Source organism: Nonomuraea sp. NPDC059007 (assembly GCF_042740555.1).
Lineage (GTDB): Bacteria > Actinomycetota > Actinomycetes > Streptosporangiales > Streptosporangiaceae > Nonomuraea.
In genome coordinates this window covers 1-55822 of record NZ_JBHYJD010000030.1, presented here as the reverse complement: position 1 = coordinate 55822, position 55822 = coordinate 1, and the positions used below count along the sequence as shown (strand labels likewise).

The following is a 55822-nucleotide window of genomic DNA, read 5'->3' as shown; positions in this document are numbered from 1 at the left end:
CGCGTCTCGCGCGGCGCCCAGGTCAGCCCGGTCCACGGCGCCACGACCTCCTCCGACCCGCTGGAGCAGGCGGTACTCGACGCCGTGGCCATGCGGCCGGGCCACCGGGCCGCGGAGGTGCGCAAACTGCTGGAGACGAGCCCGGCGCTCCTGGCCCTGGAGGCACGGCTGCGCGATCGCGGACTCCTGCTGCGGGAGGGCGCGCAGGGCGTGGCCCGGCGGCGCCTGGAAACGCTGCGGCTGGCCTGCTGGGGCGCGGTGGGCTTCGAGATCGCCCTGGTGGTGCTGGCGCTCGCCGGGGTGGCGGGCAAGGACTTCGCGTTCGCGGGCGCGCTGTTCTTCGGCGGGTTCGCCGTGGTGCTCGGGTTCTCCGGCCACTACAAGGAGAAGCGCCGGCTGCGCAACCTGGTCACCGGCGAGGGCAGGCGGGTGCTGGAGTCGGCGCGGCAGTACCACCCGAGGGGCCACGGCGACACCTCCACGCTAGCCCTGGCCGTCGCGGTGCCGGTGGCCCTGTACGGGCTGACCGAACTGGACGACCGCGACCTGTGCGACGGATTGTCGGCCGGTGACCCGCACTCCGACTGCGGCGGATCCTGCGGCTCCCACAGCGACTCCGGCTCCTCGACCTTCGGCGACGGCGGGTCCGGCGGGGGCGACTTCGGCGGTTCGAGCTCGGACGGCGGCGGTGGGTCGAGTGGCTCCAGTTGCGGCGGAGGCGGCGGCGGATCGAGCTGCGGATCCAGTTCCTGATCCGGGAAACTTTCGCCGGGCCGCGTGCGTCTATCGGGTACGAGCCAGAGGAGGCCGCGCATGGACCTGATCTTGCTGATCGTTTCCGTCTTCCTCGCGGTGGCGGCGGGCGCCACCGTTTCCGCGCTCAGGCGCGAACATCTCCGCATCCGCTCCACTTCCGTGAACGGCAATCTCCGCGCCCTGGGACACTACGAGCTCGCCTACCTCGCCGGCGGGCCGCGGCGGGTGGTCAACGCCGCCATCGGCCTGCTGGCCAAGTCCGGTGACCTGCGCGTCTCGCGCGGCGGCTCGCTGCACGCGGTCTCCACGGTGGCCCGCGACCCGATCGAGGAAGCGGTGCTGGCCGCCGTCGCTGCGCGGCCCGGCGGGGTCTCGGCCGCGGCCGTCAGGCACGAGGTGGGCAACGGGGCGGCCATGGACTCGCTCAAGCACCACCTGTCGGCGCTCGGGCTGGTGGTGCCGGACGGCGATCTGGCGTCGGTGCGCGCGTACCTGAAGAAGCTGAGCGCGCTGGAGATCGGGGCGCTGCTGGCCTCGATCGGGCTGGCGATCTACCTGGTCTTCGGCGGGGGCGGGCTGCTCGGGGTGGTCGCGCTCGCAGTCACGGCCGGTACGTGGATCGGCGGCATCGTCGTGCGCAGGCGCCACCACAGGATGCTCGGCAACGACATCACGACCGCGGGGCGCGAGCAGGTCGAGTACGCCGAGCGCCGGCACATGCCGGGCGCCTACCTCGTCACCGGCGCCGCGGTCGGCGCGGTCGCCATGCCCGTCGCCCTCTACGGCCTGGGCGAGCTGGGCGACCCGCAACTGGAGGCCGAGCTGGAGGCGCAGCGCAACTCGGCCGGCAGCGGCGCCGGCGGGTCCTGCGCGGCGGGTAGCTGCGGCGGCGGCAGCGGGAGCAGTGACTACGGTGGCGGAAGCGACTTCGGCGGCTCGTCGGGCGGTGGATCGGACGGCGGCGGGTCGAGCTGTGGCGGGGGCGGCGGCTGCGGTGGTGGCTGCGGCGGGGGCGGCTGAGAGGGGACGTCGGTGGCGGACTTCGAGCTGGGCGTGGGGATCGGCTGGCGATCCGAGATCGACCTGACCGTCGAGCGGATGGCCGGCGTGAGCTTCGTCGAGGTCATCGCGGAGAACATCAGGCCCGCCGCCGGACTGCCCGAGTCGCTGCGGGTGCTGCGCGGGCGCGGCCTGCCGGTGGTGCCGCACGGCGTCGGCCTGGGCGTGGGCGGCGCCCAGCCGCCCGCTCCCGAACGGCTGGCGCACCTGGCCGCGTGCGCGCAGGCGCTGGATTCGCCGCTGGTCAGCGAGCATCTGGCGTTCGTGCGGGCGGGCGGGGTGGAGGCCGGGCACCTGCTGCCGGTGCCGCGTACCCGGGAGGCGCTCGACGTCATCGCCGACAACGTCCGCCGCGCGCAGGACGCGCTGCCGGTGCCGCTGGCGCTGGAGAACGTGGCGGCCATCTTCGGCTGGCCGGAGGACGAGCTGACCGACGGCGAGTTCCTGGCCGAGCTGGTCGAGCGGACCGGGGTGTACCTGCTGATCGACGTGGCCAACCTCTACACCAACCAGGTCAACCTCGGCCTGTCCGCGGTGGCCGCCCTCGACGCGCTGCCGTTGTCGCAGATCGCCTACGTGCACGTGGCCGGGGGGCACGAGCACGGGGGCATCTGGCACGACACGCACACCGCGAGCGTGCCGCAGGAGGTCCTCGACATCCTGACCGAGCTGTGCGCGCGCGTCACGCCGCCGGGCGTGCTGCTGGAGTGGGACGACGACTACCCCAGCGACGCCGCCCTCGCCGGCGAACTCGACCGCGTTAGGACCGCGATGTCGCTGGGGACCGCCCACCATGCCCCCTGACCCTTTCCCCGGTACGCCCGCCGCCCCCACACCCCATGGCCCGGACCCCGCAGAACCACCCGCACCAGAGACCGCGAGGGCGGTTGGGGTGGGGGCTGAGGGGGGTATGGGCGGGCGGGTGAGTGCGGAGGACCGGCGGCGGCTGGAAGAGGCTCAGGAGCGGGTCGTGGCGGCGCTGGTGACCGGTGCGCGGGTGCCCGAGGGGTTCGACGCCGACCGGTTCAGGGCGCAGGCCGCGAGCCTGGTGTCCAAGCGGCGCAGTGTGGTGGCCAGACTGCGTCCCGATGCCGCCCTGGCCGCCGGAGCGGACCTGAGGGCCGAGTTCGCCGCCTACGCCGCCGCCCGCACCGCCCCGCCGAAGGGCTACCGGGAGGACGCCGACGCGTTCGCCGCCTGGCTGGAGGACAAGGGCAGGCTGCCCAGGCGGTCCGGGGGCTGGCGTGACCTCTTGCCGTGGCGTCGCAAGACATCCTAGGTTTGCGAGGTGATAGTCGACGCGCACCAGCACTTCTGGAACCTCGAGACCGGCGACTACCCCTGGCTCACCCCGGACGCGGGAGTCCTGTACCGCACCTACGCGCCCGAGCACCTCGCCCCCGAGCTGGCGGCCACGGGAGTGCAGGCCACCGTGCTGGTCCAGGCGGCCGACTCCCATGCGGAGACCGAAGCGATGCTGGCCCTGGCCGACGCCCACGACTTCATCGCCGGCGTCGTCGGCTGGATCCCGCTGACCGATCCCGACGAGGCCGCGAGGGCCATCGAACGCTACGGCAGTCATCGGAAGTTTGTCGGTGTACGCCACCTGATCCACGAGGAGCCCGACCCGGACTGGCTGGTCGGGGAGGGTGTGCTGGAGTCCTTGGGCGTGCTGGCCGACAGCGGGCTCGCCTTCGACGTGGTCTCGCTGCTGCCGCGCCACCTGGAGCACGTGGTCACGCTGGCCTCCCGGCACCCGTCGCTCAGGATCGTCATCGACCACCTGTCGAAGCCGCGGATCAAGGACGGCGTCTGGCAGCCGTGGGCGGAGCAGATGGCCGCGGCGGCGGCCTTTCCCAACGTGTACGCGAAGGTCTCCGGGCTGGTCACCGAGGCCGACCACGCCGGCTGGACGGTCGAGGACCTGCGGCCCTACGTGGCGCACGCGGTCGAGACGTTCGGGCCCGAGCGGCTGATGTTCGGCAGCGACTGGCCGGTGGCGCTGCTGGCCGCCGACTACCGGACCGTCTACGAGACGGCGCTGGCCCTGGTCGGGGAGGAGGGGAGAGATCAGGTGTTCGGCGGCACTGCTGGGCGTTTTTACGGGTTTAGCTGAGTTTCGGGGGGAAACTCTCTAGGCGTGGGGGGACTACGTTGTGTTGATGGGTCTTACCTGACCGTGACGCCCGTGGCCTGTCGTGACAGTGTCGGCAGGCCGTACGAGGTCACCCTCGAGCTTTGGCGGGACGGCACGCCGTACGGGATGGTGGGGGAGCGGTGCGGCTGGCTGCTCGCGCGCCTGGCGCGCGGGGTCGCGGACGCGCGCGAGGGGCGCGGCGACGCCGGGCTGTGGCCGGATCCCGACGACAGGTTCCCCGAGGACGAGCCGGACGGTGAGCTGTTCTCCTTCCGTTACCGGACGCGGTCGGGCGCCATGGGCGGCGGTGAGCTGCGCTGCCAGCTGCGCACGATTCCGGTCTGGATGCCAGGTCAAGGCCGTCGGGGCGAGTGGCGGCTGACTCGCAGGGCCTACGTCGAGGCGTGGGGTCCCGGGGGCGTCGGCATGCGGGCCGTGCTGACTTCGGCGGAACTGGCGGTGTTCGTGGGGGTGCTGGTCACAGAGGCGGAGGGGTGCCTCGGGGGACGGGATCTCGCGAGGAATCCCGTTGAGGGGGCGGGCAACGCCTAAACGCGGTGATAATTGCCTCTTACAGGCACAGCATCGCTGGGAGGGCTCCGTGGGCCTGCGCGACCTGGTCTACCGGGTGTACGAACACCGGCTGGAGGCCAAGCTCAAGCTGTCGAAGGGCAATGGCCCCCGGCACGTAGGCGTCATCATCGACGGCAACCGCCGATGGGCCCGCTCGATGGGTCTGGAGGACGTCAGCAGAGGGCACCGTAAGGGCGCCGACAAGATCTCCGAGCTGCTCACCTGGTGCCGTGAGGCGGGCGTGGAGGTCGTGACCGTCTGGATGCTGTCCAGCGACAACCTCAACCGCCCCAAGGACGAGCTGGAGCTGCTCCTTCGCATCATCGAGGACGTGGTGCAGGAGCTGGTCGAGGAGGGCTGGCGGATCAGCCCGGTCGGCGCGCTCGATCTGTTGCCGGATAGGACGGCAAATGTCCTAAAAAACGCAAAGGAAGTCACATCACACCGTCCAGGGTTGATTGTGAACGTTGCGGTTGGGTATGGAGGAAGACGTGAGATTGCCGATGCGGTGCGCTCACTCCTCCAGGAGCAAGCAAGCAAGGGAGCCAGCATCGAGGACCTCGTCGAGGTTCTCGATGTCGAGCACATCGCCGAGCATCTCTACACTCGCGGCCAGCCCGACCCGGACCTTCTCATCCGGACCTCGGGAGAGCAGCGGCTTTCCGGGTTCATGCTCTGGCAGAGCGCTCATTCCGAGTTCTATTTCTGCGAGGCCTACTGGCCCGACTTCCGCAGGGTCGACTTCCTGCGGGCGCTGCGCGACTACGCCGCGAGACACCGTCGTTACGGTTCCTGATCCCGCATGGGGGTATCTGGTACGTAACGTTGAAAGTGACCGGCCGAAGGCCGGTCACTTCGGAGGGGGCCCGCCTTTGCTGCGCAATCTGCTGAGGGGGGCCGGATCCCGGCGCCCGTCGGCGGGCGCGGGTCCGGTCCGATTCCCACCTCGTCTGCAGGGCGCCTGTCCCCATGGGCGCCCGGGGGAGAACGTGTGGCAGTGTCCTCGAGCAACCCTTCGACCAACTCCGGCAAGCGCACCTACGTGCTGGACACGTCGGTCCTTCTAGCCGACCCGGCGGCGATGACCAGATTCGCCGAGCATGAGGTCGTCCTCCCGATCGTCGTGATCACGGAGCTGGAAGGGAAGCGGAACCATCCAGAACTCGGCTACTTCGCGCGCAAGGCATTGCGTTACCTCGACGACCTGCGCGTGCAATACGGCAGGCTCGACGAGCCCATGCCCACCGGGGAAGGCACGATCAGGGTTGAACTCAACCACAGCGACCCGTCCATCCTGCCCGTAGGCTTCCGCCTCGGCGACAACGACACCCGCATCCTCACCGTGGCCCGTTCGCTGGCCGCCGAGGGACGCGACGTCGTGCTGGTCTCCAAGGATCTGCCTCTGCGGGTCAAGGCGGCCTCGATCGGCCTGTCGGCGGAGGAGTACCGCGCCGAACTGGTCGTGGAGTCGGGCTGGACGGGGATGGCCGAGATCCAGGTGACCACCGAGGACGTCGAGACGCTCTTCGAGCACGGCGCCGCGGAACTGGAGGAGGCCAGGGACCTGCCCGCGCACACCGGGCTGCGGCTGCTGTCGAGCAAGGGTTCGGCGCTGGGCCGGGTGCTGCCCGACAAGTCGGTCAAGCTGGTGCGGGGCGACCGCGAGGTGTTCGGGCTGCACGGCCGCTCGGCCGAGCAGCGCATCGCGCTGGAGCTCCTGATGGACCCCGAGATCGGCATCGTGTCGCTGGGCGGCAGGGCCGGCACGGGGAAGTCCGCCCTGGCGCTCTGCGCGGGCCTGGAGGCCGTTCTGGAGCGCCGCCAGCACCGCAAGGTCGTGGTCTTCCGCCCGCTGTACGCGGTCGGCGGCCAGGAGCTCGGCTACCTTCCCGGCACCGAGGGCGAGAAGATGGGCCCCTGGGCCCAGGCCGTCTACGACACCCTGGGCGCGGTGACCACCCCGGAGGTGATCGAGGAGGTCATCGACCGCGGCATGCTGGAGGTGCTGCCGCTCACCCACATCCGCGGCCGGTCGCTGCACGACGCGTTCGTGATCGTGGACGAGGCGCAGTCGCTGGAGCGCGGGGTGCTGCTGACGGTGCTGAGCCGCATCGGCGCCAACTCCCGCGTGGTGCTCACCCACGACATCGCCCAGCGCGACAATCTGCGGGTGGGCCGCCATGACGGCGTCGTGGCAGTCGTGGAGAAGCTCAAGGGGCATCCGCTGTTCGCCCACGTGACGCTGACCAGGTCCGAGCGTTCGCCGATCGCGGCGCTGGTGACGGAGATGCTGGAGGACATCACTCTTTAGCGTCCTTCAGTTTTCCGCAGATGTGCTGCCCCTCGTCCTGGGGCGCCCTGCTGGGGAACTGGCGGATGATCTTCACCTGCTCGAACTGCGTTTCCTGCTGGGCGGTGCAGACGATCTGCTTCTTGCCCAGCAGGGACAGCGGCCCGGTGCCCTTGATGTACACGGTCAGCGTGGACGTCCGGGGCAGCCGGGTCTCGTCACGGGTCACCGGGTCGAGCGAGTCCTGCATGCCTTCGTAGGTGAAGCCGCGCAGGGCGGTGTGCAGGCCGCCCAGCTGCCGGCCGTTGGCCTGGAACAACGCCGTGAGCAGGCTGTCCACGGTGTCGTTCTCCACGTCGGCCGGCTCCTTGGTCAGCTCGAAGCGCGCGCGCCTGCTGTCCTGCCGCTGCTCGACCGGCTTGAGCAGGTAGATGGTCTTGGACGGCGGCGGAATCCTGACCGTCGGGGGTCCCGACACGTCCACCACGTTCGTGGGCGTGATCCCGCAGCCCGCCACCGCGAGGAGGAGGCCGGCCGTCAGTGTTCGCCGGCCGTTCACAGGCCCGGCAGCCAGACCGTGAACAGGGTGCCGGGCCCCTGCCTGCGCACCGAGATGGTGCCGTTGTGCAGGTGCACGTTCGCCCTGGTGATGGCCAGGCCGAGCCCGCTGCCGTGGCTGCGCGAGCGTCCCGCTCCCGCCTTGAAGAACCGGTCGAAGACGTACGGCAGCGCCTCCTCCGGAATCCCGGCGCCGTGGTCGCGTACCTTCATCTCCAGCCCGTTCTCCGTGCCTCTGGCCGATACCTGGACCGGCGGGCCGCCGTGTTTGAGCGCGTTGCCCACCAGGTTGGCGACGATCACGTCGAAGCGGCGCGGGTCCACGGTGGCCGCCAGTCCCTTGGCCACGTTCACCTCCACGGTCTCCGTCCAGCCGCGTGTCTCCAGGCTGTCATGGATGGCGTCGTGGACGTTGACGGATTCCACGTTGAGCGTGGCCGTACCGGCGTCGAAGCGGCTGACCTCGATGAGGTGCTCGACGAGGTGGCGCAGCCGTTCGATCTCCGACAGCACGAGCCTGACCGCCTCGGCGGGCGCGTCGGGCAGCCGCTCGGCCTCCTCCATGAGCATGTCGGCCACGGCGGTCATCGCGGTCAGCGGCGTGCGCAGCTCGTGCGAGACGTCGGCGACGAAGCGGCGCGAGAGGGCCTCGAGCGCGCGGAGTTCGGAGACGCTGAGTTCCAGCGCGGCGGCGGCGTCGTTGAACCTGGCGGTCAGCGCGGCCAGCTCGTCCTGGCCGTGCACGGGCAGCCGGGTGTCGAGCCGGCCCTCGCCGAGCGCCTGGGCGGCGGCGCTGAGGCGGCGTACGGGCAGCAGCACGCTTCTGGCCGAGACCAGCGCGACGCCGAGCGCGATCAGCACGATGACCGCGCCGCCCTGCGCGAGCGAGCCCTTGAGCGTGGTGAGCTGGTCCTCTTCCTCGCGCATGGAGAAGAAGACGAAGGCGCGCAGCCCGCTGGCCTCGGGCACGGGGCCGTCCCTGCGGTAGACCTCGGCGCCGACGATCAGCCACACGTCGTTGCGGATCACCTGGCGCTGCTTGACCACGCCGCCGCGGGCCCTGCCGTGCAGCTCGTGCGGGACGTTGGCCATCGACAGCGGGCCCTCTGAGTAGCTGAGGTGGCCGTACTCGAGCGCGACGCTGCGGCCGGGGCCGTTGAGCGCGTCGGCGAGCAGTCGCAGGTCCTTGGAGTCGGGCGCCGCCTCGCCCTGGCGCAGGGTGCCGACCGGGAAGGTGATCTGGCGCAGTTCCCTGGTGACCAGGTCGACGGCGCTGCCCTCGGCCCGCTCGATGAGGGCGGCCTTGGCCAGCTCGTAGCCGATGGTGGCGACCATGACCGAGGCCGCCACGGCGACGAGCGTGAACGTGATGACCAGGCGGGCGCGCAGTCCGGTGGGCGGCCGCATCACGGAGGGCTGAACCGGTAGCCGAAGCCGCGGACGGTGTGGATGAACACCGGTTCGGCCGGGCGCGGTTCGATCTTCGCCCGCACTCGCTGGACGCAGGCGTCGACGAGGCGGGAGTCGGCCACGTGGGTGTGGTCCCAGACGACGCGCAGCAGGTAGCGCCGGTTGAGCACCTGGCCGGGATGACGCACGAGCTCCAGCAGCAGCCGCAGCTCGGTGGGGGTCAGGTGGATCTCCTTGTTGGCCAGCGTGACCTTCAGCGCGCCCCGGTCGATCATGAGGTCGCCGAAGGAGATGCGGTCGGAGGAGGCCGATTCGGCGCGGCGCAGGATGGCCCTGATCCGCGCGTCAAGCACCCGGGGCTCGACCGGCTTGACCACGTAGTCGTCGGCGCCGGCCTCCAGCCCGACCACGACGTCGAGGTCGTCGCCGCGGGCGGTGAGCAGGATGACCGGCAGTTGGTCGAGGCGGCGGATGCGGCGGCACACCTCGACCCCGTCGATTCCCGGCAGCATCACGTCGAGGATGGCGATCTCCGGGCGGCGGGACCTGATGTGGTCGAGCGCCTCCTCGCCCGTGGCGTAGGACGTCACGGAATGCCCCTGCCGGGTCAGCGCCAGCTCCAGGGCGGTGCGGACGGAGGGGTCGTCTTCGACGAGGAGGATGCCAGCCACGCGCACATTATTCTTCCACCCCGCGAATATCCGTGTTCTGTCATAAAAATGTGACATCACCGGGAAGGGTAGGCGGAAGTCTGTAATGAGGCTCTCCCTTCGGTGAGCGGGGCGCGAGGGGCGGGCCTTACGCATGTGACAAAAGTCACAGTCGTGAAAGAAAGACCTGTGTGGCCTGCTGATCAGTCAATGGAACACCAACCGGATGTCGCGTTTTGGTTGCGGACCACCCCCTGGGACAGGGCATTCTCATAGGTCGTGAGCCCTGGTCCGGAGTTGAAGGAGCGCGAAGCGCCGCCGTCTCGCCGCAAGAAGAAGGCGATGAGCCCGAAGCGCGTGCTGATCTTCGGTTTGGCGGTCGTGGTCGTGGCCGGTGGCGGCGGTTTCACCGCCTACACCGCGATCCAGAACTCCAAGGCCGTCCACACCCCGATCTCCCCCGAAGAGTGGGGCAAGATCGCCATGGGCGACTTCTACTCGCCGGATCCCAAGGCCGACTCCTACAAGGCCGCGGCGGTCACGGCGTACCAGAAGGACAAGCTCAAGAAGGAGCGCAAGGGCGTCGAGGGCCTCGACCCGGTCATCATCAAGAAGCGCGGGCCGGGCGGCGACGGCTTCCCGCCCGCCAACTTCCCGGTCGGCAGCAACCCCTCGCCCGGCAGCAACAAGGCGCTCGCCAAGGGGATGCTCGGCCAGTTCGGCTTCGGCGAGGACCAGTGGGGCTGCCTGGAGAAGCTCTGGCACAAGGAGAGCGGCTGGAACGAGCGGGCCATGAACCGCTACTCCGGCGCCTACGGCATCCCCCAGTCGCTGCCCGGCAGCAAGATGGCCAGCGCGGGCGCCGACTGGCAGACCAACGCCGCCACCCAGATCGAGTGGGGCCTCGGTTACATCAAGGGCCGCTACGGCACGCCTTGCGGTGCTTGGGGCCATTCCCAGGCCAAGGGCTGGTACTGACCCGCTATTCGATCGGCAAGCCGTCGCGCCTGATCCGGTAGTACGGCGCACCCTGGCGACATGGCTATGAAGGTCAGCGTGATCGTCAGTGTCCATAATCCGGGTGTCGGCGCCGACCCGTGCATCCGCTCCGTGCTGGAGCAGACGTTGCCGCCGGAGGCGTACGAAGTGATCTTCGTGGACGACGGGTCCACGGACGGCATCGCGGAGCGCCTCGACACCGTGGCCGCGGTCCGCAGAAACGTGAGGGTCCTGCACCTGCCGCACACCGGCTCGCCCATGCGCGGGCGCAACATCGGACTGGCCGCCGCCAAGGGCGAGTTCGTCTACTTCCTCGACCAGCGCGACCGCCTGGAGCGCACCGCGCTGGAGCACATGCACACGCGGGCCGGGGAGACCGACGCCGACGTGCTCGTCGGCCGCCTCGTACGCGACTCGGGGCCGCCGATGACCGCGTTCGAGGCCAGCACCGCCCGCGCCGACATCCTGCGTGACCGGCTGCTCAGCCTGCTCACGCCGCACAAGCTCTTCCGCCGGGCGTTCCTGGAGAAGCATCAGCTGGGCTTCGCCGTACCCGGGGGGCGGATGGCCGAGCAGGCGTTCGTGGTGCGCGCCTACCTCCTGGCCAAGGTCGTCGCGGTGCTGGCCGACCAGGTCTGCTGCCACCTCGGCGAGCGCGAGGAGGCCGACGACGACCTGCGCACGGTCGCCGGCGAACTGCTGTCGCTGCTGAACGTCGTCGACGAGCACACCGAGCAGGGCCGCCAGCGCGACCGCATGTACGCCCACTGGCTGCGGTCCGTGGTGCTGCGCCCGTTCCTCAGCGCCCGCTTCGCCGGGTCCTCGGTGGATCGCGGGAAGATGTTCACCACGAGCAGGGAACTCGTGCTGGAACGCTTCCCCGAGCGGCTCGACCGGCACCTGCCGGTGCACCTGCGCGCGGTCGCCGCGTTCCTGCGGGCCGGCCGCCTCGACCAGCTCATCAGCTACGCCAACGCCACGCGCCGCGCGGACCTGCGCGCCGACCTGCTCGACGTGCGCTGGGACGGCCCGGTGCTCGCCCTCGGCCTGGCCGTGGAGGTGCTGGCCGCCGACGGCGAGCCCGCCCGCTACCGGGCGGAGGAGGACGGGCGCCTGCGGTGGCTGCCGCCGTGCTCGCTCGACGACAAGGTCCTGCCCGACGGCGTCACGGACGTCACGACCGCAGTGGCGCGCGCCCGCATCGAGGTCTACGTACGGCACGCCGACACCGGAGTCGTCTACTTCCTGCCCGTCACCTACCACGTGGAACGCGTGCCGGAGGACGACCACGTACGGCTGCGCATCGTCGGCGAGGCCAAGCTGGACGTGGCCGTCGCCGCGCTCGGCACCCCGCTCGCCTCCGGTCAATGGGAGGTCCACGTCCGCATGTACGGCGGCGCCCTCCAGGCCAGAACCCGCGTACGCCGCCCCGACGGCCCGCTCAACTGCCTGGGCATCCTGGCCCAGCGCCCCAGGCGCCGCCTGGTCGTCCCGTGCTGGACCGACGCCGGAGAGCTTGGCCTGGCCATCGAGCCGCGCTCGTTCTCCGAGTCGATCGCCCTGGTCTCACCGGGCGCCAGCATCCGCCGGCAGGAGAACCACATCTACGTGGTCGTGCCCGTGCCGTACGTGCCGCCGAGCGGCGGACCGCCGCTGGAGCTGGTGCTGCGCAACACGGCCGGCCGCCTGCGCGAGATCTCCGCGCCCGCTCTGGTGGAGCCGGGCGTACCGGGCAGGATCGCGGGCCAGCTCGTGGCCAAGGTTCCGGTCAAGCGGCTGCTGCCGGGCCGCGACCGGCTCGGTCCCGGCGCCTGGATGTCCTCGCTGCGCGCCGAGGACGACGAGGTGGGCCTGCGCTTCGGGCTGGAGATGCGCGGCAGCAGGGTCGAGGTGTGCGCCTCGACCGAGCTGGATCCGGCGCGGCGTTCGCCCATGGGACGCGACACGATGCTGCGCCGCCTGGGCCGGCGGCTGCCGGGAGCCCGGCACCTGGTCCGCCTGGCCCGCGCGGGCAAGCACCGCTACCTCAAGGACTGACCCAGTCCTCCAACTCCTCGAAGGCCTTCCTGAACTCGGGCAGGATCGGCCTGAGCCGGTCCGGATAGGCGTCGACCAGGGCGTCCAGGTGGTTGCCGCCCTCGACGCGGTGGTAGCGGAAGGGGCGGTGCGGGCCGACCATCCCGGCGTAGACGTCGGAGGAGCGCGCGATGGGCAGCAGGGCGTCCAGCGTGCCGTGGACGGTGATGAGCGGCTTGGTGATCCGGCCGGTCAGCGCGATCTTCGCCACGGCCGCGTACGGCCGGCGCTCGGCATACACGTAGTCGGCCGGTGCGCCGGTGTAGGACGGGTCCAGTTCCTTCTGGTAGAGCTGCTGGGTGAGCTCCCAGTAGTACTGGCGGTGGAAGGGCCACAGGAACTCCGACTCCGGCGGGAAGCCGGCCCGCAGCGGGCCGTGCTTGAGCGCCGTGGGCAGGAAGTCCAGCAGGTTGTCGCCCTTCAGCCGCCAGAGCGTGCCCTCCCAGTCGACGCCGCCGTCGTAGAGGTGGCCGCGGTTCTCCAGCTGCCACCTGACCAGGTAGCCGCCGTTGGAGATGCCGGCCATGAGGGTGCGGGCGGGCGGCCTGCCGTACCGCTGCCTGACGACGGATTTGGCGGCCAGCGTGAGCTGGGTGACGCGGTGGTTCCACTCGGCGATGGCGTCGCCGGGGCGGCGGCCGTCGGTGTGGAAGTCGAGGCCGACGTTGCCCTTGTCGGTGGCGGCGAAGGCGTAGCCCTTGGCGAGGACCCAGTCGGAGATGGTGAAGTCGTTGGCGTACTGCTCCCGGTTGCCGGGGGTGCCGGAGACGACCAGGCCGCCGTTCCAGTTCTTGGGCAGGCGGATGACGAACTGGGAGTCGTGGTTCCAGCCCCGGGTCTTGTTGCCGGTGGAGGTGTCGGGGAAGTAGCCGTCGATCTGGGTGCCGGGGACGCCGGTGGGGTTGGTCGTGGCCGCCGAGTGGAGACCGGCCCAGTCGGCGGGGTCGGTGTGGCCGGTGGCGGTCGTGCCGGCGGTGGTGAGGTCGGCGAGGGCGGCGGTGACCGTGTGTTCGGCGCCGGGGACGGTGAGCTGCGGGGTGGCGACGACCATGCTGCCGAGCAGGGTGAGGGCGGCTAAGGCGTGCATCAGGACCGTCCGAGATGGTCGAGGAGCAGGCGGCGGAACTCCTGCGGGTGCTCCAGGTGGGGGCTGTGACCGCAGTTGGGCAGGACGGCTTCCTCGTAGCGGCCGTAGCGCTCCAGGACGGCTCTGGTCTGGGCGATCATCGGCTGGGCCGGGGTGCCGGGGGAGCCGGGCACCACGCCGATCGCGCCGAGGTGCGCCAGGTCGAACGGCGAGGCGTCGGCGACGATCAGGTCGTCGGCGCCTCTGATCCACAGGATCGGCGGCTTCTCCGGGAGTTCGTGGAGGTCGTCGAGGCGGAAGTGGGTGGGGGCCAGGGCGTTCAGGACCCCGCTCTTGCCCGGTGCCACGCCGGGCCAGCGGTCGGAGGTGGCGGCGTCGCCCGGGTAGTTGTGCTCGCCGATCCTGGTGGTGAGCATCGAGGCCACGTAGAAGTCCTCGTCGGGGACCGGGGCGGCGACGTAGGAACTGCGGAAGACGGACCGGGGTGAGGTGGGGGACTCGTCCGAGGTGTCGCCCGCACGGAGGCGGGCCACGAAGTCGGGGTTGGCCGCTCCGGCGCCCGCTCCGGTGCCGTCCTCGTGGGTCAGCCTGCCGTCGGGGCCTTCGGTGCCGCTGTAGCCGTAGGGGGAGACGGGGTTTACCAGAGTGATGCTCCTGACCAGGCCGGGGTGGTCGCGCAGGAGTTGCAGGACGACGCCGCCGCCCATGCTCCAGCCCACCAGGTGGGCCTTGGGCAGGGCGAGCGTCTCGATCAGCTCGGTCAGGTCGTCGGAGAAGTCGCGCAGGCCGCGGGTGGCGTCGACGGGGGCCGGGTCGGTCTCGCCGAAGCCGCGCAGGTCGGGCGCGAGCGGGAGGTAGGGCTCGGGCAGGGCCTTCAGGGTGTCGCGCCAGAAGGCGCCGGAGGAGATGTTGCCGTGGACGAACAGCACGGGCTCAGCCCCGTTGTCCCGAAAACCACTGTCCCGAAATTTCAGGACGTGCTGGGTGAGGCGGCGGGTGGTGACTCTCACGCGTGGATCCTCTCAGCCAGGTCGCGGCCCTGGGTCTCCTTGGCCTTGTACACGGCGAACAGGGTCAGGAGGGCGGCGATGCCCAGGTAGATGGAGATCGGCACCGCGCTGTCGTACGCCCTGAGCAGGGCGACCGCGATCACCGGGGCCAGCGCGCCGGCCACGATGGCCGACAACTGGGCGCCGATGGACACGCCGGTGTAGCGCGAGCGCGTGGCGAACAGCTCGGCGAAGAAGGCGGCCTGCGGGCCGTACATCATGCCGTGGAACAGCAGGCCGACCGTCACCGCCAGCGTGATCGCCAGGAAGTTGCCGGTGCTGACCAGCGGGAAGAACGCGAAGATCCACACCCCGATGCCGGCGGCGCCGGCGAGGTAGATCGGACGGCGGCCGACGCGGTCCGACAGCGCGCCCCACACCGGGATCGTCAGGAAGTGGATGGCCGAGGCGATGAGCACCGCGTTGAGCACGGTCGAGTTGTCGATCTTCTCGGCCTTGGCGTAGGTGATGACGAAGACCGTCAGCAGGTAGAACGAGATGTTCTCGGCGAGGCGGGCGCCGATCGCGGTCAGCACGTCGCGGCGGTGGTGGCGCAGCACGGTCACGATCGGCGGCGTCACCTCCTTCGGCGCCTGCTGGAAGACGGGCGACTCGGAGATCGACAACCGGATCCACAGGCCGATCAGCACCAGCACGCCCGACAGCAGGAACGGCACCCGCCAGCCCCATGACAGGAACGCCGACTCCGACTGCACCGCGGCCAGCACCGCCAGGACGCCCGTCGCCAGCAGGTTGCCGCCCGGCGCGCCCGCCTGCGGCCACGACGCCCAGAAACCGCGCCGGGCGGAGTCGCCGTGCTCGGAGACGATCAGCACGGCGCCGCCCCACTCGCCGCCGAGGGCGAAGCCCTGCACCAGGCGCAGGACCGTCAGCAGCAGCGGCGCCGCCGCGCCGATCGCGGCGTGCGTGGGCAGGCAGCCGATGAGGAACGTCGCCGCGCCCATCAGCAGCAGGCTGACGACCAGCAGCGTCTTGCGGCCCACCCGGTCGCCGAAGTGGCCGAAGATCAGGCCGCCCAGCGGTCTGGCGACGAACCCGACGGCGTAGGTGAGAAAGGCGAGCAACGTGCCGGTCAGGGGGTCGCTCTCGGGGAAGAAGAGCTTGTTGAACACCAGCGCGGCGGCCGAGCCGTACAGGAAGAAGTCGTACCACTCGATGGTGGTGCCGATCAGGCTCGCGCCGACGATCTTCTTGATGGAAGTGGCCATGCCGGTCACGCTAAAGAGTGACGGGCGTCACTCATATGGGGCCGTTCTCCACACTCTGGGGGGAGGTTGTGTGGCCGAGCCGGTGCAGGCGGAGCGCGAGCTGGAGCTCAAGGGCGCGCTCGGGTTCCTGCCAGCCGTCGCCGAGGAGCTTGGCGATGCGGTCCAGGCGCTGGGTGACGGTGTTGACGTGGATGTGCATGGCCTCGGCCGTACGCGAGGGCGAGCCGCCCGCGGCGAAGTAGGCGGCCAGCGTGTCCACCAGCGCGGTACCCCGGCGGGCGTCGTAGCCGCTCACCGGGCCCAGGACGGAGTCCACGAAGCCGGGTACGTCCTGGCCGTCGCCGATGAGCAGGCCCACGAAGCCCAGCTCGGCCGCGCCCGCCCCGTCGCCCGCCCGGCCCAGAGCGACCAGCGCCTGCGCGCACCGCTGCGCCTCCCGGTAGGCCGCCGTGACCTCCCCGTTCCTCGGTACGGCCGCGCCCGCCGTGGCCGGCTGCCCCAGGGAGGCGGTCAGCTCGGCGGCGATCCGGCGGGCGATTCCGCCGGGATCGTCACCCGGCAGCAGCAGCACGACCTCCTCGCCGCGCGCCGCCGCCAGCCCGTGCCGGATCGCCGCCTGCGAAGAGGCCCAGAACGCCGCGCGCTCACGCTGTCCCTCGTGCCTGGCCACGACCAGCACGTGCGGGGTGTCCAGATCGAGGCCCAGCCTGCGGGCGCGGTCGGCCAGGCCGGGTGAGCCGGGCCGGGAGATCAGGTCGTCCAGGAGTTCGCCGCGCACCCGGCCCTCGGCCTCGGCGACGCTGCGCCGGAACAGCAGCAGCAGCGCGCAGACCTGGGCGCCGCGTTCGAGTATGCGCTCGTCGGCGTCATCGCTGCGCAGGACGAGTGTGCACAGCGGCTCGCCGCCGACGTCGACGCTGGCGATGAGCAGTTCGCCGCGCCGTACGGTCCTGCCGAGGGCGCGCGAGGCCTGCGCCGCCTCGAAGACGCCGGGATCGGGCCCGGCCGCGCCGGCGTCACCGGCCAGGGGACGGCCGAGGTCGTCGAGGACGGTGAGCGTCCCGCCGAGTACCTCCGTGATCACCGCGGCCACGTTCTCGATGCCGCCGCCGCGCAGCACCACCGAGGTCATCCGGTCGTGGGCCAGCGCGGCCCGCTCGACCGCCGCCGCGTGCTCGCGCGCGGTCCTGTGCGCCTGGGACAGCTCGTCGAGGGCGTTGCGCGTCTCCTGGAGCAGTCGCGCGTTGTCGATGGCCACCGCCGCGTGCGCGGCCAGCGACGCCAGCAGCGCCTCCTCTTCCTGCAGGAACGGCCGCGCGCTGCGGTTGGCCGCGAACAACACGCCGATCACCCGGCGCCCCAGCCTGAGCGGCACCCCGAGGATGGCCACCAGGCCCTCCTCCTTGACCGCCGAGTCGATGGTCCCGGTGTGGTGGAAGCGCGAGTCCGCGGGATAGTCCGCGGTCGAGTACGGCCGCGCCGTCTGCGCCACGAGCCCGCCGAGCCCGTCGCCCATCCCGAGCCGCAGCGCCTGGAAGGCGGCCGAGACGGAGCCGTCGGTGACCCGCATGTAGGTGTCGCCGCGCTCGGGGTCTCCCAGGGTGAGGTAGGCGGTGTCGGTGCCGAGCAACTGCCTGGCCCGGTGGACGATCGCCTCCAGCACCGCGTCGAGGTCGCGCAGCGCGGCCAGGTCCCCGGCGGTGTCGAACAGCGCCGACAGCTCGGCCTCGCGCCTGGCCCGGCGGCGCAGCAACTGCCTGACCCGCAGCGCCTCCACCTTGGCCAGTTCGAGCCGCTCGATCTCGGCCGGGTCGGCGCCCGCCGCCCGCGCCTCGATGATCGGCCCCTCGAACTCGACCGCCGAGGCCTCCCGGGCGAGAAGTTCGAGGAAGCGCCTGACCACTAGCGTGCCGTCCAGCCGCCGTCGACGGTGAGCGTGACCCCGGTGATGAACGACCCGCTCGGCCCGCACAGGTACGCGGCCAGGTCGGCCACCTCCCCGGGCTCGATCAGCCGCTTGATCGCCTCGGGCCCGAGCATGATGTCGGTGAGCACCTGGCTCTCCGGGATGCCGTGCGCCCTGGCCTGGTCGGCGATCTGGCGTTCGACCAGCTCGGTCCTGACGTACCCGGGCGAGACGCAGGCGGAGGTGACGCCGTGGGGCGCGCCTTCGAGCGCGATCACCTTGGACAGGCCCTCCAGCCCGTGCTTGGCCGCCGTGTACGCCGACTTGTACGGCGAGCCCCGCAGCCCGTGCACCGAGGTGATGTTGACGAAGCGGCCCCAGCCCCGTGCGTACATGCCGGGCAGCACGTGCCCGGCGATCAGGAACGGCGCCTCCAGCATGACCTTGAGCATGGTCGCGAACGTCTCCGGCGGGAACTCCTCGATCGGGGCGACATGCTGGAAGCCCGCGTTGTTGACCACGATGTCGACTTCTTCAGGAAATTTCGTGACGAAGGCGGGCGCGGCGAGGTCGGCCACGACGGCCAGCCCGCCCGTCTCGGCCGCGACCTTCTCCGCCGCCTCCCTGTCCCGGTCGACCGCCACCACCGCGGCCCCCAGCGAGGCCAGCTTGAGCGCGCACGCGCGCCCGATCCCCGCACCCGCCCCCGTCACCAGGGCGGTCCGGCCGCTCAGCTCGTTCCCCATGCTCCCGACCATAGGCGCTGGCCGATTCCGGACGCATGGGTGCCGCCGCCATACCTGGGTGTTGATCTATGTGGTCCACACCGAGGTGCTAAGGTTTGGCTCATGAACGCGTTCTCGTACTCCTGGTGGCCCGTCTCCTAGGCGGACCCCCTAGCGTTCATCTCTACGGCCGCCTCGACGAGGCGGCCTTTCGCGTTTTCCCTCCGCCTTGCCGAGCAGACTCGACACCCGGAGGCGTCACGTGACCACCACCTGGCCCGCACTTCTCACCACGCTGCTCGGCGGCGGGTCGCTGTCGGCGCGCGACAGCGCGTGGGCGATGGAGCAGATCATGTCGGGCGCCGCGACCGACGCGCAGATCGCCGGTTTCGCCGTGGCCCTGCGCGCCAAGGGGGAGAGCGTCGAGGAGGTCGCCGGGCTCGCCGACGGGATGCTCGCCTGCTCGGCCGCGATCCGCATCCCCGGCGACCCCGTCGACCTGGTCGGCACCGGCGGCGACCGGGCCGGAACCGTCAACGTCTCCACCATGGCCGCGATCGTCGCCGCCGCGGCGGGGGCGAAGGTGGTCAAGCACGGCTCCCGCTCGGCCAGTTCCGACTCCGGGGCGGCCGACGTGCTGGAGGAGCTCGGGGTCGCCATCTCCCTGGACCCGGCCGCGGCGGCCGAGGTCGCGGAGGAGGTGGGGATCACGTTCCTGTTCGCCCCGATCTTCCATCCCTTCCTGCGCCACGCCTCCAAGGCGCGCGGGCAGCTCGGCGTCCCGACCGTCTTCAACTTCCTCGGCCCGCTCACCAACCCCGCCCTGCCCGCCGCGCAGGCGGTCGGCGTCTTCCACCCGCGCATGGCCGAGGTGATCGCGGGCGTGCTCGCCGAGCGCGGCGGATCCTCGCTGGTCTTCCGCGGCGACGACGGGCTCGACGAGCTGACCACCACCGGTCCGTCCACCGTCCACGTGGTACGGCGGGGCGCCGTGCACCGGACCGCCTTCGACCCGGCCGACCTCGACATCCCCAGGGCCACCGTGGCCGACCTGCGCGGCGGCGACCCGGCCCACAACGCCGGCGTCGCCAGGCGGGTCCTGGCGGGAGAGCAGGGCCCGGTGCGCGACATCGTGCTGCTGAACGCCGCCGCCGCCCTGGTCGCCGCCGACGGGACGCCACCGGCCGGCGAGCTCACCGAGGCGCTGGGCAAGGCGATGCGGCGTACCGCCGACGCCGTGGACTCCGGCGCCGCCGCCGGCCTGCTCACCCGGTGGGCGGCGGCCACGCGGGCGGCGTACCTCAGGAGAGGGAAAGCGGACCCAGGAGCGCCTTGACGTCGGCGTGGAAGGCGGGGCCGGGGTTGATCGTGCAGGCGGGCAGGCTCATCAGGACGTCCTTGCCCGCCGCGCGGCGTACCCGCAGGTGGACGGGGGTCTGGCCGGGGTGCGTGGTCAGGATGCGCTTGAACTCCCGCACCAGCCGGAGCGTCAGCTTCTCCTCCTCCAGCCGGATCACGAGCGGCGGGTCGGGCACCGTCAGGAACGTGACCTCCTCGCCGTAGACGCTCAGCGTCTCGTCGCGGACGTTGACCCGGCCGCTGACGGACACCACGTCGTCCTGCGCCAGCGACTCTCCGCACAGCGTGTAGACCTTGGGGAAGATCAGGCATTCGACGGCGGCCTCGTGGTCCTCCAGCGTGACGACGGCCCAGGGGTGCCCCTGCTTGGTCACCTTGCGCTGCAGGCCGGAGACGATGCCGCTGACCCGGGTCCTGGCGTCCTGACGGCCCGAGGACAGCAGGGCGGCGATCGTGGTGTCGCGGTGGGCGCGAAGGAGCTGCTCGGCGCCGTCCAGCGGGTGGCCGGAGACGTACAGGCCGAGCATCTCCCGCTCGTGGGCGAGCAGCGTCGGCTGGTCCCACTCCTCGTCGGGGATCGGGGCCGACAGTGCGTCCTCGGCGAACAGCGAGTCCTGGCCGTGGCCCTGGTTGCGTTTGACGCCGACGATCGCGTCCACGGCCTGCTCGTGCACGGCGACCAGCGCCCTGCGGCGGTGTCCCAGGCTGTCGAACGCGCCCGCCTTGGCCAGCGACTCGATGACCCGCTTGTTGCAGACGGCGGCGGGCACCTTGCCGAGGAAGTCGTTGAAGCCGGTGTAGGGGCCCTTCTCGGTGCGGGCGGTGACGATGGCCTCCACGACGTTGGCGCCGATGTTGCGCACCGCGCCGAGTCCGAAGCGGATGTCGGCGCCGACGGCGGCGAAGTCCAGCCGGCTGGCGTTGACGTCGGGTGGCAGGACCTTGAGTCCCACGCGGCGGGCGTCGGCCAGGTAGACGGCCATCTTGTCCTTGTCGTCGCCGACCGAGGTGAGCAGCGCGGCCAGGTACTCGCTGGGGTGGTTGGCCTTGAGGTAGGCGGTCCAGTAGGAGACCAGGCCGTATCCGGCGGTGTGCGACTTGTTGAAGCCGTAGCCGCTGAACGGGACCAGGACGTCCCAGACGGCCTTGATCGCCGGGTCGGAGAAGCCGTTGGCCCGCATACCGGTCGAGAACCGGTCCCATTCGGCGTCCAGCACCTCTTTCTTCTTCTTGCCCATGGCCCTGCGCAGCATGTCGGCGGCGCCCAGCGAGTACCCGGCGAGCTGCTGGGCGATGGCCATGACCTGCTCCTGGAAGACGACCAGGTGGTAGGTGTCGCCCAGGATCGGCTCCAGGGCCGATTCCAGCTCGGGGTGGATCGGCTCGACCGGCTGCCTGCCGGTCTTGCGCAGGGCGTAGTTGGTGTGGGCGTTCATCTCCATCGGGCCGGGCCGGTAGAGCGCGTTCACCGCGGCGATGTCGGTGAACGTGGTCGGCCGCATGAGCCGCAGCAGGACCCGCATGCCGCCGCTGTCCAGCTGGAAGACGCCGAGCGTGTCGCCGCGGGCGAGCAGTTCGTAGGTCCTGGCGTCGTCGAGCGGCACGTCGAGGATGTCGACGTCCACACCCTTGTTCGCCCGTACGCCGGCTGTCGCGTCCTGGATGACGGTGAGGTTGCGCAGTCCGAGGAAGTCCATCTTCAGCAGGCCCATGTCCTCGGCCTGGGTGAAGGGGAAGGCGGTCACGACCGGGCCGTCGGCCTTGGGCTTGGCCAGCGGGAGCACGTCCAGCAGGGGCTCGCTGGACAGGATGACGCCGGCGGCGTGGATGCCGGTGCCGCGGACCAGGCCCTCGACGCCGGTCGCGGTGTCGATCACCTGGCGGACCTCGGCGTCGGCGGCGTACATCTGCCGGAGTTCCGCCGCCTCGCCGTGGCGGGGGTGGTCCTCGTCGTGGATGGCCTGGAGCGGGATCTCCTTGCCGCCCACGGCCGCGGGGAAGGCCTTGCTGATCCGGTCGCCGAGCGCGTACGGGTGGCCGAGCACGCGGCAGGCGTCCTTGACGGCGGCCTTGGCCTTGATCGTGTTGAAGGTGACGATCTGGCAGACGCGGTCGTCGCCGTACTTGCGGGTGACGTAGTCGATCATCTCGTCCCTGCGGCGGTCGTCGAAGTCGAGGTCCACGTCCGGCATGGTGATCCGCTCGGGGTTGAGGAACCGCTCGAAGATCAGCTTGTGCTCGATCGGGTCGAGCTCGGTGATGCCGGTGCAGTAGGCGACCATGGAGCCGGTGGCAGAACCCCTGCCGGGACCCAGGCCGATGCCGTTCTCGCGGGCGTGCCGGCAGATGTCGGAGACGACCAGGAAGTAGCCGGGGAAGCCCATGGTGTCGATGACCGACAGTTCGTAGTCGATGCGGTCCAGGACCTCCTGCGGCGGCTCGCCGGCGTAGCGGCGGCGGGCGCCGCGCAGCGACTCCTCGCGCAGCCAGCTCGACTCGCTCTCACCCTCCGGCACCGGGAACCTCGGCGTGAGGTCGCGGTGGGCGAAGACCTCGGAGTAGTCGCCGACCCGCTCGGCCACGAGCAGGGTGTTGTCGCAGGCCCCCGGCACCTCGGCGTCCCACTGGGCGCGCATCTCCTCGGCGGGTTTGAGGTAGTAGCCGCTGCCGCCGAACCGGAACCGGTCGGCGTCGGCCAGCCGCTTGCCGGTGCCGATGCACAGCAACGCGTCGTGCGCCTGGGACTGCGACTCGGTGACGTAGTGGGAGTCGTTGGTGGCCAGGGGCGGCAGGCCCAGCGCCGTGCCGATGCGCAGCAGGTCCTCGCGGACGCGGCGCTCGATGGCCAGGCCGTGGTCCATCAGCTCCAGGAAGTAGTTGTCGCGGCCGAAGACGTCGCGGTAGCGGGCGGCGGCGGCGAGCGCCCGGTCGTACTGGCCGAGGCGCAGCCGGGTCTGCACCTCTCCCGAGGGGCAGCCGGTCGTGGCGATGACGCCTTCGTGGTGCTCGGCCAGGATTTCATCATCCATGCGCGGATATTTCTGGACGTGTCCCTCCAGCCAGGCCCGCGACTGCAGCCGGAACAGGTTCCGCAGCCCCGCCGCGTCCGCCGCCCACATCGTCATGTGCGTGTACAGCCCGCGCCCCGACACGTCGCCGCCCGCCCCGGTCTCGTCGTTGGAGCGCCGCAGCGACAGGTCCTCGCTCCAGAACACCGGCCGCCGGTCCCGCCGGGAGGCCGGCGCCACGTACGCCTCGATCCCGATGACCGGCTTGACGCCCGCCTTCCGCGCCGCCTGGTGGAACTCGTAGGCCCCGTGCACGTTGCCGTGATCGCTCATGGCCACGGCCGGCATCCCCAGCCTGACCGCCTCCGCCATCAGCGGCGCCACCTTGGCGGCGCCGTCCAGCATGCTGTACTCCGTGTGCACGTGCAGGTGTGCGAAGGACCTCATACCACTCCTCCTGGTTGTACGCTCGGCGCGGAACCCGAGCATTCGACCCGAGGCCGACATGGGTTGTCCAACAATCGACACGCGGAAAAGCACAACGAGTGGTTGTGAAAGGAGGTGGCGGTGGAAGGTCCCGAGCTCGACCTCGGCGCGGTGCGCGCGTTCGTGGCGATCGCCGAGGAACGCTTCTTCAGCGAGGCCGCCGCACAGCTCGGCCTCAGCCAGCAGGCCGTATCCAAGCGGATCGCGAAGCTGGAGTCAGACCTCGGGCTGACGTTGTTCTACCGCACGCGCGGCGGCGCCGACCTCACCCAGGACGGCACCGCCTTCCTGACCCACGCCCGCGCCCTCGTGGGCCTGGCCGACCAGGCCGTCGAACTGGCCAGGCGGAGGCACCGGGCGCTGCGCGTGGACGTGCTGGACACCCGGGTGGCCTCCATCGAACTGGTCCGCTCCTTCCACCGCGCCCGCGGCGAAGCCGACATCGACGTCGTCACCTCCAACGGCCTCAGGAGCGCCCGCGAGAGCCTCGGCAAGGGCCACGTGGACGCCGTCTTCGCCCGCGCCGACGGCGTGCTGCCCGACACGCTGGAAGCCGTCCCCGCCTACCTGGAACCACTCCATCTCCTGGTCGGCAGGACGCATCCGCTGGCCGGGCACAGGCAGATCGAGACCGCTGACCTGGCCGGGATGACCGTCTGGATGCCGGGCAACGAGGAGGGCAGCGAGTGGGCCGGCTTCTACGCCGAGATGGCCGCCGCCTTCGGGTTCCGGGTGGACACCTCGGGGCCGGACTTCGGCTGGGAGCACTTCGTGGAGACGGTGGCGGAGGGGGAACGGGTCAGCTTCGCGGGCGAGCGGACCCGCATCCCCCGGCACCCGGACACGACGCAGATCCCGCTGGTCAACCCGTCACCGGCCTATCCGTGCTCGCTGATCGTGCACCGGCAGAACCGGCGGCCGATCCTGCGGGCTTTTGTGGGGCATGTGCGAGAGAGCTTCCGCGCCTTCACCCCGGACCGGCACTGGCTGCCCGCCCGAGACCGAGAGGCTTTCCGCGGGCCGGGCGGGCTGGGGAGACCTCCCTCGGGCGGGCTGAGGGGTTTCCCCGCCGGGTGGCCAAGGGTGGCCGTTGCGGTGGGGCGTTCGTCCGACGTGAGAAGCGACCCCCACGATCGGCGCCCGCCCGCGTCGGCGGGTGGGGGTGGGGGCGGCTTCGCCGTAACGTATGGGCGGTCTTCAAGAGGGTTTGGTCATGGAGAGCACGTCGAGGAGGGCATCGAGCTGGGGCTCGGTGAGGGCGCCATTGGCCACGTGGCCGCGTTCGATGACGACCTGGCGGATCGTCTTGCGTTCGGCCAGTGCCTGCTTGGCGACCTTGGCCGCCTCCTCGTAACCGATGTAGCGGTTGAGTGGCGTCACGATCGACGGCGACGACTCGGCGTACTCGCGCAGGCGCTCCACGTTCGCCGTGATGCCGGAGACGGTGCGGTCGGCGAGCAGGCGTGAGATGGCGGCCAGCAGGCGGATCGACTCCAGGATGTTGCGCGCCATCACCGGGAGCTGGACGTTCAGCTCGAACGTGCCCGAGGCGCCGGCGAAGGTGATGGCCGCGTCGTTGCCGATGACCTGGGCGGCGACCATGGCCGTGGCCTCGGGGATGACGGGGTTCACCTTGCCCGGCATGATCGACGAGCCGGGCTGCAGGTCGGGCAGGTTGATCTCGCCGAGCCCGGCGCGGGGGCCCGAGCCCATCCAGCGGAGGTCGTTGGCGATCTTGTTCAGGGAGACGGCCACGACCTTGAGCTGCCCGGACAGCTCGACGATCGAGTCCTGCGCGCTCTGCGCCTCGAAGTGGTCGTCCGCCTCGCGGAACGCGATCCCGGTGGCCTCGCGCAGCTTCGCGATCGCCTGCTCGGCGAAGCCCGGCGGGGTGTTGATGCCGGTGCCGACCGCGGTGCCGCCCAGGGGGAGTTCGAGCACGTGGGGCAGCGCCGAGCGGACCCGGGCCAGGCCGTGCTCGATCTGCGCGGCGTAGCCGCCGAACTCCTGGCCCAGGGTGACCGGCGTCGCGTCCATGAGGTGCGTACGGCCGGACTTCACGTGGTCGGCGAACTCCGCCGCCTTCGCCCGCAACGCCGCCGCCAGGTGCTCAAGGGAGGGCAGCAAGTGGAAGGTGACCTCGGTCGCGGCGGCCACGTGGATCGAGGTCGGGAAGACGTCGTTGGACGACTGCGAGGCGTTGACGTGGTCGTTCGGGTGCACAGGACGGCCCAGCCGCTCCTCCGCCAGGCTGGCGATCACCTCGTTGGCGTTCATGTTGGACGAGGTGCCGGAGCCGGTCTGGAAGACGTCGATGGGGAAGTGCGCGTCGTACTCGTTGTCGGCCACGTCGGCCGCCGCCTGCGCGATGGCCTCGGCCAGATCCTTGCCGATCACGCCGAGCTCGCCGTTGACCTCCGCGGCCACGGCCTTGATCAGGCCGAGCGCGGCGATGTGGGCCGGCTCAAGCGGGCGGCCGGAGACCGGGAAGTTCTCCACGGCGCGCTGGGTCTGCGCCCGCCAGCGCGCCCCCGCCGGCACCCGGACCTCGCCCATGGAGTCATGCTCAATCCGAAACTCGCTCATGGCTCCCAGTCTGTCTCATGGAGGTCTGCCTCATGAGGGCGGTCAGCTGACGAGCGCCACGATGAGGATCGCGATGATGACCGCGGTCGCCGCGGCCACGGCCATGAGGATGAGCATGCCGCGCTTGTTGCCGGTCTGTGGCGGCTCCTGGTTGGTGCCGGCGATGGCGAACAGGTCGGTGCCCAGCCCCTTCTCCTCGAAGACCGGCGGCGGCTGAGGTGGCTGCTGCTGCTGGGGGCGCATGTGCGGGGGCGGCGGGTAGACCTGCTGGCCTGGCGGGTAGACGCGCATGGTGTTGACGTCCCCCTCGTCGACCGGCGGTCGCCGCACGGGCGGAGCCGGGGGCTGGGGGCGGGACGTGGGGTGGGGCGCGGTGTTGGCCGAGGCCGGGTAGGCGGGGGCCTGGGGGTTGCGTACGGGCGGGGCCGGAGGACGGGCGGCTGTGGGCATCTGGGGTGGTTTGGGGACCCGTACGGCGATCGTGCGGTCCGGGTCGTAGCCCTCGGCGGGCCTCGGGGGCCGCGGCGGCGCCTTCGGCGGTTCGTCCTTGATGATCGGGATCTCGCTGGTGGGCGTGTCGGCGACCATCCTGAGCATGGTCTCGGCCTGCGCCGCGCTCAGCCGCTGCTTGTAGTCCTTGTTCAGCAGCCCGGTCAGTGCCGGGCGCAACGGCCCGGCCTGCGTGGGCAGGTCCGCGTTCTCGCTGAGCAGCGCCGCCAGCGTCTCGGCGATCGACGAGCGCTCGTACGCCGGCCGTCCCTCGACCGCGAAGTACAGGGTCGCGCCGAGCGACCAGATGTCCGATTCCGGCCCGGTGTATTCGCCTCTGGCGCGTTCCGGAGCCGTGTAGCCGGGCGAGCCGATCACCATGCCGGTCTTGGTGAGCTTGCTGTCGCCCTCCTGCTTGGCGATGCCGAAGTCGGTCAGCACCACCCGCCCGCTCGCGGTGACGAGAACGTTCCCGGGCTTGACGTCACGGTGGGTGATGCCCTGGGCGTGCGCGGCGCGCAGCGCGCCCAGCAGGTCGACGCCGATCTCGGCCACGAGCCGCGGCGGCAGCGGGCCCTCCTCGTCGATGACCTGCTCCAGCGAGCGGGCCTCGACCAGCTCCATGATGATCCACGGGCTGTTGTCCTCGATGATGACGTCGTGGATCGAGGCGACCGAGGGGTGGTTGATCCTGGAGGCGGTACGGCCTTCCCTGACCATGCGCTCGCGCAGCTCGGCACGCTGCTCCTCGCTGAGCCCGGGATCCTGGCGAATCTCCTTGACCGCCACGTCCCGGCCGAGGGCGCGATCACGGGCGCGCCACACGGTGCCCATGGTGCCCCGGCCAAGCGGGGCTATCAGCTCGTAGCGCTCCGCGAGCAGGCGTGTGTGCTGTTCCGGCATGGGTAGAAGATATCGATTCTCGCTTAGGAAGTGCTTTACCCTCGCTTGCGAAGTTCTCGTGGCCAGAAGCGACGAGGAAGGCACAACTTTATCACCGCAGCTTTAAATCGGGCATAAGCCGACAGAGTGGGACGTGGTTCCACGCGCTTGCGGTGCACGCCCTCGCCCTGTCGACGTTCCATCCTGGGCCCCGGTACGGCCAGCGCCGCCGCCGTGGCCTCCGCCCGATGCAGCCCGCGATGCGCGGGCCTGCGCGCGAAAGACGGGGTGGTGATCACCGGCGTCGGCCGCGCGCCCCTTTTCACCGGCAGCGGTTCCTCGGCCGAACCGCCCGCCGCCACGCGGGCCAGCATCAGCGAGGCGCGCACCGAGTCGAGCCGGGTCTCCGGGTCGATGCGCAGCAGGGCGTCGAGCACGGGCGCCAGCGGGCCCGCCTTGGCCATCGGGATCGGCTCGCCGCTGGTCAGGGCGGCCAGGGCGGCGGCAGCCGTACGCCGGCCATGGAGACCTCTGCCCTCGGCGGCGGTGTAGAGGGTCGCGCCGAGCGACCACAGGTCGGCGGCGGGGCTGGCCTTGGCGCCGAGCACCCGCTCGGGCGCGATGTAACCCGCGGACCCCAGCACGATGCCCGCCTGGGTGATCGAGACGTCACCTTCCAGCGCGGCCAGGCCGAAGTCGGTGAGCACCGCGCGGTCCTCGGTCACGAGCACGTTGCTGGGCTTCACGTCGCGGTGCAGGATGCCCTTGGCGTGGACGGCGCGCAGCGCGCCCAGGATCTGGCGGCCGATCTCGGCGGCCTTGCGCGGGTGGAGCGGTCCGTCCTCAAGGATGAGCTGCTCCAGGGACTTGGCCTGGAGCAGCTCCATCACGATCCACGGCCGATCGTCCTCGGTGACCACGTCGAAGACGGTGATGACCGAGGGGTGGGCGACCATCGCGGTGGCCCGGCCCTCGCGCTCGGTGCGGGCGCACAACTCCGCGCGCAACTCTTCATCGAGTACGGCGGGCAGCCGCACTTCCTTGACCGCCACGTGCCGGTCAAGCAACTCGTCATGCGCTCGCCAAACGGTGCCCATGCCACCGCGGCCGACCGGCTCCAACAACCGGTAGCGCGCGGCGAGGAGGTAACCGGCGGGCGCACGCATGGCAGGCAGCTTACCTATTTGTGTAAACCGACCAGTAGAGGCCGGGCCGATAAAAAGTTGCGAACTTTGGTCAACTCGCTTGACTTGTGACGTCAGCGAACCTACGCGTTACGTCGTCCCAGTTGATCAGGCTCCACAGCTTCTCCACGTAGTCCGGGCGGACGTTGCGGTACTGCAGGTAGTACGCGTGCTCCCAGGCGTCGAAGACCAGGAGTGGCGTGCTGTTCATGCCGACGTTGCCATGGTGGTCGTAGACCTGCTCGACGATCAGGCGCTTGCCGAGCGGTTCCCAGGCCAGGATTCCCCAACCGGAACCCTGCACCCCGGCGGTGGCCGTCGTCAACTGCTTCTGGAAGGCCTCGAACGTGCCGAAGTGCTCGTCGATGGCCGCCCGCAGCGCGCCGTCGGGGCGGTCGCCGCCGTCGGGGGAGAGGTTCTCCCAGAAGATCGAGTGCAGCACGTGGCCGGAGAGGTTGAACGCGAACGTCTTCTCCAGTCCGACCAGCCCGCCGAACTCGCCCTTGTCGCGGGCCTCGGCGAGGCGCTCCAGGGTGTCGTTGGCGCCCTTGACGTACGCCGCGTGGTGCTTGGCGTGGTGCAGTTCCAGGATCTCGCCGGTGATGGCGGGCTCCAGCGCCGCGTAGTCGTAAGGCATGTCAGGAAGGGTGTACTCCCCCATGTGTCCTCCTAGTCGATCACTGGCATCCGACACTATTGCAACTATCACGCAACTGCATCAGACCTGCGACCTAGGTCCAGCTCTTCTTGCGAACTATTCGCAACTAAGACATGATGGCAAGAGTCAGTTAGGTCCTGGTCGTGCGGGCGAGCGGTCTCCGTTCGCCCGCACCTCCGTTTCTGGCCCCGGCCGGTTCGTCCCCAACTCCCGTTGTAGGGGGACCCCTGAACCCGCTTACGAAACCCTTGTCGCGTCTTGTCAGTGGGTTGTAGGTGTGCGGTAAGAGGTACGGCGCAGAGTGAAGCCATGAAGCAGGCAGGCAGCCCCCGAAACTGTCGGTCCCGATCGTCAGAATGAGGGCAAGCGCCCAGACCTTAGGGACGTGATGAAGATGCGCCAGACCCAGATCAGGCCCCGTCCGAAGAAGCCCGCCGGGACCGCGCTGGACCTCCGCACTCCGTCAGGGCGCAAGCTGCCCTTCTGAAAACCACAAGCTTTTCCAGGAGTCACCTGAGAGGTGCACGATGTGCAGTCACCAGCCGATCTGCCCCACTGCCTACTCCGCCGACCGTGAGGCGTCGCACGTGATCTCGGCCCACCCTGACCAGGGCTGGAGCTTGCTGTGCAATGGCGTGGTGCTGTTCGAGGACACCGGGTTGCTGCTGCCGGACGGCACCGTCGTCGCTCCTCATCGGGAGCCGGTCGCCGCCTGAAAGGCAAGGTCCTTCACTTTGGCGCGCTTCGTGCGTGGGAGGTTCCGGGCGTTCTTCCAGTCGAGCTGAAGCTCGACCCCTGTCGGTCCTCGCTCCGCTCGGGCCTTCTCCCCAAGGCGCGCCTTCGGCGCGCGCCGCTGGCGCCCCAGGGTCAGGACGAGACGCTCAATCCCGGCTGGACGCCTTCCGCGGTTGGGGCTTGGATGTCTCCGGCGGGGAGCCTGGACAAGATCGCCTAATTTCCGTCCGTCTCGTCGGCACGCCGCCGCCATGCCGGCTCCTCATACAGGTCCGGCCACTGTCCCCGTCGCAGCCTGTTCTGCCAGATAGCGGCCACGACGGCAGCGAGCAGCAGACCGACCATCACCGCGACGCCACCTGCGGACAGCAGCAGTTCTGGGGCCCAGGTGCTCATCCCGCCCACTGTGATCGCTCCCGCGAACATCAGCATGAGCACGACCCGGTCCGTGATGCCGATGGACCGCCGTTGGCCGACCTGCACGCCTTCGGCCGGGAGCAGTTCCCACACCTGCCCGCACGCCGGGCACCGCCATGGCGAGGGGTTTCCTGCTAGGGCGACAGGCCGGTCGCATTCATGCGTGCCGGGCTGCTCGTCCACCTGGTCAGCCTCCTCCGGCAGGTCAGGCGTAGTCGAGTGGATATCAGGTGTAATAGGACCGGCAGAAGGGCGGCAGCCGGTTCGAAACCCGTGATCACGATATCTCCTTGGCAGCGCTCCCGGCCGAGGGCTCGGCGGTCGGCGCGCTTGCCAGGAAGTCCCTCATGAACCCCTTGAGCAGACGGTCGGCGTGCGGCTTCCACCGGACTCCGAGTCTTGCCCGAGCCCATCGTGCACTGTGTAGTTGACCTTGTCCGGCTTCATGCGGAGTGACTGGCGTCTCGGACCGTCACGCCCGCTTGCACGTCGTCCAGCCGCACAAGCAGCTCACGAGCCACCACGTGCTGCATGTCGTACTCATCCTCATCGAACCTGAGGATGGCGTTGCGTTCGACCGGAACCACCGGCGGCAAGTAATAAGCGAACAAATCTGCCCGCACTCCGAAAGGGGAGCAGTCGCCCACGGTGAAGACGGCGGCGTTGAGCCGTAGGTGAGAACATCGTGAGATCGCTTCCGGGATGCACGCCGGGCACGTCGGCGGTGCGTTGGTATAGCCGTCGCCATCACCGCCGTTGCCGGACGACAACAGCCACCAAATCCGACCCGTCTCCCGATCTACAGCGGACCGCGCGCACACCTGGCACAGCCGCTTGTCCATGCAGCGCCATTGCCTCAGCGTGTTGACCGACTTGAAGTCAGGCCGGCCCGTGCGGTTCTGGCTCTGCCGCAGCAGGAGGACACCGTTGCGGAAGTCGTCTCGTTGCGGCACCGCGTAGCTCAGTCGCAACCCGCCGTGGTCGGGTACCCACTTCAGCGGAGGGTTCTGAGCCTCTCCTGTCCACCCGATCACGTACGGACAGCGGAACGCTCGCTCGCTTGCCGTGGCCGTTGTCATGCCGACGCTCCGGCGTTCTGCGTGACCAGCAGGCCGACGCGGTCCGGGTAGTCGCTTGGCACCATCTCGATTCGGCTGTGCCGAGGCTCGTTGTCCGGGCCGCCGCGCGCCAACTCGACGGCGTAACTACCGGAGCGAGGGCCGACGGTGACTGTGGCGATTCTCCATCCGGCGTTCGCGTAGATGATGAGCTTGGGAGGGTGCCAAAGGGTCTCGCCAGCGGAGTAGAGCTTGATCGCGCATCGGTCGGCAATCCGCTTGATCAGTTGGGCATGGATGCACGCTGCCGTCAGATACTCAAGAACCCGGTCAAGAGCCGCGTTCTGCGCTGCCGCTTCCTCCTCCGGTATCGGCTGGCATAGCAGGTCATCAGCCGATGATGTGCTGTGTGTGCGGGTCATGCGTCGACGGTAGGAGGGAGCGTTTCGACGGCTCCACAAACTTGCGGACACTTGCGGGCGCCTACTCGAGGGAGTCCATCGCTCGCTTGATTAGGGCTCGGGCTTCTCGCCCGAAAACGGCTATTTCGTGGAACCGCATGAACATCTCGGCGTACATCCCGATCTCTCGCGGTTGCGTGATCGTAAGGAAGCCCGATACCAACTCCACGTTGGCCTGCGCGTCATCGAAGATGTAGAAGTTCTCGACAGGCCAGCGGCCCGCGCGCTCCGTGTCGGGCGGGATCACAGCCAGCGACACCGATGGCAACGCCATTGCCTCCAGCAGGTAACCGAGCTGTCCGATCATCACCTCAGGCCCACCACGCCGATAGGTGAGCGCCGCTGTCTCCAAGATGAAGACAAACCGATGATTACCCTCGTAGAGGATGTGCTGACGGGCCATGCGCTCTGCGACGGCATCGGCGACATCATCCACTGGCACCTTTCTGCCGTCGCGGATGGCCGCCAACGTCGCTGTGGTGTACCCGGCTGTCTGAAGGAGACCTGGAATGACGTCCTGGCAGTACGACCGATAGAGACGGGTACGTTCGTACAACGCGCGCACCGCGACGTTCAGATGGGTGAGGCCAGTCTTTTCCGCCCGTCGCCAGTCCAGCCATGCCGAGTCCACCGCACGTAGCTCAGCGATCAACTCAGGCAGTAGGCCAGGCACTCCACACGCTTGCACCCAAGCGGCAAGATCGTTTTCGGACGGTTGCTTCTTGGCGTTCTCGATCCGAGACGTCTTGGACTCGTGCCAACCGGCAAGGGCTGCGAGCGCCCTGGCGTTCAGGCCGGCATCAAGGCGGATTTCGCGTAGCCGCAACGCAAGCGCCTGCCTGGCCGCCTGGGCGCTGGAACTGGGCGAGTGCGAACTGCGCATGGATCTATGCGACCGGTGCGATCAGCAGGGCGCTCAGATCCGATACTCCGAATGATTGATCGCCCGTTCCCATGCCGCCGCGAAGGCGGCGGCACAGTGCTTCACCGTGGTTGCGTCGTCGGTTTCGTCGTTGGAGATCCACGTGCCGTCCCCGGCGAAATGACAGAACTGCACCAACCTGTCATCGAAGATCCACACATCGTTTCCCGGCGGAGTCAGATCAGACGCCAGACGCCGAGGGAGCCACCTGATCACTTCCCCGGCGGCAAGGTTGACGCCGGGAGTAACTGCGTGCTCGAAGGCGATGTAGGTGCTGACAGGCTCCGACACGATGCGGACTCGACGCATGGCCACGCGCCGCCTGACAGCAGTACGCGCCGTAGCCGCCCAGTCCGAATACTGGCGGACAGCCTCATTGAGATCTCCAGCTTCCCAGGCCAGATAGCCAGGGTCACCGGTCATGTACTGGTCGCGCATCTCCAGCTTGAACGCCGTGTGCTCACACGTCGCCAGGAGTTCGCTGAAGTCCGCCATGGCACGCCTCCATGATGATCTCGATCATGCGCGCCGGAAGGCGCACCACCGATTCGCTGTCCAGAATCGGGCTCTTGTCATCGACCCACGCGAGTAGTTCCGAGTCCGTTACGGTCGCGCCTTGGAAGAGGAAGTCACCCGTGACGGGACCCCTGAAGACGGCCGGGCAGTTGTTGCCTGGGTTGTCGGGACCCTTGCCGTAGAACGCTAGCGCCATGGCGATCTCCTACGTTTGGGGCTTGCGATTCCTTGCGCACTTGCGTGCCTGCACTCTCAAACGGCCGGCGTCAATACAACATCAGCGCTGGTGCTGACAACGCTGGATCACCCCGGAACGATGAGAAGCCTCGGACTTCGCACACGCCAAGTCCGAGGCCGGCGGGAGATCTATCTAGCGCGGCGGGCGGGTGATCGACAGGACGGGGCCGGTTCTATCGGTGAAGAAGTCTTCGCCCTTGTCGTCGACCACGATGAACGCCGGGAAGTCCGCCACCTCGATCTTCCACACGGCCTCCATCCCCAGCTCGGGATACTCCAGCACCTCGACCTTCTTGATGCAGTCCTGTGCCAGCCTCGCCGCCGGTCCGCCGATGGAGCCGAGGTAGAACCCGCCGTACGCCGCGCACGCCTCGGTCACCTGCTTGGACCGGTTGCCCTTGGCCAGCATCACCATGGATCCGCCCGCGGCCTGGAACCGTTCGACGTAGGAGTCCATCCGGCCCGCGGTCGTCGGCCCGAAGGAGCCGGAGGCGTATCCCTCGGGCGTCTTGGCGGGGCCGGCGTAGTAGACCGCGTGGTCCTTCAGGTACTGCGGCATCTCGCCGCCGTTGTCGAGCAGTTCGCCGATCTTCGCGTGGGCGATGTCGCGGGCGACGACGAGCGGGCCGGTGAGCGACAGCCGCGTCTTGACCGGATACTTCGTGAGCTCGGCGAGGATCTCCTGCATGGGGCGGTTGAGGTTGATCTCCACCACGTCGTCGGACAGGTGCTCGTCCGTGGTCTCCGGCAGGAAGCGGGCCGGGTCGGTCTCCAGCTTCTCCAGGAAGACGCCCTCCGGCGTGATCTTCGCCAGCGCCTGCCGGTCCGCCGAGCACGACACCGCGATCGCCACCGGGCAGGACGCCCCGTGCCGCGGCAGCCTGATCACCCGCACGTCGTGGCAGAAGTACTTGCCGCCGAACTGCGCCCCGATGCCGAGCTTCTGGGTCAGCTCGAACACCTTCTGCTCCAGCTCCACGTCACGGAAGCCGTGCCCGGCCGCCGACCCCTCCGTGGGCAGCGCGTCGAGGTAGCGGGCGCTGGCGTACTTGGCCGTCTTCAGCGCGTACTCCGCGCTGGTGCCGCCCACGACCACCGCCAGATGGTACGGCGGGCAGGCCGCCGTACCGAGTGAGCGGATCTTCTCCTCCAGGAACGCCAGCATGCGCTTCTCGTTGAGCACCGCCTTGGTGTCCTGGTACAGGAACGACTTGTTGGCCGACCCGCCGCCCTTGGCCATGAAGAGCAGCTTGTAGCTGTCGTCGCCCTCGGCGTACAGCTCGATCTGGGCGGGCAGGTTGCTGCCGGTGTTCTTCTCCTCCCACATCGTCAGCGGCGCCATCTGCGAGTAGCGGAGGTTGAGCTTGGTGTAGGCGTCGTAGACGCCGCGGGAGATGTGCTCGGCGTCGCGCCCGTCGGTGAGCACGTGCCGCCCGCGCTTGCCCATGACGATCGCGGTGCCGGTGTCCTGGCACATGGGCAGCACGCCGCCGGCCGAGATCGACGCGTTCTTGAGCAGGTCGAGCGCGACGAAGCGGTCGTTGCCGCTCGACTCGGGGTCATCGACGATCTTCCGCAGCTGGGCCAGGTGGCTGGGCCGCAGGTAGTGGGAGATGTCGTGGATCGCGGTCTCGGTCAGCGACCGCAGCACCTCGGGGTCGACTTCGAGGAACGTCCGCCCGGCCGCCTCGACCTTCCGCACCCCCTCCGTGGTGATGAGCCGGTACTCGGTCTCGTCTGCGCCAAGCGGAAGCAGGTCGGTGTAGTCGAACTCGGGCATTCTCTCGATCCTTTCGGTCCCCATAGAGGGTACGCCCACCGGAGGTCAGTGCCCGCCCGCCTGCCGTGCGGCGGCCTGCACCCGGGCGAGGTGTCTCTCCCACCACGCGGCCTCGCCGGAGGGGAGGTCGTCGTTGCTCCGGCGTCCAGCTCCTCGATGGTGGCGTCGGCGTGGGCGCGCGGGCGTCGCGCAGGTAGCGGTGGAGCTGCGCCTTGTGATCGGTCATGCTCAGAGTCTCGTGCACGGGAAAGGGGTGTTCCAGCATGGTCAGGGATGACTTCCTCGCCGCCGCCCGCTCGGCGGCGGGGCTGCTGCGCGCGCCGGAGGTGGCCGCCGCCTGGGACGGTCCGAGCGCGCTCGCCGGCTTCAGCGTGTCCGGCCTCGCCGGGCATCTCGCCTATCAGGTTCTGGGTGTACGGCACGCGCTGGCCGACCCGGTTCCGGAGGAGGAGACGGTCACCCTGCTCGGCCACTACGCGCGCGTGGAGTGGATCGGATCGGCTCCCGACGACCCGGTGAACGTCCGGATCAGGGACGGCGGCGAGCAGGTCGCGGCGCAGGGCGCGGACGCCCTGGCCGGTGCGCTCGACGCGGCGGTGGACGAGCTGACGCGGACGCTGGCCGTGGTGCCGGAGCGGGCGGTGCGCATCCCGCTGTGGGGGCCGTGGTCAATGTCGCTGTCCGACTTTCTCCGTACACGGATGATGGAGCTGGCGGTGCACAGCGACGATCTGGCCGTGAGCGTGGGGGTGGCGACTCCGGTGCTGCCCGACGCGGTGATGGAGACGGTGATCGACCTGCTGGCGCGGCTGGCCGTACGGCGTCATGGGGGGACTGAGGTGTTGCGGGCGCTGTCTCGGGCCGAGCGTTCGCCGGGGAGTATCGCCGCCTTCTGAGTGAGACGAGACGGTCCGTCTTGACACGGATGGAGCGCGACCGCATACTTCTCGAAGCGAGACGAACCGTCTCGGTTCACTTTCTGAGGAGACACAGTATGCGTACCGCCCAAACGTGGTTCATCACCGGTGCCAGCCGCGGCCTCGGCCGCGCGTTCACGGAGGCCGCGCTGGAGCGCGGTGACCGGGTGGCGGCCGTGGCCAGGAACGTCGGTTCCTTGCGTGAGCTGCAGGAGAAGTACCCGGACGGGCTGCTGGTCCAGGTGCTCGACGTGACCGACCGGGACGCGGTATTCGCCACCGTGAAGGCCGCGCACGAGCACTTCGGCCGCCTGGACATCGTGGTCAACAACGCCGGGACCATGTCCTCCGGCATGATCGAGGAGTTCACCGAGCAGGAGGCCAGGGCGCAGTTCGAGGTCAACTTCTTCGGGGCGTTGTGGGTGGCTCAGGCGGCGATGCCGTACCTGAGAGAGCAGAGGTCGGGGCACATCGTGCAGATCTCCAGCATCGGGGCGCTCGGCGCGTTCCCCACGACCGGCCTGTACAGCGCGAGCAAGTTCGCGCTTGAGGGCATGAGCGAGGCGCTGGCCATGGAGGCCGCCCAGTTCGGGGTCAAGCTCACGATGGTCCAGCCGGGCGGCTACTGGACCGATCTGTACACGAGCATGGCCACGGCCGAGCCGCGCCCGGAGTACGCCGAGCTGCGGGCCGAACTGGCCAAGCAGTGGGCGGAGGGTTCGGTGGACAGCGAGCCGCGCCTGGCCGCCGAGGCCATGCTGAAGCTGGTCGACAGCCCGAACCCGCCGCTGCGGCTCCTGCTCGGCAGCCTGGTCTACGACCTGGCGTTCAGCGTCTCCCAGCAGCGCATGGAGACGTGGGCCGCCTGGGAGGAGGTCAGCCGGGCCGCCGAGAAGGCGGTGCCCGCTCCCGGGCTCACGGCGTGAGCATGGAGACGGCGGTGTCCACGGCCCCGGCCACGTCGTCGTCCTGCGGGTACAGCAGTGCCCGGCCCACGACCAGCCCGCGCACACCGGGCAACTGCAGGGCCTTGCGCCACGCCGCGTACGCCAGGTCGGGCGCGTCACCGGGATCGCCGCCCAGCAGAAGCGTGGGCAGGGTGGTGGCGGCCATGACGCGCTCCATGTCCGCCACGACCGGGATCTTCAGCCAGGTCCTGGCCGAGGTCGCGCCGAGACCCTGGGCGACGTTGACGGCCTTGATGACGCCCTCGGGCGACAGGTCGTGGCCGGAGCGCGCCGACCAGAACGGCTCGACCATGGCGATCAGGCCACCGGCGGCGAGTTCGGTCACCGCCCTGCCGCAGGATTCCAGCGTGGCGGCGGTGCCCGGCTCGTCGAGGGCGATGCGGCAGAGCATCTTGCCGCCGTCGAGCCGCATCCGGGCGATCGTCGGCACGTCGTAGGCGGTGAAGCGGTCGTCGAACTCGAAGACCGCTCCCTGGATGCCGCCCCGGTTCATGGAGCCGATCACGATCTTGCCGTGCAGGGCGCCGAGCAGCAGCAGGTCCTCGATGACGTCCGGCGTGGCCAGCAGCCCGTCCACGCCCGGCCTGGCCAGCGCGGTCACCAGGCGGTCGAGCAGCTCCACCCGGCTGCCCATGGCCAGCGGGCGGCGGCCGGCCCCCAGCGCGCCGCGCGCGGGATGGTCGGCCGCGATGATCATGAGCTGGCCGCGCGCGCCGGTGGCGGGACGGCGCCGCCGCGAGGCCGCCGCGTCCGCGATGCGCTCCGGATACAGGGCCCTGATCTGCCGGATCTCGCGGTAGTCAGCCAATGCCCACCATCTCTGTGATCTCGACGGGACGCCGCTCGCGCCGCGACAGCTCCGCCGCCTCGGCCACGTAGAGGGCGGCCAGCGCGTCCCCGATCGTGCACTGACCGGTCGAGCCGCGCAGAAAGGCATCGATCTCCAGCGCGTACGCCTCGGCGAACCGGGTCACGAAGTCCGGCCACGGCGGCCCGTCGAACCCGCTGATCGGCGCGCGCGGGCCCAGCCCGACCACGTGGGTGGCCTTGCTCCCGGCCAGCTCCATCCGCACGTCGTAGCCGGCGCCGTTGTAGCGCGAGCCCTGCACGGTGGCCAGCGTGCCGTCGTCGAGTGTGAGCAGCGCGGCGCTGGTGTCCACGTCCCCCGCGGCGGCGAAGAAGTCCGCCGGGCCCAGGTTCGAGCCGGTGGCGTAGACGGTGGCCACCTCACGGCCGGTGATCCAGCGCACGAGGTCGAAGTCGTGGATGTGGCAGTCGCGGAAGATCCCGCCCGACGTGGCGATGTACTCGGCGGACGGCGGAGCCGGGTCCGCGGTGATGAGGTGGAGCCGGTGTGGTTCGCCCAGCTCACCCGCGCGCAGCGCCCGAGCGGCTTCGGCGAATCCGGGGTCGAAGCGGCGCTGGAAGCCGATCTGCACGTGCGCGCCCTTCTTGGCGGCCAGTTCGGCCAGCGCGCGGGTCTCCTCGACGGTCGCGGCGACCGGCTTCTCGCAGAAGGCCGGGATGCCACGCTCGATGGCCGTCCGCAGCAGTTCGGCGTGCGTTCCGGTCGGCGTGGCGATGACCAGCGCGTCGCAGGTGAACGGGTCACCCGGCCGCCCGTGCGGCGACGTGCGCACCGGGTCGGCGACGATCAGTTCCTCGACGAGCGGGTGGGCGGCCAGCGTGGCCGCGTGGAAGGCTCCGATCCTGCCCAGGCCGAGCAGTCCCACGCGCATCGCGCCTCCAAGGGTGTCGGCTTTCTTTCTAGGCGACGCCTCTGCCTCAGTCAAGACTTTGTCCTGACATTCTGACCTTTAGCTCCTGTACGGCTTCCGCCGCCCGATGCACCGGCACCCGCGCGAACCCGACCACCATCGCCGGCGGCCCCGGGCTGAACCGCATCGGCCCCACCGGCTCGGCGGCCAGCCCGAGCGCCTGCGCGGCGGCGGCCGCGGCCGCCTCGTCCCAGTCCTCGGGCAGCTCCAGGTACATGTGCAGCCCGGCCTCGATGCCCCGCACCCGGATCTCGGGCAGTTCCTCGTTCAGCGCGGTGACCAGGGCGTCCCTGCGCCTCCTGTACTCCCTGCGGGTGCGCCGCAGGTGCCGGTCGTAGCCGCCGGTGCGCAGGAAGTGGGCCAGCGCGTACTGCTCGATCACCGGGGAGCCGAGGTCGAGTTCGCCGCGCGCCCGCCGTACGGCGGCGGCGAGGTCTTCGGGCGCGGCCACCCAGCCCAGCCGCAGGCCCGGGGCCAGCGACTTGCTCACGCTGCCGGAGAGGATCACCCGGTCGGGCGCGAGCCCCTGCAGGCAGCCGACGGGGTCGCGGTCGAAGCGGAACTCGGCGTCGTAGTCGTCCTCCAGGACGACCCCGCCCCACTCGATGAGCTCGGCGCGGCGGCCGGGGGAGAGCACGACGCCGGTCGGGTAGTGGTGGGCCGGCGTGAGCAACACCGTGTCCGCCCCGCTGGCGGCCAGCGCCTTCACGTTCAGGCCCTCGTCGTCGCTGGGCACCGGTACCGGCGTCGCGCCCGCCCTCCTGACCAGCGGGACCTGGCGCGGGCTGCTGGGGTCCTCGATGGCCAGCCGTTCGACGCCGAGTACGAGCAGGCTCAGGCTGAGTCCCTGCGCCACGCCGCCGACGATGATGAGGTTCTCCGGGCGTACGTCGGCGGCCCTGACCCGCTTGAGGTAGCCGGCCAGCTCCTGCCTGAGCTCCGGCACGCCGCCCGGGTCGCCGTAGTCGAGCGCGTCGGAGGGCAGCGTGGCCAGCACGTGCCTGACCGAGGCCAGCCAGCGCTCGCGCGGGAAACCGCTGAGGTCGGGCGAGGTGGGGCGATGGCCGTAGAAGGGGGCGCAGACGGTGTCCTGGCGCGGCGGCGGCGCCTGGCGCGGCGCGGCGACGGCGGCCACGTGCGTGCCCTTGCCCACCCGCGAGACCAGGAACCCCTCCGCGACCAGCTGCTCATACGCCTCGACCACCACGCCTCGCGACACGGCCAGGTCGGCGGCGAGGTCCCGGCTGGCGGGCAGGCGCGTACCGGGCGCGAGGCGGCCGTCGCGGATCGACCCGCGCAGCTCGGCGGCGATCTGCGCGGCCAGCCCGCCCCGCTCCCGATCGAGCGGAACATGAAGATCGGTCACATTGGTCCCCGTTTATCGCGGGATATTGGACTGTTTCGGCAAGCCATTGTCTTTCTAGCATGCTGACCATGAGAAACGGAGCCCTCGGCGCGGCCACGGCCATGTTCATGGTGGGAACGCTCGCCGCCGTATCCGGCCTGATCAAGGACTATCCGGTGTACGGCGGGCAGGCCGTGCGCTACCTCCTTGCCGCGGCGGTCCTGCTGGTGGTGACCAGGGCGCTCGGGCTGCGGTTCGTCCGGCTGACGCTCCGGGAGGCCGGTTGCCTGGTGGGGCTGGCCGTACTGGGGCTGGTCGTGTTCAACATCTGCGTGATCGAGTCCACCCGCGACTCCGGCCCGGCGCTGGTCGGCACCGTACTGGGGACCGTACCGCTGGTGCTCGCGCTGGTCAGCGGCCGACCGGCGCCGCGGCTGCTGGCGGGGGCGGTCGTCGTCGTGGCGGGCGCGACGCTGGCCACCGGGCTCGGGACGGGGAGCACCGGCGGGCTGCTGTGGGCACTCGGCGCGCTGGTGGGCGAGGTGAGCTTCTCGCTCCTGGCCATTCCGCTGCTGCCGAAGCTGGGGGCGATCCGGGTGTCGGCCTACTCGACGGCGCTGGCGGTGCCCATGCTGGCCGTGGCGGGGGTGGCGGTCGAGGGCACGTCGATGTTCCGGGCGCCCACGATGCCGGAGGCGCTCGGACTGCTCTACCTGGCCGTTGTGGTGACGGTGGTGGCGTTCTTCCTCTGGTACTCGGCGTTGCCCAGGCTCGGGGCGGGGCGGGCGGGGTTGTTCGCCGGGATGATCCCGGTCGGTGCGATCGTGACCGGGATGCTGCTCGGCGTCGCCACACCCTCCGCCTACGACCTGCTGGGTGCCGGGCTGGTGATCGTCGGCATCGTGGCCGGGCTCACCGCTCGGCGCGGGCCCTCCGCGGCTAGCGTTTCAGCGTCGGCCACTGTCCGCTCTTGATGCCGCTCAGCACGATGAACACGGTGGCGACCCCGATGCCGCCCACGACGAGCAGGCCGATGGCCATGACGACGATGTATCCGACTTCCATGGCGGCCTCCCTCCTCTTACCGGATGAAACGCTGGGAGGAAGGCACCTGGTGTCCCGATATTTCGCGTTTTACCGAGATTTTGCGCCACCAGCCACAGAGACCACCCGCCCCGGGATCCTCCGTTCCCCACTGCCATCTGCCCGCAACCGCCCTCTCTTGGACCGCCCGCAGCCCGTCGGCCACCCTCTGCGGGGCAGGCCGCTGGGCGGGCTCGGTGTGGTGCGGGGTGGGTGGCGCCTGTGGGGTTCGGTTGCTCGCGCCTGAACAGGGTCAGGAGGTCTGGGCGGGGAGTTTGGGGTGGAAGCCGGGGGCCAGGGCGATGATGGCGGCCGCCAGGACCAGAGGTGCCGCGAACGCCACCTGCATCCCGGCCGCGTCCGCGATGCCGCCGACCAGTGCGGCGCCCACGATGAAGCCCACGTAGTTGAAGAGGTTCACGCGGGCGATCGCCACCCCCGTGCCCGCCGGGTCCAGGCGTCCGGCGGCCGAGAACGACTGGGGCGCCACCACCGACAGTCCCACCCCGGTCAGGCCGAAGGCGACGATGGCGAGCGGCTGGTTCGGGGCCAGGACGATGCCCAGGAAGCCCAGGGCGGCGATCGCGCCGCCGATCCGGACGATGGCCGCGGGGCCGTACCTTCTGACGGCGAAGTCCCCGCCGAGGCGCACGAGCAGCGTGGTCGCCTGGTACGCGGCGTAGGCCAGCGGGATGACCGAGGCGCCGGCGGCCAGGACGTCCTTCATGTAGACGGTGGAGAAGTTGGAGATGGCGGCGTCCCCGACGTACAGGAAGGCCATCGCCAGGCAGAGCGGGATGATCGGCTTCCACGGGAAGCGGGCGGCGGCGGGCGCGGTCTGCTCGGTCTTCTCCTCCTCGATCGTGCAGAGCAGCGGCCCGGCGATCAGTGAGCCCGCGACGGCCAGCACCATGGGCAGGGCCATCGTCAGCGACAGGGGGAGGACGGCGGCCATGGCCGACGCCCACAGCGCGCCGAGCAGGCTGGCGACGCTCCATACGCAGTGGAAGCCGTTGAGCAGCGGCCGGCCGTACCGGCGCTCGACGGCGACGCCCTGCATGTTCATGCCGGCGTCGACCGCGCCGACGCCCAGCCCGAACAGGAGCAGGGCCACGAGCAGGACGGGCACGTTGGGCGCCAGGCCGGTGAGGACGACGGCGGCGGCGACCAGCGGCTGGGCCAGGCGGAGCAGCCACTTGCTGCCCAGGCGCGCGGCCAGAGTGCCCGCGCCGACGCTCCCGACCCCGGCCAATACCGGGACGATCAGCAACAGGAGGGTTAGTTCGCCTTCGTCGAGCCGATGCCGGCCCTGAATGGCGGCGACCTGCGTGAGCAGGGTGGCGAAGGAGAGTCCTTGCACCGCGAACACGGCGAACGTGCCGGAGCGGGCCAGGCGGTTTCGGGGGGTCTTCACCGCGTGCCTCCTGCAGTAAACGTGAGGTGGCGTCAGGTTAGTGCCTTGGCCTCTCTCCTGACCAGGTCCTGCCGCAGCAGCGGCGCGAACCCCCACCACAGCAGCAGCGTCGTGCCCCCGCCCAGCAGTACGCCGCCGATCGTGTCGGAGAACCAGTGGGCGCTGAGGTAGGTGCGGTCCCAGACCATCAGGACCGTGAAGACGGCGGTCGCCGTCAGCCCGGCCCGCAGGTTCCCGGCGGCCATCACGGCCACGATGACCAGGCAGAACGCCACCGCCGTCACCACATGCCCAGAAGGGAACGAGCCGATGTCCACGCTCACCATCGGATCGGCCGGCCGCTCGCGCAGCACCAGCCGCTTGACGCCCTGCGCCACGATAGTGGTGGCAGCGGCGGCGGTGAGCAGCAGCACCGCGCCCCAGCGCCGTCCCGTCGCCAGCCACCAGGCCATCAGGACCACCATGATCACCACACTGCCCCGCCCGCCGCTGAGGTTGAGCAGGTGGGACAGCACAGTGAGCGCGTCGTTGCGGGTGCCGAGCATGGCCTCGTGCCACGCGGTGTCGAAGCCTTGCGTGAACGGCGCCGCCGGGTCGGCCAGCATGATCCCGGTGAAGACGGCGCCCAGGGCGAGAAGGACGAGGCCGCACGCGAGCGTCCAGCGGGGGCGGATTTCCATGCCGGGGAAGATAGGCGAACCCCTTAATGCTCGGTAGGTTTGTTGCAATTATGTGACCTGGTAAGGTGCCGGGGTGAAACGCCGGGGATACGCCACTGGGGAGGCACGGCGCGAGCGCATCCTCGCCATCGCCCTGCTCGAGTTCGCCGAGAACGGCTACCGCGGCGCCTCACTGGCCCGCATAGCCGAACGCGCGGAGCTCACCCAGGCCGGCCTTCTCCACCACTTCAAGAGCAAGGAACGCCTGCTCCTGGCCGTCCTCGACTACCGGGACGAGATGGACATGCGCCGCTACGGATTCGACGCCAGCGACGGGCCGGAGATGCTGAAGGTGCTGGTGGACGTGGTCGAGTACAACTCCCGCGTGCCCGGCCTCGTGCAACTGTTCTCCGTCATCAGCGGCGAGGCCGTGACGGCCGACCACCCCGGCCACGAGTGGGCCAGGAACCGTTACCACCGCCTGCGCGAAGGCGTCGCCGCCGCCCTGCGCCGCAGCGCCGAGAGCGGCCAGTTCCGCGCCGACCTCGACGCCGAGGCCCACGCCGACCGCCTCATCGCCATGATGGACGGCCTGCAGACCCAGTGGCTCCTCGACCCGGACCGCGTGGACATGCCGGCGATCTTCCGCGGCTACGTCACCGACCTGGCCGCCGCCCTCCGCGAGCCCTGACCACGCGCCGCACATCCTGACCCCGCTCAACCGGAGGCCGCCTCCCGGACCGGAGCGACGGCTGGAGCCCGTTCGGGACCCCTGAGGCCGGCCCAGGCGCCCAGGGCGATGACCGCGGCCACCTCCGTGGCGGCCATGCCGCGTTCGACCAGGCCGAGCGGCATGACCTGCCACCACGCGAGCCCGTTGCGGGTGGCCAGCACGATGGCCGCGCCGATGCCCGCCACCCACATCACCGACCCGAGCCCGAGCAGGAACGTCACCCAGGACATCCCGTGCCGATGCCGCCACGGCCGCGCGATGACCAGCGCCGCGATCGGCAGGCTCAGGAAGGCGATGAAGCTGCCCACCCGGTGGATGCTGCCGCTCAGGCTCGGCCCGACCGCCCAGTCGTGCTTGGGGAACGACGCCGTGATCAGCAGCCCCACGCTCCAGGCCAGCAGCGCGACGGTCCCGAACCAGCCGGCGATGCGCCGCCTGGCCAGTGACAGCCCGATCGCCGCCGAGCCGAGGGCCAGCGTGCCCACGCCGAGTCCGAAGATCCATCCCTGGTCGCCCAGGCCGTGCTCGCTGATCGTGCGGCGCAGGGGGTTGACCTCGCCCAGGTAGGCGAGATCCAGCCCGATGATCACCGCCACCCCGGCCACGACCGCCCCGAGCCCCGCCCGTGCCGCTCTCTCCATGCAGAAGACAACGGCCGCGATCCCGGCCCGATTCCGGGTGGAAACGTGGAGGGGCTGGGTTACGTTCGGAAGATGGACAAGGGGATGCTTGCCGAATGCCGTCACCTGCTCGATCACGGCATGCCGCAAGAGGTCCGCACGGCGTTCGACGCCGATCGGGGCTACCTGCCGCTGGCCATGGACAGATCGGGTGAGGGCGGGGCGGTGGCGGTGCTGTCCGACCGCAACGGCGGGCCCATGATCATGGTCCACCTGTTCAAGAAGCGGGGTGGCGACTGGGAGCACCGGGGCGGCGGCGGAGGCGGGACGATCGAGTATCCGCTGGTCGGCCGCGTGCCGGCGAAGGGGCCCGAGGACTACCTGCGGTGCCCGGGTAACGGCGGGGTGCTGATGAACCCGGAGCACCGGCTGCCCTGGACCGGCTGGTATCTACGGCACGCCGAGCTGACCGCCTCGGCCGAGGTACGGCGGGTGCGGGTGCGCGGACGCCTCATCGAAGTCCCCTTCCACGGCTTCCTGATCGTGGTCTGGTCGGCCCGCCGGGCACCCGCGGTGGAGGCGCTCGGCGAGGACGGCGAGGTGCTCACCACCCTGGACGTGAGCGGCCCCACCCTTCATTGAGCCGAAACGTTAGGCGTCGGCACCGACAGTTTCCGCCGCGCGCCGGATATCGTCGAAGTGTGAATGAACGTCCCGGATCCTGGCTGCCGAAACTCGCCGAGGTGGGCGAGCGGCTGGCCGAGGAATGGCAGTCGGCGCGCGGCCAGCAGCGCGCGAGCGACCTGCCCCAGCCGCACGAACTGCGCGCCTCCGACGCCGACCGCGAGCGCGTCGCCCAAGTGCTCCAGGACGCCCACGCCGACGGCCGCATCACCCTCGACGAGCTGGAGGAACGCCTCGGCGTCCTCTACTCCGCCCGCACCCTCGGCGACCTGGCCGGCCTCACCGTCGACCTGCTCCCCGCCGACGAGCAGCCGCTGCTCCTGGACGGGCGGCCGGTCGCGGCGATCTTCAAGAAGGAGGAGCGCGGCGGCCGCTGGGTGGTTCCGGCGGAGCTCGCCGTGACCGCGATGTTCGGGACGACCAAACTCGACCTGCGCGACGCGATCCTGCAGAACCGGCGCGTCATCATCAACGCGACGCTGGTACTCGGCGGGCTGGAGATCCACGTGCCCGAGGGGCTTGAGGTGATCCGCGTGGCCAAGGACAAGACCGTGCGCCTCACCAAGCAGCCCACCGAGCCCGACGGGCCGGTGGTCGAGGTCCGCACCACCAACTTCATGGGCGACGTCAAGGTCAAGGAGCCGCCTCGCCGTAAGCGCCGTCGCTGACTTCCGGTACGGCCCGCCGTACCGGAAGCCGGAAAGGCGGGCTCAGCCCGCGGTGTCGAAGTTGATCGCGGAGTAGGCGCGCAGCTTCCAGAGCTGGTGCTCGCTCTCGATCTTCCTGATCGTTCCCGAACGGCCGCGCATCACCAGCGAGTGCGTCACCGCAACGCCACCGCGGAAGCGCACACCCTGCATGAGCTCGCCCTGCGTGATCCCGGTCGCGGCGAAGAAGACGTCGTCGGAGCGGACGAGGTCGTTGGTGGTGAGGACCTGGCCGAGGTTCAGGCCGGCGTCGAGTGCCTTGCGCCGCTCGGCCTCGTCACGCGGCCACAGCTTGCCCTGGATGACGCCGCCCAGGCACTTCAGCGCGCACGCGGCCACGATGCCTTCCGGGGTGCCGCCGATGCCGAGCATCAGGTCGATGCCCGTGCCGGCGCGCGCGGCCATGATGGCGCCGGCCACGTCCCCGTCGGGGATGAACTTGATCCGCGCGCCCGTCTCCCTGATCTCCTTGACGATCTGGTCGTGCCGCGGGCGGTCGAGGATGACCACGGTGACGTCGGCGGGGGAGGAGCCCTTGGCGCGGGCGACGGCCTGGATGTTCGCCGCCACGGGGGCTTCGATGTCCACCACGTCGGCCGCTTCCGGGCCGGTGACGAGCTTCTCCATGTAGAACACGGCCGACGGGTCGAACATCGAGCCCCGCTCGCTCACCGCGATCACCGAGACCGCGTCCGGCATGCCGAGCGCCGTGAGCCGGGTGCCGTCGATCGGGTCGACGGCCACGTCGCACTCGGGACCGCTCCCGTCACCGACCTGCTCGCCGTTGAACAACATGGGCGCGTGGTCCTTCTCGCCCTCGCCGATCACGACGACACCGTTCATGGACACGGTGTTGATGAGCTGGCGCATCGCGTTGACGGCGGCGCCGTCCGCGCCGTTCTTGTCGCCTCTGCCCACCCAGCGCGCGGCGGCCATCGCGGCCGCCTCGGTGACGCGGACGAGCTCCATGGCGAGGTTTCGATCAGGGGCGTGCTCGCCCGTGGCCAGCGCTGCGGGTACAGACGTCTGATCGGACATGATGGTGGGGCCTCCTCGTGGACAACTGCCTCGATCGTAGTTGCCCCTCTATCCCCGGTCAGCGGAGGATAATGTGCCTCTCATGAGCAGCGATGTGGAACGGGCGGTGACGGGCCGGGGCGCGGCCACCCGTGTCGGCCTTCTCACGGCGGCCAAAGAGGTCTTCGTCTCGAAGGGTTTCGCGGAGGCGGGCGTGACCGATGTGGTGGCGCGCGCCAACGCAAGCGTCGGCAGCCTCTACCACCACTTCTCCGGCAAGGCCGATCTCTACCTCACGCTGTTCGAGGACTTCCAGGGCAGACAGACGCAGCGGACCAAGCGGGCCGCCCGCGAGGCCCGCGAGACGGGCGACCAGGACCCGATGCGCGTCTTCCTGCGCGCCGCCCGCGCCTACCTCGACGGCTGCCTGGAAGAGCGCGAGCTGGCCGCGCTGTTCCTGCGCGGGGACGGGCCGCCCGGATTCGAGGTCGTCATGCGCGACCGGCTCCGCACGTGGGCCTCGCGCAACGCCGCCCTGTTCGAGGGACAGCCCGCCCTGGTGATCGCCATCACCGGCGCGCTGGCCGCGGCCGTGAACGAGGTCACGCTCTCCGGCGACCGCAAGCTGGCCGACGACGTCCTCGCCATCATCGGCCAACTCCGACCCGTCGCCCCGGCAGGGTAGCCTCATCAGTTGTGCGGTTGACCCGAACTTTCTACTCCTACGCGGTGGCCCTGCTCGTCTGCCTGGCGGCGGTGGGCCTGTTCCTGCTGATGACGCCCCAGAGCAGGACAGAGCGCATCCCCAAGCGGGACTACTCGATCACGCTGGCCAACTTCAACCGGGCCGTGCCGTACAAGGTGTGGGGCCCCGCCCAGGACCCCGGCGGCTGGGTCCCCAACAGCAACCGCATCGCCGACGGCGCGAACGGCGCGAAGGTCCTCTATCTGGGGTACGCGACCGCGAAGCGCGAGCATGCCATGTTCGCCCAGTCGGGTGAGCAGCCGAGCGCCGGGTTCGGTAACCGCATGGCCAACAGCGACAAGTCCGTCGGCACCGAGCAGGTCAACGGCCAGCCCTGGGACAAGCGCTTCCGCGAGGACAAGAACCAGCGGACCCTGATCAGAACGCTGCCCGGAGTCACCCTCGTGGTCACCGGCACGGCCGACTGGCCCGAACTCGCCCAGTTGGCCGCCGCCCTCAAGGAAGTCCCCAAGCCCGCCGCCTGAGCTACCGCGCGATCGCCCCGACCAGCGCGTCGAGCCCGTCCTTGATCTGCTCGACCGTGAACCCGCGCTCGGTGCGCTGGAAGCTGAGCAGGCCCACGTTGACGGGCGCGAGCAGTACGTCGGCCAGGAAACGCTGGTCGGCGCCCGGCCGGAGCTGGGCGAGCAGCGCGGTCAGGTGGGCGTGGTAGACGTGGTACGGGCCGGTGAAGCGGGCCTTCGGCGAACTCTTCTCCAGGAGTAGAAAGAGTTCTTCCTGCCCGAAGAAGTGGTCGACGAGGGCGCGCAGGAACGCGGAGATCCGCTCGCCGGGCGTGCCCCCCGGCCCCAGCGGTGAGGGACCGCTCAGGAACGCCGCCTGGAAGTGCCGTTCCCGCTCGTCGATGAGCGCGTAGAGCAGCCCCGCGCGGTCGCCGAAGCGGCGGTAGACGGTTCCGACTCCCACGCAGGCCTCACGCGCCACCTCGTCGAGCGAGAGTTGCTCGGCGCCGCGTTCGGCGATCATGCGGGCGGCGCAGTCGACGATCTTCTGCCGGTTGCGTGCGGCATCGGCGCGTTCGGGAGGAGGTTGCCCGAGAACGGGGAGGAGCTGGCGTTCGCACACAGCTTGAGCATAGCCACTTGGAAACGGAGACTTCTCCGGTTAGTCTGATGCGGAGAGTTCTCCGTTTACATGTTTTGGGAGTGGCAATGCCGAACGACTTCAACCAGAAGGTGATCGAGGAGTTCCGGGCCAACGCCGGAAAGGTCGGCGGATACTTCGAAGGTCACGACCTCGTCCTTCTCACCACCAAGGGCGCCAAGACCGGCAACGAGACGACCTCGCCGGTGATGTACCTCCCGGACGGCGACCGCTACGTGATCATCGCCTCGAACGCCGGCGCCGACAACCACCCGGCCTGGTACCACAACCTGCTGGCCAACCCGGAGCTGACCGCCGAGATCGGCACCGAGACGTTCTCCGCCAAGGCCCAGCAGATCGACGGCAAGGAACGCGACGAGCTCTACGCCCGCATGGTCGCCATCGCCCCCGGCTTCGCCGAATACGAGGCCAAAACCACGCGCCGCATCCCCGTCCTCTCCCTCCACCGCACCTGACGTCTCTCTTCACGCTTCCTGCGCGCCTTGGGCGTCTCGCGCGCACGCCCCAACCCCTTCAAACTGCTTCAACCCCGCCCAGCCTTTACGGCCCAGCCAAGTGAGCCCCACCCGCCGCCCGTGGCTGGGCCCCGTCCAGGGGAACGGTCGTCCAGCGTGCGTGGCGGGCCACCGTAACGACCGCCCCGCCGGCCACCCGCGTGGTCCACGGGTCCGACCACGCGGCAGTCCACAAAGCCCGACCCCGCGGCAGCCCACAAAGCCCAGCCACGCGCCCACCGCCAACCCCGAGCGCACGCGGCGGGTTCACCGGCCGGAACCAGGCGCGGACCGCCGGTTCCGAACCCCGTGGCGTGGTGCTAGAACGGGGTGTCGTCGGTGGGTTCGGTGCGGCGGGCCATGGCGGCGGCTAGTTTGACGCGGGCCCCCTGCAGCCACTCCTCGCACACCGCGGCCAGCTTCTCGCCCCGCTCCCACAGCTCGATCGACTGCTCCAGGGTCAGCCCGCCCGTCTCCAGGCGGCGCACCACCTCGGTCAGCTCCTCCCGAGCCTGCTCGTACGACGGTGTCCTGTCGGAGGAGGCCCCGGGTGCGTTCTCATCTGCCACGCGACCCACCCTAGAGTCAGAGACCGACAATCGCGCCCTGGCCCGCCGATGGCCGTACCCGGCCTGACCTGGTTCGCCTAGGGCTCGTCGAGGGCGGGCTGCTCGGGTGCGGCCTTCTTGCGCGGCTTCCTGGCAGGCTTCGGCGCCGCGTCACCCCCAGAACCCGTGCCGCCCTCGGCCCGTACGGCCAGCCGGTCGTCGCTCAGCCGGATCGTCAGCACGTCGCCCGGCGCCACGTCCTTGGCCAGCCGTACCACGTCCCCGTCGGGACGCTGCACGATCGCATACCCCCGCTCCAACGTCGCCGCCGGAGACAGGGCCACGAGCTGGGCCCGCAGGTGCGACAGCGAGTCGGCGGCCCGGTCCAGCGAACCCGTCAGGCTGCGCCGCGTGCGATCCCGCAACGCGTCGACCTGCTCGGCCCTGCGTTCGAGCTCGCGTACCGGATCCGCCAGCGACGGGCGCGAACGCACCGACGTCAGCCACGACATCTCGCGGTCGAGCCAGCCGCCCACCACCCGGCGCCCCCGGTCACGCAGTTGCCGCACCAGCGTCAGCTGCTCGCCGACGTCCGGCACGACCTTCTTGGCCGCGTCCGTCGGCGTGGAGGCGCGCACGTCGGCCACCAGGTCGAGCAGCGGACTGTCCTGCTCGTGGCCGATCGCGCTCACCACCGGGGTACGGCAGGCCGCCACCGCCCTGACCAGGCTCTCGTCCGAGAACGGCAGCAGGTCCTCCAGCGAACCCCCGCCCCGCGCGACCACGATCACGTCGACCTCGCGGTCGGCGTCGAGCTTGCCGAGCGCCTCGGTGACCTCGCCCACGGCGTAAGGCCCCTGGACGGCCACCTCCTCGACCTTGAACCGCACCGCCGGCCAGCGGCGCCGCGAGTTCTCCAGCACGTCGCGCTCGGCCGCCGAGTCACGGCCGCAGATCAGCCCGATCGTGCCCGGCAGGAACGGCAGCCTGCGCTTGCGGTCGGCGTTGAACAGCCCTTCGGCGGCCAGCAACTGCCGCAACCGCTCCAGCCTGGCCAGCAGTTCGCCCACACCGACCGGCCGGATCTCCAGGGCGGTGAACGCGAACGATCCCCTGTTGACCCAGAAGTCCGGCTTGACGTGCACGACGACCCTGGCGCCGTCGGTCGGCCTCGGCACGGTCGCCTCGTAGACGCCGCGCGGCGCGGTGACCCGCGCGCTGACGTTGGCCACCGGGTCGCGCAGGGTCAGGAAGACCGTGCCGCCGCGCGCGCTCAGGTCGGTGATCTGGCCCTCGACCCAGACCGTGCCGAGCTTGCCGATCCACCCGCCGACCATCTGCAGGACCGTACGGATCGGCAAGGGCGACTCGGGAGAGGTCTTCGAGCTCATGGCGGCAGACTACGGTGCCCGGCCGACTATTCTCCGGCTTCGAGCTTGGCCAGGCGGTTCTCGTACATCTTCACGACCTCCGGCCGCCCCTGCGTGGCCCGCTCGTAGGCGAGCAGCTCACCGATCTGCGCCGCGCTCTTCCCACGCATCCGCGCGCGGAGCGAAGCAACCGTCAGCTCCCCATACCCCACCAAAGGCTCCCCAGGTACGGCTCCCGCCCCCTGAACAGCCTCCCCGGCACCCGGCTCGGCAACAGCCTTCTTGGCCGCAGGCTTGGAAGCAGCGGCCCTTGAAGCGGGGGCCTTGGAAGCGGCGGCCTTGGAAGCGGCGGCCTTGGAGGCGGCGGGCTTCGCGGTGGCGGTCCTGGCCGGCGCCTTCCGCGCGGGCTTCTTGACCGGCGCCTCGGCCCCGGTCCCGATCGCGGCTTCGGAAGCGGCAGCCGTGGTGGCGGCCTCCGGGGTCGCGACCTTCGGAGCCGCGGTCTTCGGCTTGGCGCTCGCGCGCTTGGCGGTCGTGCGCTTGGCCACAGGCTCGGCCGCCTCGACGACAACCGCCTCGATGACGGCCTCCTTGGCGACGGGCTCCGCGCTGACGGGCTCCTCGGCGACGGCCTCGGTGGTGGCGGCCTCCTTGGCGACGGGCTCGGTGGTGGCGGCCTCGGTGGCGGTGGGCTTCTTGGGAGCCGGTTCCTCCACGACAACCGGCTTGACCTCGACAGCCTCAGTGGCGGAAACAGCCTCGGCCGCGGTGGTGGCCTCGGTCGCCGGGGATGCGGGCGGGGTGGGCTCGGTGGGCTCGGTGGCCGAGGGGGTGGGGTCCGGCTTGGCGGACGGGGTGAAGATGACCGGGTCCGCCTTGGCCTTCGGGGCGGTGCCGTTCGGCTCGGCGGCGCCCGTGGCGCTCGGACGGGGCGCGAAGATGACCGGCTCCCGGCGCGCGGGCTTGTCCTCCGTGCTCTCGGCCAGCTGTTCGGCGGCGGGACGCTTGGTCTCCTCCGCCTCTTCCCGTGAGGCCAGCCCCTTGATCGAGTTCTTGACCCGGTCCACGAGCAGCAACGCCTGCCCGGCGGCGCTCAAGGTGGACTGGATGACGACGAGTGGCAGCTCCTTGGCCTTTTCCTTGTTGGTGATGGTCTTGGCGATGTTCCGTATCACGTCGCTGAGGGACATGAGGACTCCCTGGTTTACGCGGGGCGGGGGGCCCGTATTGGACGGCTAGTCTGGCAAACGCGTAACGGGCACGCACGCGCCGGCCGGTTCGCCGCTCCACGTAGCATAGGGAGCATGGAGCCGAAGACCCCCACCAGCCGACGCGTCCTCGTGGCCAAGCCCCGCGGCTACTGCGCCGGAGTCGATCGAGCCGTGGTCGCGGTCGAGAAGGCTTTGGAGCAGTACGGCGCCCCCATTTACGTGCGCAAGCAGATCGTCCACAACACCCACGTGGTCAAGACCCTGGAGGCCAGGGGCGCCATTTTCGTCGAGGAGACCGAGGAGGTCCCCGAAGGCGAGATCGTGGTCTTCTCCGCCCACGGCGTGAGCCCGGCGGTCCACGAGGAGGCCCGCAACCGGCAGCTGCGCACGATCGACGCCACCTGCCCGCTGGTGACGAAGGTCCACAACGAGGCCAAGCGCTTCGCCGGCCAGGACTACGACATCCTGCTCATCGGCCACGAGGGTCACGAAGAGGTGGAAGGCACCGCGGGCGAGGCCCCGGAGCACATCCAGCTCGTCGACGGCCTCGACTCGGTCGAGCGCATCCAGGTCAAGGACCCGAGCCGGCTGGTCTGGCTCTCGCAGACGACCCTGTCGGTCGACGAGACCGTCGAGACGGTCAACCGCCTGAAGGAGCGCTTCCCGACGCTGCTCGACCCGCCGAGCGACGACATCTGCTACGCCACCCAGAACCGCCAGGTCGCGGTGAAGGAGATCGCCGCGGAGTCACAGCTCGTCATCGTGGTCGGCTCGGAGAACTCCTCCAACTCCAAGCGCCTGGTCGAGGTGGCCAAGGACTACGGCGCCGACGCCTCCTACCTGGTCGACTACGCCGCCGACATCCGGGACGAGTGGCTGGAGGGCGTCGACACGGTCGGCGTGACCAGCGGCGCCTCGGTTCCGGAGGAACTGGTCGAGGAGGTGCTGGTCCGCCTGGCCAAGCACGGCTTCGACGACGTGCGCGAAGTGCAGCCGGTGGACGAGCGCGTGCGCTTCGCCCTGCCCCACGAACTGCGCAAGGACCTGCGCGCCTCCTGAGCCCAGATGGACCCGCCGCGAGGGACGAAGGCCCTGGTGGGCCCCCGGCAAAGGGTGGTCAGGGCTCTTCGCGGCGGGCGGTGCCGTACACGCGAGGCTCGAAGTAGCCCTCGGGTTCGGGCGCGAAGGCCTGCTCCCTGCGCGGGCGCGGCACGTCCGTCACCGACCGCAGCTCCTCGCGCAGGTCGCGCACGTTGTCGCGCAGGCCGCGCCGCCAGGCGACGGCCAGCACGATCGCCGACCCCGCGAACAGCCAGGGCGCGCCCGCCGACATCGAGGTGTAGAGGCCGAGCGCGAGTGAGCCGAGCACCGACGCGGAGCTGAAGGCCCGCAGCAGCTCGACGATGAACGTGGCGCAGAAGAACACCAGAGGCGGCGTCACCACCAGCGACAACAGTTCGCGCCGGTTGACGAGCATCGCCCCGAACAGGTTCCCCGCGATGAAGACCAGCCCCATCAGGAACCCCAGCCCGAACACCGATGCCAGGACATATCCCGCCACGGTGGCCACGAAGGCGAGCGCGACCGCGCCCCGGGCGGTCAGCTTCACAGCCGAACGCCTGCCTTTCCCACTCACCGGTCCCGCCCCCCTTACTGCGACCCGTTGGCCAACTTACCGTTCGCCTGCGAAAGCAGAGACGAGGTTTCCAGTAGTTCGGGGGAGGCGAGGGGCCTGGGCAGCCCCTCGAGCATCTCGGGCGCGTCGAGGTCGCCGTCGACGACGCCGAGATCGTGAAGCTTGCGCGCCGTGACCAGAACACGGCTTTCGAGCGAACCGACTGTCTTGTTGTACGCCTCCACGGACCGCGTCAGAGCCTTGCCCAGCGCGTCCACGTTACGCCCCAGCGACGACAGCCGCTCGTACAGTTCCTTGCCCAGCTCGAACACCGCCCGCGCGTTCTCGCTCAGCGCCGCCTGCTGCCAGGCGTAGTGCGCGGTGCGCAGCATCGTGATCAGCGTGGTCGGGGTGGCGATGTGCACCCGCCTGACCATCGCGTACTCCAGCAGGCCCGGGTCACGTTCCAACGCCGGCGCCAGGAACGCCTCGCCCGGGATGAACAGCACCACGAACTCGGGCGACGGGTTGAATCCCTGCCAGTACGCCTTCGAGGCGAGCTGGTCGACGTGCTGGCGTACGTGCTTGGCGTGGGCGTCGAGGCGTACCGATGCCAGGGACTCGTCCCCGGCCTCCGCGGCCTCCAGGTAGGCGGCGAGGGAGACCTTGGAGTCGACCACGATGTTCTTGCCGCCGGCCAGCCGTACGACCATGTCGGGGCGCTGGGCGCCCTCGGTGACCTGCTCGTCGAAGTCGCAGTGGCGCTGCATGCCGGCGATCTCGGCCACGCGGCGCAGCTGCAACTCGCCCCAGCGTCCGCGCGCCTCCGGCCGCTGCAATGCGCGCACGAGCGTCGTCGTCTGGGAGCGGAGTTGTTCGTTGCTCTGCCGTACGAACTCCATCTGCTGTGACAGCTCGGCGCGGGCGGCGCGCGCGCCCGTCTCGCTGTCGCGCAGCTGCGTCTCGACCCGGGCCAGCAGGTCCTTCAGCGGCTCCACCAGGTGCTCGACGGCCTGCTTGCGCTGTTCCAGCTCGCCGCTTGCCTCGGCGCGGGTGGCGGCGAAGCGGGTCTCGGCGAGTTCGAGGAAGCGGATGTTGTTGACGTCGAGCGCGCGGGTCGACAGCGCCTGGAACCGCTCCGCGAGCTGCCCCTCGACGTAGGCGAGCTTGTCGGCGGACGCCTTCGCCCTCGCGTCGGCCTCGGCCACCCGTACCGCCATCCTGGTCCGCGCCAGCAGGAACCCGATGGCGACCCCGACGGCCAGTCCGATGAGAAGCGAGACGACATCCACTCCACGCATGGTCGCATGACATCGGGCAGTGGATCTTCCCGACACGCTTGTGCATTCCGCTTGTGCGGTACATCTCGCGTCACTCAGAGTACCCATATGGCTACCGGATCGCGGATGATCGTCTCGCTCGCCGCCACCGTCGCGGTGGCCGCCGTCGTGCTCGCCGCGGCGAGCCCGGGCCACTCGCGCCGGTCCCGGGCCGCGCCGCCCCCCAC

The 55822-nt window shown here is 70.3% G+C and carries 56 protein-coding genes and 1 pseudogene (1 of these 57 cut by a window edge); 23 read left to right on the top strand and 34 right to left on the bottom strand.

The window, feature by feature from the left end:
* The 8 genes from ACFWY5_RS37630 to ACFWY5_RS37595 form a co-directional block, all read left to right on the top strand.
* Positions 1-753, top strand: the 3' portion of a protein-coding gene (locus ACFWY5_RS37630; RefSeq protein WP_379637611.1) for a TIGR04222 domain-containing membrane protein. Its footprint begins 213 nt before the window's first position; the window shows 753 of its 966 coding nt (coding positions 214-966); its start codon lies off the left edge, out of view; it ends in the stop codon at positions 751-753.
* A gap of 60 nt (positions 754-813) precedes the next feature.
* Positions 814-1776, top strand: coding sequence for a TIGR04222 domain-containing membrane protein (locus ACFWY5_RS37625; RefSeq protein WP_379610726.1), 963 nt, complete (start codon positions 814-816; stop codon positions 1774-1776).
* A 12-nt stretch (positions 1777-1788) separates the two neighbouring features.
* Entirely contained in the window at positions 1789-2619 is an 831-nt protein-coding gene (locus ACFWY5_RS37620) for a DUF692 family multinuclear iron-containing protein (protein WP_379637610.1), read from the top strand.
* 118 nt (positions 2620-2737) lie between these two features.
* On the top strand, positions 2738-3094 hold the full coding sequence (locus ACFWY5_RS37615; protein WP_379610723.1) for a hypothetical protein: 357 nt from the start codon (positions 2738-2740) through the stop codon (positions 3092-3094).
* Positions 3095-3103: 9 nt separating this feature from the next.
* The gene (locus tag ACFWY5_RS37610) at positions 3104-3931 is read left to right on the top strand and encodes an amidohydrolase family protein (RefSeq protein ID WP_379637609.1); all 828 of its coding nucleotides are present in this window, start codon (positions 3104-3106) and stop codon (positions 3929-3931) included.
* 72 nt (positions 3932-4003) lie between these two features.
* Positions 4004-4504 (top strand): hypothetical protein, encoded by a 501-nt coding sequence (locus tag ACFWY5_RS37605; protein ID WP_379610721.1) that lies wholly within the window; start codon positions 4004-4006, stop codon positions 4502-4504.
* 49 nt (positions 4505-4553) lie between these two features.
* Entirely contained in the window at positions 4554-5321 is a 768-nt protein-coding gene (locus tag ACFWY5_RS37600) for an isoprenyl transferase (protein WP_184967670.1), read from the top strand.
* Positions 5322-5516: 195 nt separating this feature from the next.
* Positions 5517-6836 (top strand): PhoH family protein, encoded by a 1320-nt coding sequence (locus ACFWY5_RS37595; RefSeq protein ID WP_379610720.1) that lies wholly within the window; start codon positions 5517-5519, stop codon positions 6834-6836.
* Here ACFWY5_RS37595 and ACFWY5_RS37590 read toward each other — a convergent pair.
* The 3 genes from ACFWY5_RS37590 to ACFWY5_RS37580 are packed head-to-tail and all read right to left on the bottom strand — an operon-like array spanning position 6826 to position 9454.
* A complete protein-coding gene (locus ACFWY5_RS37590; protein ID WP_379610719.1) occupies positions 6826-7374 on the bottom strand; it encodes a hypothetical protein in 549 nt (182 codons plus the stop codon). The two genes, ACFWY5_RS37595 and ACFWY5_RS37590, sit on opposite strands and share 11 nt — an antisense overlap.
* Positions 7371-8780: an ATP-binding protein gene (locus ACFWY5_RS37585; protein WP_379610718.1), complete on the bottom strand. Its 1410-nt coding sequence runs from the start codon at positions 8778-8780 to the stop codon at positions 7371-7373. The genes ACFWY5_RS37590 and ACFWY5_RS37585 overlap by 4 nt, the downstream gene beginning before the upstream one ends.
* The gene (locus ACFWY5_RS37580) at positions 8780-9454 is read right to left on the bottom strand and encodes a response regulator transcription factor (RefSeq protein WP_184967676.1); all 675 of its coding nucleotides are present in this window, start codon (positions 9452-9454) and stop codon (positions 8780-8782) included. The genes ACFWY5_RS37585 and ACFWY5_RS37580 overlap by 1 nt, the downstream gene beginning before the upstream one ends.
* Before the next feature lie 321 nt (positions 9455-9775).
* Here ACFWY5_RS37580 and ACFWY5_RS37575 point away from each other — a divergent pair, with 321 nt between their 5' ends.
* Together ACFWY5_RS37575 and ACFWY5_RS37570 are read left to right on the top strand one after the other, a co-directional pair.
* The gene (locus ACFWY5_RS37575) at positions 9776-10411 is read left to right on the top strand and encodes a lytic transglycosylase domain-containing protein (RefSeq protein WP_379610717.1); all 636 of its coding nucleotides are present in this window, start codon (positions 9776-9778) and stop codon (positions 10409-10411) included.
* A gap of 60 nt (positions 10412-10471) precedes the next feature.
* Positions 10472-12469, top strand: a complete 1998-nt coding sequence (locus ACFWY5_RS37570) for a glycosyltransferase family 2 protein (protein ID WP_379610716.1) — start codon at positions 10472-10474, stop codon at positions 12467-12469.
* Here the strand turns inward: ACFWY5_RS37570 and ACFWY5_RS37565 are convergent.
* From ACFWY5_RS37565 to ACFWY5_RS37545, 5 genes are read right to left on the bottom strand one after another with little or no spacing between them, the layout of a single operon-like run.
* A complete protein-coding gene (locus ACFWY5_RS37565) occupies positions 12459-13595 on the bottom strand; it encodes an alpha/beta hydrolase family protein (protein ID WP_379637608.1) in 1137 nt (378 codons plus the stop codon). The two genes, ACFWY5_RS37570 and ACFWY5_RS37565, sit on opposite strands and share 11 nt — an antisense overlap.
* Positions 13595-14605 (bottom strand): alpha/beta fold hydrolase, encoded by a 1011-nt coding sequence (locus ACFWY5_RS37560; protein ID WP_379637607.1) that lies wholly within the window; start codon positions 14603-14605, stop codon positions 13595-13597. Before ACFWY5_RS37560 ends, ACFWY5_RS37565 begins: the two co-directional genes overlap by 1 nt.
* Positions 14602-15873 carry an MFS transporter gene (locus ACFWY5_RS37555; protein ID WP_379610711.1) on the bottom strand — a complete coding sequence of 424 codons (1272 nt, stop codon included), beginning with the start codon at positions 15871-15873 and terminating at the stop codon, positions 14602-14604. The genes ACFWY5_RS37560 and ACFWY5_RS37555 overlap by 4 nt, the downstream gene beginning before the upstream one ends.
* A gap of 31 nt (positions 15874-15904) precedes the next feature.
* Positions 15905-17776, bottom strand: coding sequence for a helix-turn-helix domain-containing protein (locus ACFWY5_RS37550; protein WP_379610710.1), 1872 nt, complete (start codon positions 17774-17776; stop codon positions 15905-15907).
* Entirely contained in the window at positions 17776-18525 is a 750-nt protein-coding gene (locus ACFWY5_RS37545) for a 3-hydroxybutyrate dehydrogenase (protein WP_379610709.1), read from the bottom strand. The genes ACFWY5_RS37550 and ACFWY5_RS37545 overlap by 1 nt, the downstream gene beginning before the upstream one ends.
* A 241-nt stretch (positions 18526-18766) precedes the next feature.
* On the opposite strand from ACFWY5_RS37545, the gene trpD reads away from it, so the two are divergent.
* Positions 18767-19840: an anthranilate phosphoribosyltransferase gene (gene trpD / locus ACFWY5_RS37540; RefSeq protein ID WP_379610708.1), complete on the top strand. Its 1074-nt coding sequence runs from the start codon at positions 18767-18769 to the stop codon at positions 19838-19840.
* Here the strand turns inward: trpD and dnaE are convergent.
* Entirely contained in the window at positions 19806-23318 is a 3513-nt protein-coding gene (gene dnaE / locus ACFWY5_RS37535; RefSeq protein ID WP_379637606.1) for a DNA polymerase III subunit alpha, read from the bottom strand. The genes trpD and dnaE overlap by 35 nt on opposite strands.
* Before the next feature lie 114 nt (positions 23319-23432).
* Between dnaE and ACFWY5_RS37530 the strand changes: the two are divergent.
* Positions 23433-24305 (top strand): annotated as a pseudogene (locus ACFWY5_RS37530) (LysR family transcriptional regulator); the annotation flags it as partial.
* A gap of 249 nt (positions 24306-24554) precedes the next feature.
* Here ACFWY5_RS37530 and ACFWY5_RS37525 read toward each other — a convergent pair.
* The 4 genes from ACFWY5_RS37525 to ACFWY5_RS37510 all read right to left on the bottom strand — a co-directional run bounded on the left by ACFWY5_RS37525 (position 24555) and on the right by ACFWY5_RS37510 (position 29159).
* The gene (locus ACFWY5_RS37525) at positions 24555-25943 is read right to left on the bottom strand and encodes a class II fumarate hydratase (RefSeq protein WP_379610705.1); all 1389 of its coding nucleotides are present in this window, start codon (positions 25941-25943) and stop codon (positions 24555-24557) included.
* A gap of 42 nt (positions 25944-25985) precedes the next feature.
* Positions 25986-27419, bottom strand: a complete 1434-nt coding sequence (locus tag ACFWY5_RS37520) for a serine/threonine-protein kinase (protein WP_379637605.1) — start codon at positions 27417-27419, stop codon at positions 25986-25988.
* Positions 27371-28480 (bottom strand): serine/threonine-protein kinase, encoded by a 1110-nt coding sequence (locus ACFWY5_RS37515; RefSeq protein WP_379610702.1) that lies wholly within the window; start codon positions 28478-28480, stop codon positions 27371-27373. The genes ACFWY5_RS37520 and ACFWY5_RS37515 overlap by 49 nt, the downstream gene beginning before the upstream one ends.
* Positions 28481-28550: 70 nt before the next feature.
* Positions 28551-29159, bottom strand: a complete 609-nt coding sequence (locus ACFWY5_RS37510; protein ID WP_379610701.1) for a superoxide dismutase — start codon at positions 29157-29159, stop codon at positions 28551-28553.
* Between the two features lie 524 nt (positions 29160-29683).
* On the opposite strand from ACFWY5_RS37510, the gene ACFWY5_RS37505 reads away from it, so the two are divergent.
* Entirely contained in the window at positions 29684-29872 is a 189-nt protein-coding gene (locus ACFWY5_RS37505; RefSeq protein WP_379610699.1) for a DUF5999 family protein, read from the top strand.
* 235 nt (positions 29873-30107) lie between these two features.
* Here the strand turns inward: ACFWY5_RS37505 and ACFWY5_RS37500 are convergent, their stop codons facing one another.
* The 7 genes from ACFWY5_RS37500 to ACFWY5_RS37470 all read right to left on the bottom strand — a co-directional run bounded on the left by ACFWY5_RS37500 (position 30108) and on the right by ACFWY5_RS37470 (position 35282).
* Positions 30108-30491, bottom strand: coding sequence for a hypothetical protein (locus tag ACFWY5_RS37500; protein ID WP_379637604.1), 384 nt, complete (start codon positions 30489-30491; stop codon positions 30108-30110).
* A gap of 260 nt (positions 30492-30751) precedes the next feature.
* On the bottom strand, positions 30752-31387 hold the full coding sequence (locus ACFWY5_RS37495; RefSeq protein WP_379610697.1) for a hypothetical protein: 636 nt from the start codon (positions 31385-31387) through the stop codon (positions 30752-30754).
* Positions 31384-31788 (bottom strand): hypothetical protein, encoded by a 405-nt coding sequence (locus ACFWY5_RS37490; RefSeq protein WP_379637603.1) that lies wholly within the window; start codon positions 31786-31788, stop codon positions 31384-31386. Before ACFWY5_RS37490 ends, ACFWY5_RS37495 begins: the two co-directional genes overlap by 4 nt.
* Before the next feature lie 61 nt (positions 31789-31849).
* A complete protein-coding gene (locus ACFWY5_RS37485; RefSeq protein ID WP_379637602.1) occupies positions 31850-32710 on the bottom strand; it encodes a DUF5753 domain-containing protein in 861 nt (286 codons plus the stop codon).
* Positions 32711-32743: 33 nt separating this feature from the next.
* Positions 32744-33244, bottom strand: coding sequence for a DUF6879 family protein (locus tag ACFWY5_RS37480; RefSeq protein WP_379637601.1), 501 nt, complete (start codon positions 33242-33244; stop codon positions 32744-32746).
* Complete coding sequence (locus ACFWY5_RS37475; protein WP_379637600.1) at positions 33210-33461, bottom strand: hypothetical protein; 252 nt, start codon at positions 33459-33461, stop codon at positions 33210-33212. Before ACFWY5_RS37475 ends, ACFWY5_RS37480 begins: the two co-directional genes overlap by 35 nt.
* Before the next feature lie 174 nt (positions 33462-33635).
* Positions 33636-35282 (bottom strand): fumarate hydratase, encoded by a 1647-nt coding sequence (locus ACFWY5_RS37470; RefSeq protein WP_379637599.1) that lies wholly within the window; start codon positions 35280-35282, stop codon positions 33636-33638.
* A 263-nt stretch (positions 35283-35545) separates the two neighbouring features.
* Between ACFWY5_RS37470 and ACFWY5_RS37465 the strand changes: the two genes are divergently transcribed.
* Complete coding sequence (locus ACFWY5_RS37465) at positions 35546-36178, top strand: maleylpyruvate isomerase N-terminal domain-containing protein (RefSeq protein WP_379637598.1); 633 nt, start codon at positions 35546-35548, stop codon at positions 36176-36178.
* 98 nt (positions 36179-36276) lie between these two features.
* A complete protein-coding gene (locus tag ACFWY5_RS37460; RefSeq protein WP_379637597.1) occupies positions 36277-37125 on the top strand; it encodes an SDR family oxidoreductase in 849 nt (282 codons plus the stop codon).
* Here ACFWY5_RS37460 and ACFWY5_RS37455 read toward each other — a convergent pair.
* Genes ACFWY5_RS37455 through ACFWY5_RS37445 form a run of 3 tightly spaced genes read right to left on the bottom strand, consistent with a single transcriptional unit; the run spans position 37115 to position 40311 of the window.
* Positions 37115-37975: a deoxyribose-phosphate aldolase gene (locus tag ACFWY5_RS37455; RefSeq protein WP_379637596.1), complete on the bottom strand. Its 861-nt coding sequence runs from the start codon at positions 37973-37975 to the stop codon at positions 37115-37117. The two genes, ACFWY5_RS37460 and ACFWY5_RS37455, sit on opposite strands and share 11 nt — an antisense overlap.
* Positions 37968-38906 (bottom strand): Gfo/Idh/MocA family oxidoreductase, encoded by a 939-nt coding sequence (locus ACFWY5_RS37450; RefSeq protein ID WP_379610688.1) that lies wholly within the window; start codon positions 38904-38906, stop codon positions 37968-37970. Before ACFWY5_RS37450 ends, ACFWY5_RS37455 begins: the two co-directional genes overlap by 8 nt.
* Before the next feature lie 46 nt (positions 38907-38952).
* Positions 38953-40311, bottom strand: a complete 1359-nt coding sequence (locus tag ACFWY5_RS37445) for a PLP-dependent aminotransferase family protein (RefSeq protein ID WP_379637595.1) — start codon at positions 40309-40311, stop codon at positions 38953-38955.
* A gap of 68 nt (positions 40312-40379) precedes the next feature.
* Between ACFWY5_RS37445 and ACFWY5_RS37440 the strand changes: the two genes are divergently transcribed.
* Positions 40380-41264, top strand: coding sequence for an EamA family transporter (locus ACFWY5_RS37440; RefSeq protein ID WP_379637594.1), 885 nt, complete (start codon positions 40380-40382; stop codon positions 41262-41264).
* Here the strand turns inward: ACFWY5_RS37440 and ACFWY5_RS37435 are convergent.
* From ACFWY5_RS37435 to ACFWY5_RS37425, 3 genes are all read right to left on the bottom strand, one after another.
* The gene (locus ACFWY5_RS37435; protein ID WP_379610684.1) at positions 41230-41355 is read right to left on the bottom strand and encodes a hypothetical protein; all 126 of its coding nucleotides are present in this window, start codon (positions 41353-41355) and stop codon (positions 41230-41232) included. The two genes, ACFWY5_RS37440 and ACFWY5_RS37435, sit on opposite strands and share 35 nt — an antisense overlap.
* A 271-nt stretch (positions 41356-41626) precedes the next feature.
* Entirely contained in the window at positions 41627-42787 is a 1161-nt protein-coding gene (locus ACFWY5_RS37430) for an MFS transporter (RefSeq protein WP_379610683.1), read from the bottom strand.
* Between the two features lie 32 nt (positions 42788-42819).
* On the bottom strand, positions 42820-43467 hold the full coding sequence (locus tag ACFWY5_RS37425) for a phosphatase PAP2 family protein (RefSeq protein ID WP_379637593.1): 648 nt from the start codon (positions 43465-43467) through the stop codon (positions 42820-42822).
* Between the two features lie 73 nt (positions 43468-43540).
* On the opposite strand from ACFWY5_RS37425, the gene ACFWY5_RS37420 reads away from it, so the two are divergent.
* Positions 43541-44137, top strand: a complete 597-nt coding sequence (locus tag ACFWY5_RS37420) for a TetR/AcrR family transcriptional regulator (protein WP_379610681.1) — start codon at positions 43541-43543, stop codon at positions 44135-44137.
* Between the two features lie 26 nt (positions 44138-44163).
* On the opposite strand, the gene ACFWY5_RS37415 is transcribed toward ACFWY5_RS37420, so the two are convergent.
* On the bottom strand, positions 44164-44820 hold the full coding sequence (locus ACFWY5_RS37415; RefSeq protein WP_379610680.1) for a DUF998 domain-containing protein: 657 nt from the start codon (positions 44818-44820) through the stop codon (positions 44164-44166).
* Positions 44821-44892: 72 nt separating this feature from the next.
* On the opposite strand from ACFWY5_RS37415, the gene ACFWY5_RS37410 reads away from it, so the two are divergent.
* Together ACFWY5_RS37410 and ACFWY5_RS37405 are read left to right on the top strand one after the other, a co-directional pair.
* Positions 44893-45441, top strand: a complete 549-nt coding sequence (locus ACFWY5_RS37410; protein WP_379610679.1) for a hypothetical protein — start codon at positions 44893-44895, stop codon at positions 45439-45441.
* Between the two features lie 59 nt (positions 45442-45500).
* The gene (locus tag ACFWY5_RS37405; protein WP_379637591.1) at positions 45501-46151 is read left to right on the top strand and encodes a DUF1707 domain-containing protein; all 651 of its coding nucleotides are present in this window, start codon (positions 45501-45503) and stop codon (positions 46149-46151) included.
* Positions 46152-46193: 42 nt separating this feature from the next.
* Here ACFWY5_RS37405 and glpX read toward each other — a convergent pair whose 3' ends face one another.
* A complete protein-coding gene (gene glpX, locus ACFWY5_RS37400) occupies positions 46194-47228 on the bottom strand; it encodes a class II fructose-bisphosphatase (RefSeq protein WP_379610677.1) in 1035 nt (344 codons plus the stop codon).
* 82 nt (positions 47229-47310) lie between these two features.
* Between glpX and ACFWY5_RS37395 the strand changes: the two genes are divergently transcribed.
* Positions 47311-47892 carry a TetR/AcrR family transcriptional regulator gene (locus ACFWY5_RS37395; RefSeq protein ID WP_379610676.1) on the top strand — a complete coding sequence of 194 codons (582 nt, stop codon included), beginning with the start codon at positions 47311-47313 and terminating at the stop codon, positions 47890-47892.
* 11 nt (positions 47893-47903) lie between these two features.
* Positions 47904-48437: a DUF4245 domain-containing protein gene (locus tag ACFWY5_RS37390; protein WP_379637590.1), complete on the top strand. Its 534-nt coding sequence runs from the start codon at positions 47904-47906 to the stop codon at positions 48435-48437.
* 1 nt (position 48438) lies between these two features.
* On the opposite strand, the gene ACFWY5_RS37385 is transcribed toward ACFWY5_RS37390, so the two are convergent.
* The gene (locus ACFWY5_RS37385) at positions 48439-49038 is read right to left on the bottom strand and encodes a TetR/AcrR family transcriptional regulator (protein ID WP_379610673.1); all 600 of its coding nucleotides are present in this window, start codon (positions 49036-49038) and stop codon (positions 48439-48441) included.
* A gap of 86 nt (positions 49039-49124) precedes the next feature.
* Between ACFWY5_RS37385 and ACFWY5_RS37380 the strand changes: the two genes are divergently transcribed.
* Positions 49125-49532 (top strand): nitroreductase family deazaflavin-dependent oxidoreductase, encoded by a 408-nt coding sequence (locus ACFWY5_RS37380; protein WP_379610672.1) that lies wholly within the window; start codon positions 49125-49127, stop codon positions 49530-49532.
* Between the two features lie 359 nt (positions 49533-49891).
* On the opposite strand, the gene ACFWY5_RS37375 is transcribed toward ACFWY5_RS37380, so the two are convergent.
* The 3 genes from ACFWY5_RS37375 to ACFWY5_RS37365 form a co-directional block, all read right to left on the bottom strand.
* Entirely contained in the window at positions 49892-50140 is a 249-nt protein-coding gene (locus ACFWY5_RS37375) for an exodeoxyribonuclease VII small subunit (RefSeq protein WP_379610671.1), read from the bottom strand.
* Positions 50141-50217: 77 nt separating this feature from the next.
* Positions 50218-51510: an exodeoxyribonuclease VII large subunit gene (xseA, locus tag ACFWY5_RS37370; RefSeq protein ID WP_379637589.1), complete on the bottom strand. Its 1293-nt coding sequence runs from the start codon at positions 51508-51510 to the stop codon at positions 50218-50220.
* 26 nt (positions 51511-51536) lie between these two features.
* The gene (locus tag ACFWY5_RS37365; RefSeq protein WP_379637588.1) at positions 51537-52679 is read right to left on the bottom strand and encodes a hypothetical protein; all 1143 of its coding nucleotides are present in this window, start codon (positions 52677-52679) and stop codon (positions 51537-51539) included.
* A 114-nt stretch (positions 52680-52793) separates the two neighbouring features.
* On the opposite strand from ACFWY5_RS37365, the gene ACFWY5_RS37360 reads away from it, so the two are divergent.
* Positions 52794-53759 carry a 4-hydroxy-3-methylbut-2-enyl diphosphate reductase gene (locus tag ACFWY5_RS37360; RefSeq protein WP_379610668.1) on the top strand — a complete coding sequence of 322 codons (966 nt, stop codon included), beginning with the start codon at positions 52794-52796 and terminating at the stop codon, positions 53757-53759.
* Positions 53760-53817: 58 nt separating this feature from the next.
* Here the strand turns inward: ACFWY5_RS37360 and ACFWY5_RS37355 are convergent, their stop codons facing one another.
* Together ACFWY5_RS37355 and rmuC are read right to left on the bottom strand one after the other, a co-directional pair.
* Positions 53818-54309 (bottom strand): DUF6542 domain-containing protein, encoded by a 492-nt coding sequence (locus ACFWY5_RS37355; RefSeq protein ID WP_379637587.1) that lies wholly within the window; start codon positions 54307-54309, stop codon positions 53818-53820.
* 41 nt (positions 54310-54350) lie between these two features.
* Entirely contained in the window at positions 54351-55616 is a 1266-nt protein-coding gene (gene rmuC, locus ACFWY5_RS37350) for a DNA recombination protein RmuC (RefSeq protein ID WP_379610666.1), read from the bottom strand.
* Positions 55617-55822: the final 206 nt, after the last annotated feature.

Bases quoted from the DNA above. Each gene is read 5' to 3' on its own strand.
- ACFWY5_RS37625 (WP_379610726.1), top strand. From the start codon at position 814: ATGGACCTGATCTTGCTGATCGTTTCCGTCTTCCTCGCGGTGGCGGCG.
- ACFWY5_RS37585 (WP_379610718.1), bottom strand. From the start codon at position 8,780: ATGCGGCCGCCCACCGGACTGCGCGCCCGCCTGGTCATCACGTTCACG.
- ACFWY5_RS37575 (WP_379610717.1), top strand. From the start codon at position 9,776: ATGAGCCCGAAGCGCGTGCTGATCTTCGGTTTGGCGGTCGTGGTCGTG.
- ACFWY5_RS37570 (WP_379610716.1), top strand. From the start codon at position 10,472: ATGGCTATGAAGGTCAGCGTGATCGTCAGTGTCCATAATCCGGGTGTC.
- ACFWY5_RS37565 (WP_379637608.1), bottom strand. From the start codon at position 13,595: ATGCACGCCTTAGCCGCCCTCACCCTGCTCGGCAGCATGGTCGTCGCC.
- ACFWY5_RS37555 (WP_379610711.1), bottom strand. From the start codon at position 15,873: ATGGCCACTTCCATCAAGAAGATCGTCGGCGCGAGCCTGATCGGCACC.
- ACFWY5_RS37545 (WP_379610709.1), bottom strand. From the start codon at position 18,525: ATGGGGAACGAGCTGAGCGGCCGGACCGCCCTGGTGACGGGGGCGGGT.
- dnaE (WP_379637606.1), bottom strand. From the start codon at position 23,318: ATGAGGTCCTTCGCACACCTGCACGTGCACACGGAGTACAGCATGCTG.
- ACFWY5_RS37525 (WP_379610705.1), bottom strand. From the start codon at position 25,943: ATGAGCGAGTTTCGGATTGAGCATGACTCCATGGGCGAGGTCCGGGTG.
- ACFWY5_RS37515 (WP_379610702.1), bottom strand. From the start codon at position 28,480: ATGCGTGCGCCCGCCGGTTACCTCCTCGCCGCGCGCTACCGGTTGTTG.
- ACFWY5_RS37510 (WP_379610701.1), bottom strand. From the start codon at position 29,159: ATGGGGGAGTACACCCTTCCTGACATGCCTTACGACTACGCGGCGCTG.
- ACFWY5_RS37505 (WP_379610699.1), top strand. From the start codon at position 29,684: ATGTGCAGTCACCAGCCGATCTGCCCCACTGCCTACTCCGCCGACCGT.
- ACFWY5_RS37495 (WP_379610697.1), bottom strand. From the start codon at position 31,387: ATGACAACGGCCACGGCAAGCGAGCGAGCGTTCCGCTGTCCGTACGTG.
- ACFWY5_RS37490 (WP_379637603.1), bottom strand. From the start codon at position 31,788: ATGACCCGCACACACAGCACATCATCGGCTGATGACCTGCTATGCCAG.
- ACFWY5_RS37485 (WP_379637602.1), bottom strand. From the start codon at position 32,710: ATGCGCAGTTCGCACTCGCCCAGTTCCAGCGCCCAGGCGGCCAGGCAG.
- ACFWY5_RS37480 (WP_379637601.1), bottom strand. From the start codon at position 33,244: ATGGCGGACTTCAGCGAACTCCTGGCGACGTGTGAGCACACGGCGTTC.
- ACFWY5_RS37475 (WP_379637600.1), bottom strand. From the start codon at position 33,461: ATGGCGCTAGCGTTCTACGGCAAGGGTCCCGACAACCCAGGCAACAAC.
- ACFWY5_RS37470 (WP_379637599.1), bottom strand. From the start codon at position 35,282: ATGCCCGAGTTCGACTACACCGACCTGCTTCCGCTTGGCGCAGACGAG.
- ACFWY5_RS37465 (WP_379637598.1), top strand. From the start codon at position 35,546: ATGGTCAGGGATGACTTCCTCGCCGCCGCCCGCTCGGCGGCGGGGCTG.
- ACFWY5_RS37460 (WP_379637597.1), top strand. From the start codon at position 36,277: ATGCGTACCGCCCAAACGTGGTTCATCACCGGTGCCAGCCGCGGCCTC.
- ACFWY5_RS37450 (WP_379610688.1), bottom strand. From the start codon at position 38,906: ATGCGCGTGGGACTGCTCGGCCTGGGCAGGATCGGAGCCTTCCACGCG.
- ACFWY5_RS37440 (WP_379637594.1), top strand. From the start codon at position 40,380: ATGAGAAACGGAGCCCTCGGCGCGGCCACGGCCATGTTCATGGTGGGA.
- ACFWY5_RS37435 (WP_379610684.1), bottom strand. From the start codon at position 41,355: ATGGAAGTCGGATACATCGTCGTCATGGCCATCGGCCTGCTCGTCGTG.
- ACFWY5_RS37425 (WP_379637593.1), bottom strand. From the start codon at position 43,467: ATGGAAATCCGCCCCCGCTGGACGCTCGCGTGCGGCCTCGTCCTTCTC.
- ACFWY5_RS37415 (WP_379610680.1), bottom strand. From the start codon at position 44,820: ATGGAGAGAGCGGCACGGGCGGGGCTCGGGGCGGTCGTGGCCGGGGTG.
- ACFWY5_RS37410 (WP_379610679.1), top strand. From the start codon at position 44,893: ATGGACAAGGGGATGCTTGCCGAATGCCGTCACCTGCTCGATCACGGC.
- glpX (WP_379610677.1), bottom strand. From the start codon at position 47,228: ATGTCCGATCAGACGTCTGTACCCGCAGCGCTGGCCACGGGCGAGCAC.
- ACFWY5_RS37395 (WP_379610676.1), top strand. From the start codon at position 47,311: ATGAGCAGCGATGTGGAACGGGCGGTGACGGGCCGGGGCGCGGCCACC.
- ACFWY5_RS37380 (WP_379610672.1), top strand. From the start codon at position 49,125: ATGCCGAACGACTTCAACCAGAAGGTGATCGAGGAGTTCCGGGCCAAC.
- xseA (WP_379637589.1), bottom strand. From the start codon at position 51,510: ATGAGCTCGAAGACCTCTCCCGAGTCGCCCTTGCCGATCCGTACGGTC.
- ACFWY5_RS37365 (WP_379637588.1), bottom strand. From the start codon at position 52,679: ATGTCCCTCAGCGACGTGATACGGAACATCGCCAAGACCATCACCAAC.
- ACFWY5_RS37360 (WP_379610668.1), top strand. From the start codon at position 52,794: ATGGAGCCGAAGACCCCCACCAGCCGACGCGTCCTCGTGGCCAAGCCC.
- rmuC (WP_379610666.1), bottom strand. From the start codon at position 55,616: ATGCGTGGAGTGGATGTCGTCTCGCTTCTCATCGGACTGGCCGTCGGG.